At 59.2% G+C, this 57,671-nt stretch carries 55 protein-coding genes (2 of these 55 only partly in view); 28 read left to right on the plus strand and 27 right to left on the minus strand.

Annotated features, from left to right (window positions below; genetic code table 11):
• From Q1A63_RS01535 to Q1A63_RS01550, 4 genes are all read right to left on the minus strand, one after another.
• A protein-coding gene (locus Q1A63_RS01535; RefSeq protein ID WP_298968682.1) for an ABC transporter permease subunit crosses the window boundary here: on the minus strand, positions 1-6 show its 5' end (the start). The gene continues 813 nt to the left of window position 1, outside the view; the window shows 6 of its 819 coding nt (coding positions 1-6); it begins with the start codon at positions 4-6; its stop codon lies off the left edge, out of view.
• A complete protein-coding gene (locus Q1A63_RS01540; RefSeq protein WP_298968683.1) occupies positions 3-878 on the minus strand; it encodes an ABC transporter permease subunit in 876 nt (291 codons plus the stop codon). The genes Q1A63_RS01535 and Q1A63_RS01540 overlap by 4 nt, the downstream gene beginning before the upstream one ends.
• Before the next feature lie 28 nt (positions 879-906).
• Positions 907-2,034 carry an ABC transporter ATP-binding protein gene (locus Q1A63_RS01545; RefSeq protein ID WP_298968685.1) on the minus strand — a complete coding sequence of 376 codons (1,128 nt, stop codon included), beginning with the start codon at positions 2,032-2,034 and terminating at the stop codon, positions 907-909.
• An 81-nt stretch (positions 2,035-2,115) separates the two neighbouring features.
• The gene (locus Q1A63_RS01550; RefSeq protein ID WP_298968686.1) at positions 2,116-3,198 is read right to left on the minus strand and encodes a polyamine ABC transporter substrate-binding protein; all 1,083 of its coding nucleotides are present in this window, start codon (positions 3,196-3,198) and stop codon (positions 2,116-2,118) included.
• A gap of 153 nt (positions 3,199-3,351) precedes the next feature.
• Between Q1A63_RS01550 and Q1A63_RS01555 the strand changes: the two genes are divergently transcribed.
• The 7 genes from Q1A63_RS01555 (at position 3,352) to Q1A63_RS01585 (ending at position 11,265) form a co-directional block, all read left to right on the plus strand.
• A complete protein-coding gene (locus Q1A63_RS01555; protein ID WP_298968687.1) occupies positions 3,352-4,041 on the plus strand; it encodes a GntR family transcriptional regulator in 690 nt (229 codons plus the stop codon).
• A gap of 86 nt (positions 4,042-4,127) precedes the next feature.
• Entirely contained in the window at positions 4,128-5,525 is a 1,398-nt protein-coding gene (locus Q1A63_RS01560) for an aspartate aminotransferase family protein (RefSeq protein WP_298968689.1), read from the plus strand.
• A gap of 226 nt (positions 5,526-5,751) precedes the next feature.
• Entirely contained in the window at positions 5,752-6,852 is a 1,101-nt protein-coding gene (locus Q1A63_RS01565; RefSeq protein ID WP_298968690.1) for an ABC transporter ATP-binding protein, read from the plus strand.
• Positions 6,853-6,970: 118 nt separating this feature from the next.
• A complete protein-coding gene (locus Q1A63_RS01570) occupies positions 6,971-8,083 on the plus strand; it encodes an extracellular solute-binding protein (RefSeq protein ID WP_298968691.1) in 1,113 nt (370 codons plus the stop codon).
• 71 nt (positions 8,084-8,154) lie between these two features.
• Positions 8,155-8,442, plus strand: coding sequence for a DUF1330 domain-containing protein (locus Q1A63_RS01575; protein ID WP_298968692.1), 288 nt, complete (start codon positions 8,155-8,157; stop codon positions 8,440-8,442).
• The gene (locus tag Q1A63_RS01580; protein ID WP_298968693.1) at positions 8,443-10,083 is read left to right on the plus strand and encodes an ABC transporter permease; all 1,641 of its coding nucleotides are present in this window, start codon (positions 8,443-8,445) and stop codon (positions 10,081-10,083) included.
• A gap of 3 nt (positions 10,084-10,086) precedes the next feature.
• Positions 10,087-11,265, plus strand: coding sequence for an ABC transporter permease (locus tag Q1A63_RS01585; protein WP_298968694.1), 1,179 nt, complete (start codon positions 10,087-10,089; stop codon positions 11,263-11,265).
• 75 nt (positions 11,266-11,340) lie between these two features.
• On the opposite strand, the gene Q1A63_RS01590 is transcribed toward Q1A63_RS01585, so the two are convergent.
• Positions 11,341-12,684 (minus strand): lytic murein transglycosylase, encoded by a 1,344-nt coding sequence (locus Q1A63_RS01590; RefSeq protein ID WP_298968695.1) that lies wholly within the window; start codon positions 12,682-12,684, stop codon positions 11,341-11,343.
• Positions 12,685-12,753: 69 nt separating this feature from the next.
• Entirely contained in the window at positions 12,754-13,473 is a 720-nt protein-coding gene (locus tag Q1A63_RS01595) for a YafY family protein (RefSeq protein ID WP_298968696.1), read from the minus strand.
• A gap of 79 nt (positions 13,474-13,552) precedes the next feature.
• Here Q1A63_RS01595 and Q1A63_RS01600 point away from each other — a divergent pair, with 79 nt between their 5' ends.
• Positions 13,553-14,260 (plus strand): glutathione S-transferase family protein, encoded by a 708-nt coding sequence (locus tag Q1A63_RS01600; protein WP_298968697.1) that lies wholly within the window; start codon positions 13,553-13,555, stop codon positions 14,258-14,260.
• On the opposite strand, the gene rnr is transcribed toward Q1A63_RS01600, so the two are convergent.
• The 3 genes from rnr to dapE all read right to left on the minus strand — a co-directional run bounded on the left by rnr (position 14,241) and on the right by dapE (position 18,326).
• Positions 14,241-16,496: a ribonuclease R gene (rnr, locus tag Q1A63_RS01605; protein ID WP_299630435.1), complete on the minus strand. Its 2,256-nt coding sequence runs from the start codon at positions 16,494-16,496 to the stop codon at positions 14,241-14,243. The two genes, Q1A63_RS01600 and rnr, sit on opposite strands and share 20 nt — an antisense overlap.
• 5 nt (positions 16,497-16,501) lie before the next feature.
• Positions 16,502-17,101, minus strand: a complete 600-nt coding sequence (locus Q1A63_RS01610) for a TIGR04282 family arsenosugar biosynthesis glycosyltransferase (protein WP_299630437.1) — start codon at positions 17,099-17,101, stop codon at positions 16,502-16,504.
• A gap of 79 nt (positions 17,102-17,180) precedes the next feature.
• Entirely contained in the window at positions 17,181-18,326 is a 1,146-nt protein-coding gene (gene dapE / locus Q1A63_RS01615; protein ID WP_299630439.1) for a succinyl-diaminopimelate desuccinylase, read from the minus strand.
• Positions 18,327-18,595: 269 nt separating this feature from the next.
• Here dapE and Q1A63_RS01620 point away from each other — a divergent pair, with 269 nt between their 5' ends.
• Entirely contained in the window at positions 18,596-20,179 is a 1,584-nt protein-coding gene (locus tag Q1A63_RS01620; RefSeq protein ID WP_299630441.1) for a Hint domain-containing protein, read from the plus strand.
• Positions 20,180-21,274: a Hint domain-containing protein gene (locus Q1A63_RS01625; protein ID WP_298968702.1), complete on the plus strand. Its 1,095-nt coding sequence runs from the start codon at positions 20,180-20,182 to the stop codon at positions 21,272-21,274. It begins immediately after the preceding gene.
• On the opposite strand, the gene Q1A63_RS01630 is transcribed toward Q1A63_RS01625, so the two are convergent.
• From Q1A63_RS01630 to dapD, 3 genes are all read right to left on the minus strand, one after another.
• Positions 21,271-21,624 carry a hypothetical protein gene (locus Q1A63_RS01630; protein ID WP_298968703.1) on the minus strand — a complete coding sequence of 118 codons (354 nt, stop codon included), beginning with the start codon at positions 21,622-21,624 and terminating at the stop codon, positions 21,271-21,273. The two genes, Q1A63_RS01625 and Q1A63_RS01630, sit on opposite strands and share 4 nt — an antisense overlap.
• Positions 21,625-21,633: 9 nt before the next feature.
• Positions 21,634-22,545: a hypothetical protein gene (locus tag Q1A63_RS01635; protein ID WP_298968704.1), complete on the minus strand. Its 912-nt coding sequence runs from the start codon at positions 22,543-22,545 to the stop codon at positions 21,634-21,636.
• A 98-nt stretch (positions 22,546-22,643) separates the two neighbouring features.
• Entirely contained in the window at positions 22,644-23,471 is an 828-nt protein-coding gene (gene dapD, locus Q1A63_RS01640) for a 2,3,4,5-tetrahydropyridine-2,6-dicarboxylate N-succinyltransferase (protein ID WP_298968705.1), read from the minus strand.
• Between the two features lie 155 nt (positions 23,472-23,626).
• On the opposite strand from dapD, the gene Q1A63_RS01645 reads away from it, so the two are divergent.
• The 3 genes from Q1A63_RS01645 to Q1A63_RS01655 all read left to right on the plus strand — a co-directional run bounded on the left by Q1A63_RS01645 (position 23,627) and on the right by Q1A63_RS01655 (position 25,248).
• Entirely contained in the window at positions 23,627-24,469 is an 843-nt protein-coding gene (locus Q1A63_RS01645; RefSeq protein ID WP_298968706.1) for a TIGR00730 family Rossman fold protein, read from the plus strand.
• Between the two features lie 88 nt (positions 24,470-24,557).
• Complete coding sequence (locus tag Q1A63_RS01650) at positions 24,558-24,914, plus strand: DUF883 domain-containing protein (protein ID WP_298968707.1); 357 nt, start codon at positions 24,558-24,560, stop codon at positions 24,912-24,914.
• Position 24,915: 1 nt separating this feature from the next.
• The gene (locus tag Q1A63_RS01655; protein WP_298968708.1) at positions 24,916-25,248 is read left to right on the plus strand and encodes a phage holin family protein; all 333 of its coding nucleotides are present in this window, start codon (positions 24,916-24,918) and stop codon (positions 25,246-25,248) included.
• 39 nt (positions 25,249-25,287) lie between these two features.
• On the opposite strand, the gene Q1A63_RS01660 is transcribed toward Q1A63_RS01655, so the two are convergent.
• The 3 genes from Q1A63_RS01660 to Q1A63_RS01670 all read right to left on the minus strand — a co-directional run bounded on the left by Q1A63_RS01660 (position 25,288) and on the right by Q1A63_RS01670 (position 27,824).
• Positions 25,288-26,025: a DsbA family protein gene (locus Q1A63_RS01660; protein WP_298968709.1), complete on the minus strand. Its 738-nt coding sequence runs from the start codon at positions 26,023-26,025 to the stop codon at positions 25,288-25,290.
• Positions 26,025-27,209, minus strand: coding sequence for a 23S rRNA (adenine(2503)-C(2))-methyltransferase RlmN (gene rlmN / locus Q1A63_RS01665; RefSeq protein WP_299630446.1), 1,185 nt, complete (start codon positions 27,207-27,209; stop codon positions 26,025-26,027). The genes Q1A63_RS01660 and rlmN overlap by 1 nt, the downstream gene beginning before the upstream one ends.
• An 84-nt stretch (positions 27,210-27,293) precedes the next feature.
• A complete protein-coding gene (locus Q1A63_RS01670) occupies positions 27,294-27,824 on the minus strand; it encodes an invasion associated locus B family protein (RefSeq protein ID WP_298968711.1) in 531 nt (176 codons plus the stop codon).
• A gap of 178 nt (positions 27,825-28,002) precedes the next feature.
• Here Q1A63_RS01670 and Q1A63_RS01675 point away from each other — a divergent pair, with 178 nt between their 5' ends.
• Positions 28,003-28,983 (plus strand): asparaginase, encoded by a 981-nt coding sequence (locus tag Q1A63_RS01675; protein ID WP_298968712.1) that lies wholly within the window; start codon positions 28,003-28,005, stop codon positions 28,981-28,983.
• Here Q1A63_RS01675 and Q1A63_RS01680 read toward each other — a convergent pair whose 3' ends face one another.
• A complete protein-coding gene (locus Q1A63_RS01680; RefSeq protein WP_298968713.1) occupies positions 28,984-29,298 on the minus strand; it encodes a YciI family protein in 315 nt (104 codons plus the stop codon). It lies immediately after the preceding gene.
• A gap of 61 nt (positions 29,299-29,359) precedes the next feature.
• Positions 29,360-30,238, minus strand: coding sequence for a phosphoserine phosphatase SerB (gene serB / locus Q1A63_RS01685; RefSeq protein ID WP_298968714.1), 879 nt, complete (start codon positions 30,236-30,238; stop codon positions 29,360-29,362).
• 158 nt (positions 30,239-30,396) lie between these two features.
• On the opposite strand from serB, the gene Q1A63_RS01690 reads away from it, so the two are divergent.
• The 3 genes from Q1A63_RS01690 (at position 30,397) to Q1A63_RS01700 (ending at position 34,022) form a co-directional block, all read left to right on the plus strand.
• The gene (locus tag Q1A63_RS01690; RefSeq protein ID WP_298968715.1) at positions 30,397-31,578 is read left to right on the plus strand and encodes a phosphoserine transaminase; all 1,182 of its coding nucleotides are present in this window, start codon (positions 30,397-30,399) and stop codon (positions 31,576-31,578) included.
• 54 nt (positions 31,579-31,632) lie between these two features.
• Positions 31,633-33,228: a phosphoglycerate dehydrogenase gene (gene serA, locus Q1A63_RS01695; RefSeq protein WP_298968716.1), complete on the plus strand. Its 1,596-nt coding sequence runs from the start codon at positions 31,633-31,635 to the stop codon at positions 33,226-33,228.
• Positions 33,229-33,293: 65 nt separating this feature from the next.
• Positions 33,294-34,022 (plus strand): metallophosphoesterase family protein, encoded by a 729-nt coding sequence (locus Q1A63_RS01700; protein WP_298968718.1) that lies wholly within the window; start codon positions 33,294-33,296, stop codon positions 34,020-34,022.
• On the opposite strand, the gene Q1A63_RS01705 is transcribed toward Q1A63_RS01700, so the two are convergent.
• The 4 genes from Q1A63_RS01705 to Q1A63_RS01720 form a co-directional block, all read right to left on the minus strand.
• The gene (locus tag Q1A63_RS01705; RefSeq protein ID WP_298968719.1) at positions 33,990-34,235 is read right to left on the minus strand and encodes a hypothetical protein; all 246 of its coding nucleotides are present in this window, start codon (positions 34,233-34,235) and stop codon (positions 33,990-33,992) included. The two genes, Q1A63_RS01700 and Q1A63_RS01705, sit on opposite strands and share 33 nt — an antisense overlap.
• Positions 34,236-34,381: 146 nt before the next feature.
• Positions 34,382-35,422 carry an L-threonine 3-dehydrogenase gene (gene tdh, locus Q1A63_RS01710; protein WP_298968720.1) on the minus strand — a complete coding sequence of 347 codons (1,041 nt, stop codon included), beginning with the start codon at positions 35,420-35,422 and terminating at the stop codon, positions 34,382-34,384.
• On the minus strand, positions 35,419-36,606 hold the full coding sequence (locus Q1A63_RS01715; protein ID WP_299630452.1) for a glycine C-acetyltransferase: 1,188 nt from the start codon (positions 36,604-36,606) through the stop codon (positions 35,419-35,421). The genes tdh and Q1A63_RS01715 overlap by 4 nt, the downstream gene beginning before the upstream one ends.
• 98 nt (positions 36,607-36,704) lie before the next feature.
• A complete protein-coding gene (locus tag Q1A63_RS01720; RefSeq protein WP_298968723.1) occupies positions 36,705-37,271 on the minus strand; it encodes an XRE family transcriptional regulator in 567 nt (188 codons plus the stop codon).
• Positions 37,272-37,394: 123 nt separating this feature from the next.
• Here Q1A63_RS01720 and Q1A63_RS01725 point away from each other — a divergent pair, with 123 nt between their 5' ends.
• Complete coding sequence (locus tag Q1A63_RS01725) at positions 37,395-38,573, plus strand: acetyl-CoA C-acyltransferase family protein (protein ID WP_298968724.1); 1,179 nt, start codon at positions 37,395-37,397, stop codon at positions 38,571-38,573.
• Here the strand turns inward: Q1A63_RS01725 and ubiB are convergent, their stop codons facing one another.
• Positions 38,574-40,121 carry a 2-polyprenylphenol 6-hydroxylase gene (gene ubiB / locus Q1A63_RS01730; RefSeq protein WP_298968725.1) on the minus strand — a complete coding sequence of 516 codons (1,548 nt, stop codon included), beginning with the start codon at positions 40,119-40,121 and terminating at the stop codon, positions 38,574-38,576.
• Between the two features lie 134 nt (positions 40,122-40,255).
• Positions 40,256-41,008 (minus strand): bifunctional demethylmenaquinone methyltransferase/2-methoxy-6-polyprenyl-1,4-benzoquinol methylase UbiE, encoded by a 753-nt coding sequence (gene ubiE, locus Q1A63_RS01735; RefSeq protein ID WP_298968727.1) that lies wholly within the window; start codon positions 41,006-41,008, stop codon positions 40,256-40,258.
• Between the two features lie 87 nt (positions 41,009-41,095).
• On the opposite strand from ubiE, the gene mutM reads away from it, so the two are divergent.
• The 9 genes from mutM to gyrB all read left to right on the plus strand — a co-directional run bounded on the left by mutM (position 41,096) and on the right by gyrB (position 51,887).
• A complete protein-coding gene (mutM, locus tag Q1A63_RS01740; RefSeq protein ID WP_298969567.1) occupies positions 41,096-41,947 on the plus strand; it encodes a bifunctional DNA-formamidopyrimidine glycosylase/DNA-(apurinic or apyrimidinic site) lyase in 852 nt (283 codons plus the stop codon).
• Positions 41,948-42,011: 64 nt separating this feature from the next.
• Complete coding sequence (locus tag Q1A63_RS01745) at positions 42,012-42,788, plus strand: enoyl-CoA hydratase (RefSeq protein WP_298968731.1); 777 nt, start codon at positions 42,012-42,014, stop codon at positions 42,786-42,788.
• Positions 42,789-42,922: 134 nt separating this feature from the next.
• Positions 42,923-44,020, plus strand: coding sequence for a PAS domain-containing sensor histidine kinase (locus Q1A63_RS01750; protein ID WP_298968733.1), 1,098 nt, complete (start codon positions 42,923-42,925; stop codon positions 44,018-44,020).
• Between the two features lie 184 nt (positions 44,021-44,204).
• Positions 44,205-44,468, plus strand: coding sequence for a 30S ribosomal protein S20 (gene rpsT, locus Q1A63_RS01755; RefSeq protein WP_298968735.1), 264 nt, complete (start codon positions 44,205-44,207; stop codon positions 44,466-44,468).
• Positions 44,469-44,989: 521 nt separating this feature from the next.
• Positions 44,990-46,360, plus strand: a complete 1,371-nt coding sequence (dnaA, locus tag Q1A63_RS01760) for a chromosomal replication initiator protein DnaA (RefSeq protein ID WP_298968736.1) — start codon at positions 44,990-44,992, stop codon at positions 46,358-46,360.
• Positions 46,361-46,504: 144 nt separating this feature from the next.
• Positions 46,505-47,623: a DNA polymerase III subunit beta gene (gene dnaN / locus Q1A63_RS01765; protein ID WP_299630457.1), complete on the plus strand. Its 1,119-nt coding sequence runs from the start codon at positions 46,505-46,507 to the stop codon at positions 47,621-47,623.
• A 50-nt stretch (positions 47,624-47,673) separates the two neighbouring features.
• Positions 47,674-48,777, plus strand: a complete 1,104-nt coding sequence (gene recF, locus Q1A63_RS01770; protein ID WP_299630459.1) for a DNA replication/repair protein RecF — start codon at positions 47,674-47,676, stop codon at positions 48,775-48,777.
• Entirely contained in the window at positions 48,774-49,394 is a 621-nt protein-coding gene (locus Q1A63_RS01775) for a LysE family translocator (RefSeq protein WP_299630461.1), read from the plus strand. Before recF ends, Q1A63_RS01775 begins: the two co-directional genes overlap by 4 nt.
• 78 nt (positions 49,395-49,472) lie before the next feature.
• The gene (gyrB, locus tag Q1A63_RS01780; protein ID WP_299630463.1) at positions 49,473-51,887 is read left to right on the plus strand and encodes a DNA topoisomerase (ATP-hydrolyzing) subunit B; all 2,415 of its coding nucleotides are present in this window, start codon (positions 49,473-49,475) and stop codon (positions 51,885-51,887) included.
• 43 nt (positions 51,888-51,930) lie between these two features.
• Here gyrB and Q1A63_RS01785 read toward each other — a convergent pair whose 3' ends face one another.
• The 4 genes from Q1A63_RS01785 to Q1A63_RS01800 form a co-directional block, all read right to left on the minus strand.
• The gene (locus Q1A63_RS01785) at positions 51,931-53,193 is read right to left on the minus strand and encodes an HlyD family type I secretion periplasmic adaptor subunit (RefSeq protein ID WP_299501847.1); all 1,263 of its coding nucleotides are present in this window, start codon (positions 53,191-53,193) and stop codon (positions 51,931-51,933) included.
• A 47-nt stretch (positions 53,194-53,240) separates the two neighbouring features.
• Positions 53,241-54,974 (minus strand): type I secretion system permease/ATPase, encoded by a 1,734-nt coding sequence (locus tag Q1A63_RS01790; protein ID WP_298968744.1) that lies wholly within the window; start codon positions 54,972-54,974, stop codon positions 53,241-53,243.
• Between the two features lie 325 nt (positions 54,975-55,299).
• Positions 55,300-56,103, minus strand: coding sequence for an enoyl-CoA hydratase (locus tag Q1A63_RS01795; protein ID WP_298968745.1), 804 nt, complete (start codon positions 56,101-56,103; stop codon positions 55,300-55,302).
• 74 nt (positions 56,104-56,177) lie between these two features.
• Positions 56,178-57,143 (minus strand): fatty acid desaturase, encoded by a 966-nt coding sequence (locus Q1A63_RS01800; protein WP_298968746.1) that lies wholly within the window; start codon positions 57,141-57,143, stop codon positions 56,178-56,180.
• Between the two features lie 163 nt (positions 57,144-57,306).
• Between Q1A63_RS01800 and Q1A63_RS01805 the strand changes: the two genes are divergently transcribed.
• A protein-coding gene (locus Q1A63_RS01805; RefSeq protein WP_298968748.1) for a helix-turn-helix domain-containing protein crosses the window boundary here: on the plus strand, positions 57,307-57,671 show its beginning. 463 nt of this gene lie beyond the right edge of the window; 365 of the gene's 828 nt are visible here — the first part of the coding sequence; the start codon lies at positions 57,307-57,309; its stop codon lies off the right edge, out of view.

Raw genomic sequence — 57,671 nt, forward strand, 5'->3', positions numbered from 1 at the left:
GTTCATGCATCCGCCTCCGCCTGCCGCTGTTGGTTGCGTTGAAACAGGATGATCGGGATGATCAGGATCAACAGGAGGATGACGGCGACGGCGCTGGCGACCGGCCAGTCACGGTTGTTGAAGAACTCCTCCCACAACACCTTCCCGATCATCAGGGTTCCGGACCCACCCAGCAGAGACGGGATCACAAATTCACCCAAGGCCGGGATGAACACCAGAAAACTGCCCGCCACGATGCCGTTTTTCGACAGGGGAATGGTCACCAGCCAAAACGCCTGAAACCGGGAACACCCCAGATCTTCGGCAGCCTCGATCAATGATCCGTCAAGCCGATCAAGGGCCGAAAAAATCGGCAGGATCATGAACGGAACGTAGGTATAGATGATGCCGATATAGACCGCCGTGGTGGTGTTCAGGATGGTCAGTGGCGCGGAAATAAGACCAGTCCAAAGCAGGAATTGGTTCAGGAACCCTTCCTGGCTCAAGATTCCCATCCAAGCATAGACCCGGATCAGGAAAGACGTCCAGAAGGGCAGGATCACCAGCATCATCAGCGTCGGGCGCCACTCTTCCGGCGCGCGGGCCATAGCATAGGCGATGGGATAGCCGACCAGCAAGGTCAGGATGGTCGAGATGAGCGCGATCCGCAGGGAGCTGATATAGGCTTTCCAGTAGAGATCATCGGAAGCCAGAAAAGCGAAGTTCTCAAAATCGAGCGCTGCAAAAAAGGGGCCGAACCCTTCGTCCAGGGTTGGGGTATAGGGTGGTATCGCCAGTGCAATGTCGGAGAGCGAAATCTTGAAAACGATGACGAAGGGCACAAGAAACAAGGCCAAAAGCCAGGCATAGGGTACTGCGATGAGCGCAAACCGCTGCATCAGAACGTTCTCTTGTGGCGCGACTTCATCATTGTTCCAACAAAACCCCTGCCGTGGCGGTCCAGGACACCCAGACCGGATCCTCCCAAGTGAAACTACGACGCGAAATACGCTGCGTGTTTGCGGTCTGCGCTTTGATGATCTGACCGCCCGGCAACTCGACATGATAGGTCGACAGATTGCCCAGATAAGCGATGTCGAGCACCGTGCCCTGCACCGCATTTTCTGCATCAGACGGACGCTCGGCGCTGATCGCAATCTTCTCGGGCCGCACCGCCAGATGGCAGGCTTGGCCGTCGCTAAAGGCGCGATCAGAAGCGGCCATGAAAGGTGCCTGCCCTTCCGCCCAATGGACGTGGTATTGACCCGCGCCCGCGGGTTTTGTAGATCCACCAACGATATTCACATCACCAATGAAATCAGCGACATAGACACTGCTTGGGGCCTCATAGATACGTTCCGGCGTGGCAACCTGCATGACCCGTCCTTCGTCCATCACGGCTACGCGGCTGGCGACGGTCATCGCCTCTTCCTGATCATGGGTGACGATCACAAAGGTGGTGCCGGTCTTTTCCTGAATGTCCATGAGTTCGAACTGCGTGGCCTGACGCAGCTTGGCATCCAACGCGCCCAGCGGCTCATCCAGCAGCAGCAATTTCGGTGCCTTGGCGAGACTGCGGGCGAGGGCCACACGCTGGCGCTGCCCACCGGAAATCTGATGCGGCTTGCGACGCGCAAACTTTTCCAACCGCGTCAGCTTCAGCATCTCCCCCACACGATCATCGATATCGTTTTTGGGCATGTCGCCGCGCCGCAGCCCGAACGCAATATTTTCATAAACGCTCAAATGTGGAAACAACGCGTAGGACTGGAACATCATGTTTACCGCGCGTTTGTTGGGCGGCACCGGCGCTATATCCTGCCCGGCCAGTTCAATCCGCCCTTCGGTCGGCGTCTCAAACCCCGCCAGCATCCGCATCATCGTGGTCTTGCCGCAGCCGGACGGGCCCAACAGCGCAAAGAATTCCTTTTCAAAAATATCGAGCGTGAGGTCATCGATCGCGACGAATTCACCAAAGCGCTTGGTCACATTTTCAAAGCGGATCAATGGCTTTTCTGCCGGATCATCCCAGGGGGCAAAGACGGTCTGGTTCACGTCATGTCCTTTGTGCGCCCAACCGGTGGGCCAATGCAAAAAGGGCGGAGCACCTTGGCCCCGCCCGATTTCGTAACCCGTTCAGGTTCCGGATTTGATCTTGGTCCAGAGACGGGTGACCGTGCGCTGCACCTTCGCTGGATAAGGCGAGAAAGTGTAGAGATTTTTGACGGTTTCCGCATCCGGGTAGATCGCGGGATCGCCAATCACATCCTCGGCCAACAGTTCCTGAGATGCCTTGTTTCCATTGGCGAAATACACGTAGTTCGACGCATCCGCCATGTTCTGCGCATCCATGATGAAGTTCAGGAAGACATGCGCGGCCTCGGGGTTCGGTGCATCGACAGGGACGGCCATCATGTCAAACCACATCAACGACCCTTCGGCGAAAGCATTATAGGCGATTTCGACGCCATTGTCGGCCTCGTCCGCACGGTCACGCGCTTGCAGCACGTCGCCCGACCATCCCACGGCGACGCAGATGTCCCCATTGGCGAGCGCATTGATGTATTCGGAACTGTGGAATTTCTTGATGTAGGGTCGGACGGCCATCAACGGTGCTTCGACCTTCGCGATCACATCAGGGTCCTGGCTGTTTGGGTCCTCGCCCAGATACTGAAGCACCATCGGAACGATCTCGGTGGGCGCGTCGAGGAAATAGACACCGCATGCCGCCAGCTTTTCCATGTTTTCGGGGTTCAGCACCAGTTCCATGCTGTCCAGAGGCGCGTCGTCCCCCAGCGCTTCGCGAACCTTGCCCACATTCACGCCGAGACCAGTCGTGCCCCACATGTAATTGATCGCGTATTCGTTGCCGGGGTCGTATTGGTCAGTGCGTTCCTGAATGACATCCCACATGTTCTCGAGGTTGGGCAGCTTTGATTTATCAAGCTTCTGGAACGCCCCGGCCGAAATCTGGCGCTGCAGGAAATCCGCGGTGGGAACGACAACGTCATATCCTGAACCGCCCGCCAGCATCTTGGTTTCCAGCACTTCATTGCTGTCGAACACATCATAGATCAGGTCAATGCCGGTTTCCGCTTCGAACTTCTCCAGCAGCGCTTCGTCAATGTAATCTGACCAGTTGTAAACACGTACTTCATCAGCGATCGCCGCCGATGTAGATAGCGCCAGAACGGCGCTGCTCAGCATGAGCTTGTTCATATCATACTCCCGTTGATATCGACCGGGTTTGTCCCGGTTCAGGCGAATTTGATCAAGTTTTGCCTCCTTCGGCAAGATGCTTTATGCTTTCATGCGATCATACCCTGCGCAAGGGATGCGGTTTGTATTCAAGATGAAGGCGAAGGACGGATCATGCAAATGCTCAGAAATCCAGCACCTGCTGATCCGCAGGCAGAGGGTAAAATGCCCGCGCACCAGCACGTCTATGAACAGCTTCGAACGCGCATCCTGTTCGGCGATCTTGCACCGGGTCAGGCCGTCACCATTCAGGGTCTGGTCGAAGATCTCGGCGCCGGCATGACGCCTGTCCGCGAGGCCATTCGCCGGTTGATCTCGGATGGTGCGCTGAGCATGCGGGGCAATCGCCGTGTCATCGTGCCTCAACTCACGGCGGATTGTATCGAACAGCTTGATTTCATGCGTCAATCTTTGGAGCCACAACTGGCCCGCCTGGCGACAGTACATATGAATGACGCCATACTGGACGATCTGCGTACTGAAGATGACGCGCTGAACAAGGCGATTTCAAGCGGCGACATTCCCGCTTATCTGACCCAAAATTATCGCTTCCATGCAATACTCTACGAGGCGGCGCGCGCACCTATTCTAAGCGCTACCGTTGATAGTCTTTGGTTGCGGTTTGCACCCTCTCTCAGAGTCGTTTGTGGCAGATACGGAACCCTCAACCTGCCGGACAAACATGCCGACCTGCTCGTTGCGCTTGCCGCCAGAGATGCAGATGCAGCCGCCCAGGCCATGGCGGAAGATGTGCACCAGGGAATGCTGCAAATTCGCGCCTCGCTTGAGGCTGCCGACGGGTGACAGCGATTCGATTGACTTCGGATAATTTGATCATATTCTGAAACCACAGGCCGTGCGCGGTCATTTTCCATGTCACAGGTACCCTCATGCCCGCCATCACAAACCACATGCCGACCGCTGAGCTGCAGGCGCTGGACGCCGCGCATCACATGCACCCCTTCACGACGAACGACGAGTTAGCCGACAAAGGTGCGCGCATCATCACCCGGGCCAAAGGGGTCTACCTGACCGATAGTGAGGGCAATCAGATCCTCGACGGTATGGCGGGTCTGTGGTGTGTGAACATCGGGTACGGACGTCCGGAAATGGCCGAGGTGGCGGCGCGCCAGATGATGGAATTGCCCTACTACAACACCTTTTTCATGACGACGCATGTCCCCGCCATTGCGCTGGCGCAGGAGATTGCCAAGCTGACACCGGAAGGCATGAAACACGTGTTTTTTGCCGGTTCAGGGTCGGAGGCGAATGACACCAACATCCGGATGGTGCGCACCTATTGGGCCGAAAAGGGCCACCCCACCAAGTCCCACATCATCAGTCGCAAAAACGCCTATCACGGGTCATCCGTCGGGTCCGGGTCGCTGGGTGGCATGAGCTATATGCACGCGCAGGGTGGCATGCCGATCCCTGGTATTCATCACATCAACCAGCCCGACTGGTGGGCAGAGGGCGGTGACATGACGCCCGAAGCCTTTGGTCTGGCCCGGGCGCAGGAACTGGAAGCGAAAATCCTCGAACTGGGCGAGGAAAACGTCGCCGCTTTCATCGCAGAACCGGTGCAGGGCGCGGGCGGTGTGGTCGTGCCGCCAGACAGTTATTGGCCTGAAATCCAGCGCATCTGTGACACATATGAGATCCTGCTGATCGCGGATGAGGTGATCTGCGGTTTTGGCCGGACGGGCAACTGGTTCGGTAGCCAAACCATGGGCATTCGCCCGCATATCATGACCATCGCCAAGGGATTGAGTTCCGGCTACCAGCCCATCGGCGGGTCGATCGTCTGCGACGAGGTTGCTGCGGTCATCGGCGCAACAGAGTTCAATCACGGTTACACCTATTCCGGCCACCCGGTCGCTGCCGCCGTGGCACTGGAAAACATGCGTATCCTGCAGGAGGAAGACATCATCGAACGTGTCCGAACCGTTGGCGCACCGGCGCTGAAGGCAGGGCTGGAAAAACTGGCCGAGCATCCGTTGGTGGGCGGTCTGTCGATCAAGGGGATGATGGCGTCGCTGCCCCTGACACCGCATAAGGAGAGCCGTGCGAAATTCGCCGTCGACGCGGGCACCGTGGGGTACATGTGCCGCGAGCGGTGCTTTGCGAATAACCTTGTCATGCGCCATGTCGGGGATCGGATGATCATCTCTCCTCCTCTGATCATCGAACCCGAGGATATCGATGTCTTCATGACCCGCGCCCGGACCGCGCTGGACGAAACCTATGTGCAGTTAAAAGAGCAGGACATGCTCAAACCGGCCTGCTGAAGCCCGGCACTCGATTCGTTGCGCTGCGAGCTAGACGGAAATTCTGTCACTATGGCAGAAATTTGCAGCACGTCGGCTCAATATCAGCGCCGCATTCAGTCAAATCGCCTTGAATTCAAAATGATACCGCTCGCAGAGAGTTAAGCGCTTGCACCTGATCGGCTGCTTGGTGTTAGATTTGCGACAATCAGTGCGGAAAACCGCCGGACATAACGGGGAGCCACTCTTGGCCGACACTAGTAATGCAGACGCGTTCGTGGAATTCGAACGTGTGCAGAAAAGCTATGATGGCGAAAATCTCGTCGTCAAAGACCTCAACCTCTCGATGCCCAAAGGTGAATTCCTGACGATGCTTGGCCCTTCTGGGTCCGGGAAAACCACCTGCCTGATGATGCTGGCCGGATTTGAGACCGCCACCCACGGGGATATCCGTCTGGACGGGGTATCGATCAACAATATCCCCCCGCATAAACGCGGCATCGGCATGGTGTTTCAGAACTATGCCCTCTTCCCGCATATGACCGTGGCCGAAAACCTCTCCTTCCCGCTGGAAGTGCGCAAGATGGGTAAATCCGACCGCGAGGCCAAGATCATGCGCGCGCTCGATATGGTGCAGATGGGGGATTTCGCCGGACGGCGCCCCTCGCAGCTCTCAGGCGGCCAACAGCAGCGGATCGCCTTGTCGCGTGCCTTGGTGTTCGAGCCAGAGCTGGTTTTGATGGATGAACCACTGGGGGCGCTGGACAAACAACTGCGTGAAACGCTGCAATTCGAGATCACAAATCTAGCGCATGATCTGGGCATCACCGTGGTCTATGTGACCCACGACCAGACCGAAGCGCTGACCATGTCCGACCGCGTCGCGGTCTTTGACGATGGACGCATTCAGCAGTTGGCACCACCCGACAAGCTTTATGAGGAACCTGAAAACAGCTTCGTTGCGCAATTCATCGGCGAGAACAATACGCTCGAAGGCAAGGTCAAAGAGATCAAGGACGGCACAGCTCTGATACAGTTGGACGGCGGTGAATTAATTGATGCCCAGCCGGTCAATGTCACCGCGGCCGGGGATCGCACGCGCGTCTCGATCCGACCCGAACGGGTAGAATACAACAAGGACCGCCTGAGCGCGGACGCCCATACGCTGAAAGCTGAAGTGCTGGAATTCATCTACATGGGTGACATCTTTCGCACGCGCCTGCGCGTGGCGGGCACCGATGAATTCGTGATCAAGACCCGGAACGCCCCGGATGTGGAACGCCTGACCCCGGGACAGCAGATCGAGATTGGCTGGCTGCCGCAAGATTGCCGCGCATTGGACGCCTGACGTCTAGTGCGCGTGACCTGTCGTGCCCTTCGCGGGTGCGATCAAAAGAGAGGCGGCGACCAAGCCCGTTGTCACCTGCCTCCGGACGATGAACGGGCGCACAAATGGGAGACTATCAATGAAACTGACCAAGACGCTTTTGGCCTCCACCGCACTGACGGTTGCGGCTGGCATGGCCAACGCTGACGGCCATATGGCCAATGAGATGACCATCGTCAGCTGGGGTGGTGCTTATTCCAACTCGCAGCAAAAGGCCTACCACGACCCCTATATGGCGGCGACTGGCATCAGCATCATCAACGATGAATCCTCGCCTGAGGCTGTCGCGAAACTGCGCGCGATGAACGAAGCGGGCAACATCACCTGGGATCTGGTGGATGTGGAAGCCGCCGACGCCATTCGTCTCTGCGATGAGGGGTTGGCGATGGAAATCGACCACGATGAGGTGCTTGCGCCCGCGCCCGATGGCACGCCGGCGTCTGACGATTTCGGCGATACGATTGCATCGGATTGCTTCATCCCGCAGATCGTGTTCTCCACCACCTTCGGCTATCGCACGGACATGGTGCCTGAAGGTGCAGAACCGCCAACCTCCGCCTGCGATGTTTTCGAAATCGAAAAATACCCGGGCAAACGCGCATTGAACAAGCGCCCGATTGCCAACATGGAATGGGCACTGCTCTGCGACGGCGTGGCCTATGAAGACGTCTATGACGTGCTGGAAACCGAAGAGGGTCAAGCCCGCGCCTTTGCCAAGCTCGACACGATCAAGGATCAGACGATCTGGTGGTCCGCCGGTGCGGAAACACCGCAACTGCTGGCCGATGGTGAGATCTTCATGGGCTCGACCTTCAACGGGCGCCTGTTCTCTGTGATCGCGGAGCAGGGTCAGCCGGTTGGCATGGCCTGGGACTGGCAGATGTTCGATCTTGACGGGTGGATCGTACCAACGGGTCTGTCGGATGACCGTCTGGCCCGCGTGATGGATTACCTCAAAGTGTCCACCGACACGCAGCGCCTTGCAGATCAGGCCAAATACATCAGCTATGGCCCGGCACGCGCATCTTCGGCGCCACTGGTCGGTCAGCACGCAGAACTGGGCATCGACATGGCGCCACACATGCCAACCGATCCCAACAACGCGGAAAATACATTCGTGAACAATTACGAATGGTGGGCAGATTATCGCGACGATCTGGATGCGAAGTTCCAAGCGTGGCTGACACAATAAGTCTGTTTAGGCACTGATATCATCGACGGGGGCCGTGCATTGGCCCTCGTCAAACCAGCAAAGGAAAGACCATGCCCAAAGGCTACATCCTCGCCCATATCACCGTCACCGACCCGGAAGCGTATAAGGAGTACGTGATCAAGGATACGCCCATTCTGGAAGGGCTTGGGGGGCGCTTCATCATCCGTGGCGGACAATCGGAGGTGGTGGAGGGCGAAAGCTACGAGCGGCATGTCGCCATTGAATTTCCGTCCTATCAGGCCGCAAAAGCCGCCTACAACGACCCCGCCTATCAGGAAGTCATGAAGATCCGGCACCGCACTGCAAAAAGCACGATCATCGTTGTTGAAGGTGCCTGAATGACCGACGCGGCGCAAAACACCGGCCCGATGATGGCCGCAGATGGCACGACGCTCAAATCGAGCCTGAACCGCGCACTGCGGCGACAAAAGCTGCGGGCGCTGATGCTGATTGCGCCGCTGCTGATCTTTGTGCTGGTCACCTTCATCGCGCCGATCGCAGATATGCTGTTTCGTTCCGTCGAAAACCAGATCGTCTCGGACACGCTGCCGAGCACCACAGATGCATTGAAAGACTGGGACAGCTCGGCGGGCGACATCCCGGCACCCGAGGTGTTTGACGCGCTCTATACCGACGTTTTCATCGCGCAGGAGCGCAAACTGCACACGCGTCTGGGATCACGCCTGAACTATGAGCTGACAGGTGTTTCGTCGCTCTTCCGTAAATCGGGCCGCAAGGTCGAAGACATGGGAGAGGTCTACCAGGACCAGTTCGAGGATCTGAACCCTTTTTGGAAGGACGCTGAAAACTGGAATGCGCTGATGGGCTCAGACGCGTGGCTGGGCGCGCAGAATGCTTGGGATCCAAAATCAGAGACAGCCCAACCAGCATTTGAGCTCCGCGAGGAAATCGTCGGGCTTCTTCCACAAACAGCTGAGGTTTTCGAGATATTCGCGGATTTTGTGCAGAACGAGCGAGAAAGGAACCTCGCCAAAACGGACCCTTGGGCGCTGGTTTACTCTGCTTTCTATGATGATCTGCGCAGAGAACCGGATGTGTCATCTTATGGCGGCACCGGCGCTGCGGAGATGCTCGAAGCCATGGCCGCTGTCAGCTCCTTTGAAACCGTCGACACCACTGCCGCCTTTGCCGACATCGACAAGGATTGGCACGACGTCGAGGTCTGGCAGACTATTCAGACCTATAGCCCGCATTTTACCTCCGGCTACTTTCTGAACGCGGTCGACATGAAGAAATCCGCTGATGGGCCGGAAATGCGCCCCGACAACGAGCAGATTTACATCAAGCTTTTTGTCCGGACGTTGTTCATGTCTCTCGTCATCACCGGCAGCTGTATCTTGCTGGGCTACCCGGTCGCGTGGATTTTGGCCAATCTGCCCGCGCGCACCGCCAACCTGCTGATGATCCTCGTGCTGCTGCCCTTCTGGACCTCACTTCTGGTGCGCACCTCTGCCTGGAAGGTCATGCTGCAGCAACAGGGCGTGATCAACGACACGCTGGTCTGGCTCGGGCTGGTCGCAGACGACAGCCGCCTGGCGCTGATCAACAATCAAACCGGTACGATCATCGCAATGACACATATCCTGCTGCCCTTCATGATCCTGCCGCTTTATTCGGTGATGAAAACCATCCCTCCAAGCTATCTGCGCGCCGCGAAATCGCTGGGCGCGACCAACTGGACGGCCTTCTGGCGGGTCTATTTTCCGCAATCCGTACCCGGCATCGGGGCGGGCTCGATCCTCGTCTTCATCCTGTCCATTGGCTATTACATCACGCCAGAGCTGGTGGGCGGCACGACGGGCACCTTCATCTCCAACCGGATCGCCTATCACATCTCCAGCTCGCTGAACTGGGGTCTGGCCGCAGCACTTGGGGCCATCCTGCTGGCGGTCGTCCTGGGTCTCTACTGGGCCTACGACAAGATCGTCGGCATCGATAACGTGAAACTGGGAGGCTGACCCATGGCGGCACTGACACCGATTTCCCGCACCCCGGTTTCCTTTTACGTCCCCATGGTCGCGGCGGCGGGGGCCTTTGCCGGGCTGCTTGTCGGCACGGCTCAGGGCAGCTCATTTATCGGGATTGTCGTTGGCGCACTCCTGATGGGCGCGCTGGCCTTTGCAATGACCCAGTTGGTAACAGCAGAAAAACCGGTCCGCTGGGCGCTGACACTCCTGCTGGCAGTTGCCGGCTTTGCCATGGCTGGGCTGGCCGCTGGCATCATCGGTGCGCTTTTCGGCTGGTTTTTCGGGTGGTTCACTTTCTGGCTCTTCGAGGGTCGATACCGCGCCTATGTAGCCCCCTATCTGACCGCCGGGCAGGTCCTCTGGCACTATACCTTCCGCGTGATCTGCGGCGCGATCCTGGTGTTCTTGATCACGCCCATTCTCGTCGTGATGCCGCTCAGCTTCAACGCGCAGGATTTCTTCACCTTCACACCGGAAATGCTCCGCTTCGATCCCGCAGGCTATTCACTGAAACACTATGAGGACTTCTTCACCAATTCCGACTGGCAGGGCGCCCTGGCAAATTCGGTGAAAATCGCCCCCATGGCGACGCTGCTTTCTGTCAGTTTCGGCACACTCGCCGCCATCGGTCTCAGCCAACAGCATGTACCCTTCCGCCGCGCCATCATGGCGATCCTGATCTCGCCGATGATCGTGCCCCTGATCATTTCCGCCGCGGGCATGTATTTTTTCTACAGCCGCATTGGCCTGCAAGGCACCTATATGGGCGTGGTGCTGGCGCATGCCGCCTTGGGCATTCCCTTTGTCATCATCACGGTCACAGCCACGCTTGTCGGTTTCGACAACTCGCTGACGCGGGCGGCGGCGAATATGGGCGCCGGGCCGGTGACCACTTTCTTCCGCGTGCAAATGCCACTCATTCTGCCCGGCGTGATCTCCGGCGGCCTCTTCGCCTTCATCACCAGTTTCGATGAGGTTGTCGTGGTGCTCTTTGTCGGCTCTGCCGGTCAGAAAACCCTGCCCTGGCAGATGTTCACCGGCTTGCGCGAACAGATCAGCCCAACGATCCTCGCCGTGGCCACCATCCTCGTGATCATATCGATTGCCTTGCTGACCGTCGTCGAATTGCTCCGCCGTCGTTCTGAACGTCTTCGGGGGATGTCGCCCGCCTGACGGGCGCATCTTTCTCTTGGCCAAAATATCCCCGCCGGAGGCCGTCCAATCCCCTTCGGGATTGGACCAAAATATCTAGCGCAAGCGCTTCAGCAAGCTCAACGACGCATACCCATCGGGCGCCAACCCCTGACTGCGTTGGTAATTGCGCACCGCATCGATTGTCTTTGGCCCAATCTTGCCATCCACACCCTGGGTGCTGAAACCCGCGCGCGTCAGACGTTGCTGCATCTCCTTGCGCTCCGAGAAAGTCAGCGCCCGGTCACCACGCGGCCAGCTTGCCTTGATCGCGGGCCCGCCCTTGATCCGGTCGCTCAAATGCCCGACGCCGATCACATAGGCATCTGCAGTATTGTAGCGCTCGATCACACTGAAGTTCTTGAAAATCATGAAGGCCGCCCCCTGCCCGCCCGCAGGTAACAGGACTGAGGCCTTGCCATGGTTCGGCACGGCGCGCCCATTGGTGCCCACCACGCCCAAACGCGCCCATTGCGCAGGTGATTTCGTGATCTTGCGGTTGGCCAGCGCATAGTCAAAGCCACCCGGCAATTGCACCTCGACACCCCAGGGCTGTCCTTTGACCCACCCGAAGTTCTTCAGGTAAGCCGCCGTGGACGCCAGCGCATCCGTGGGATCATCCGCCCAGATATCGCGCCGACCGTCACCGGTGAAATCTACCGCGTAATCAAGGTAGGAGGTTGGGATGAACTGCGTGTGGCCCATCGCACCGGCCCAGCTGCCGGTCATGTTGCGCGGGCTGGTATCGCCATTCTGCAGGATCTTAAGGGCCGCCACCAATTGCTCTTCGAAAAACGCGCCACGTCTGCCGTCATAGGCCAGCGTCGCCAGCGATTGGACGATATCATTCTTGCCGCGATAGGTCCCATAGGCGCTTTCCAGCCCCCAAACCGCAACAACAACCTCTTTCTCCACGCCGTAGCGCTTCTCGATCGCCGCCAGCGTCGTTTGGTGTCGCTTCAAAGCTGCCTTGCCATTCGCGATGCGGGTGTTGGAAGCCGCGCTGTCGAGATAGTCCCAAATCGTCTTGGTAAACTCCGATTGATTGCGGTCGCGCCGGATGACATCGCGATCGTATTCTACCCCGTTAAAGGCGGCTCGCAATGTCTCGTTCCGAATGCCCTGCGCCCGTGCGCGGCGCTCAAACCCTTTGATCCAGCGTTCAAATCCTGGGTTGGAGGCGGCTTGCGTCACCGCCGGGATCGGCGCCCCAGCCAAATCGGAGGGTCGCAGCTTGGGCCGCACAATGACCTCGCTCGCGGCCACATTTTCCACCTGTGGCAGGACCTCCGATCCTGGTCGGATCACAGGTCTCAAGGATTGCGTCGTGCCAAACGCGCTCACGTCATTGCCAATTAGTCCGGTTGCCAAAGCAACCACGCCCAAGGTTTTCCACCGCATGATTTGCCCTACTGCTGCTCTTTTGTTCTTTCCGGCAGTGTAGCGCGACTCGAGCGTTTTCAAAAGAATTCAATCAGAGGTTTTGCGATCAATCGCCGATTCTTCGATTTGGCAGCGGATGATTTCCAGATGTTCACGCAGCATCGGCACCCGACGCGGGCGAAAACTGTGATCGGTGCGCTCAAGCTTGCGCATGCGGTCCAGCCGGAAGGTGCGGAAATCCTTGCGCAGATGACACCACGCCATCAGCACATTGGTCTTATCAAGATAGACCAGCCCAAGCGGATCAACCTGTCGCACCGTTTCCGCACCCTGCCGGTCACAATAGTCAAAGGTGACGCTCACCTCGTCCCAGGTGGCGGCGCGCAAGAGGCTGACATCGATCTCGATCTTGGGCATTTTCACGAATCGATGCGCATCCAGAACTGCGTGCTGCAGCCGGTGCGCCTGGCGCGGCGGCACCCGCGCCTTGATCTTGGCCAGAGCAGATCGCGCGGCCTTGGCCAGGGCCGGATCGCCAATCACCGCCACATCCCGAAGGCCCAGAACCAGCGCTTCCAGCTCGTCATCTTCGAACCCCAGCGGCGGTAAGGCCGCGTCCTCAATCAGGGTATAGCCAAAGCCCGCTTCGCCATCGATCACCGCGCCCATGCTGCGCAGGGCATCAATGTCGCGATAGATCGTGCGCTCCGACATGTGCATCTCACCCGATAGCTGCGTTGCCGTGACGGGTGGCGGCAGGCGGCGCAGGGTCTGCATCATCTGAAACAGGCGGTGTGTTCGGCTCATGACCTCACCTTATCACAAGTGCTGACAGAAATTGACAGGAGCTACGTGTAGTTTTCTACGAACAACAAAGGAGCACACCATGATCACACTGCTTACCTACCCGCCCGCCTTTGGTCAGTTTTCCGGCAGCCCCTTTTGTATCAAAGCAGCACATCTGCTGAAACTCTCTGGCCAGCACTGGAAACGTGAAAACACGCTCGATCCGCGCATGATGCCCTACAAGAAACTGCCCGTCATCCGCGCCGAGGATCAGCTGATTGCCGACAGCGATATGATCCGCGCTTACCTCGAAGCACAGGGAGCCACCTTTGATGAAGGTCTCTCAGAACTGGATAAATCGACGTCGCGCGCCTTCATTCGCATGGCCGAAGAACATATTTATTTCCATATCGTGCTGGACCGATGGGGCAATGACGATATCTGGCCCGAAGTCCGCGATACCTATTTCGCATCCGTGCCGAAACTGATCCGGGGCATGGTGGCAAACAAGATCCGGAGAAATCTGCTCGTCGCGATGCAAGTGCAGGGCCTTGGCCGGTTCACACCGGAGCAACGATTGGCCCGGTTAGAGCCTGATTTGGAGGCGCTGGTCACGCGGTTATGGCAAAATCACTTCCTCTTCGGCGACAGGCCCACCGCGGCAGACGCCTCTGTGGGGCCGATGCTGAGCGCCATCATCGCGAGCCCGGGAGAGACCGTACTCGCCTCCCGGATCAAGGAAAACGCAATCCTCATGGGCTACATCAGCCGCGTCGAAGAAATGCTGCCTACCGGCGGCTGCGCTTGACCTTGCGCTTGGTCTTGTCGGCTTTGCGTTTCGCCTTGACGCCCCGGCGTCTGGGCGTGCGTCCGGCTGGCGATCTGCGGCCCTGCGGGATCGCGTCGCCGTCCAGCGCCAGAAGTTCCAGCGCAATGCCGCCGGTAACCGGTGCTGCCTCCGCCAGGCGTACCGTGACCCGCTGGCCCAGGCTGATCATCATGCCGGTGTCAGATCCCATCAGGGTGCCGGCCTCAGCGTCATAGTGGAAGTATTCGCGCCCGATGGAGCGCATCGGAATCAATCCATCGGCGCCGGTTTCGTCCAGTTTCACGAAAACACCGAAACGTGCGATGCCACTGATGCGCCCGGTGAATTCATTGCCCACCCGTTCGCTCAGATAGGACGCCATATAGCGGTCTGTGGTATCCCGCTCAGCGACCATCGAGCGCCGTTCCGTGTCAGAGATATGCTCGCCAATGCTGTCGAGCTCATCATAGTCTTCGGGGCGCAACCCATCCTTGCCCCAGCCATGCGCGGCGATCAGAGCCCGGTGCACGATGAGATCGGAATAGCGTCGGATCGGGGAGGTGAAATGCGCATAGCGCGCCAGTGCCAGGCCGAAATGACCCAGATTCTGCGCGCCATAATAGGCCTGTGTCATCGAGCGTAGCGTCGACATATTGATCAGTTCTGCCTCATCCGATCCTGCCGCCTCGTTCAGCAGGCGGTTCAGATGTGCGGTCTTGAGCACCTGGCCCTTGGCAAGGTTGAAGCCACTGGCTTGCGCGGTTTCACGCAGCGCGTCCAGCTTTTCAGGGCTTGGTTCTTCATGCACCCTGAAAAGCAGCGGGATTTTCTTGGCGATCAGCGTCTCTGCCGCCGCCACATTGGCCAGCACCATGAATTCCTCGATCAGCCGGTGCGCATCCAGCCGCTCCTTGAAATTCACCGATGTCACCGTACCGTTATCTGCCAGCTCAATACGGCGCTCAGGCAGGTCCAGATCAAGCGGCTGGCGTCGCTCCCGGGCCGACACAAGCGCCTCGTAAGCGGCATAGAGCGGTTTCAAAACAGGCTCTAACAAGGGGTTGCAACGGTCATTTGGGTGACCATCAATGGCTTGCTGCACTTCTTCGTAGTGCAGAGAGGCCGGCGACCGCATCAGCCCGCGATGAAACCTATGTGAGAGCTTATTGCCAGACGCGTCCAGTTGCATGCGCACCGCGATACAGGCCCTTGGCACCCCTTCGTGCAGCGAACACAGATCGCCCGACAGCCGGTCCGGCAGCATCGGTACCACGCGGTCCGGGAAGTAGGTGGAATTGCCACGCTTGCGCGCTTCGCGGTCCAGCGCAGAACCGGGCGTCACATAAGCCGCCACATCCGCAATCGCGACCCAGACGACATGCCCATCCGGGTTTTCGGGGTCTTCATCCGCATGCGCATAGCAAGCGTCGTCATGGTCCCGCGCATCGGATGGGTCAATTGTGATCAGGGGCAGGTCCCGCAGGTCCTCGCGACCTTTCAGGGCCACGGGTTTGGCGCGATCCGCCTCTGCGATCACCTCATCAGGGAAAGCGTCGGGGATCCCGTGCTGATGGATCGCAATCAGCGACACCGCCTTGGCCGCTGACGGATCGCCAAGCCGCGCGACAATCCGCGCGCGCGGCAGGCCTATGCGCCCTTTCGGCCCGGCCTGCTCGGCCTCGACCAACTCGCCGTCCTTGGCGCCATGGGTCGCATCGCTGGCCACATGCCATTCCTTGTCGGACCCTTTGTCGATCGGCAGAATGCGTCCGCCCTCAGCCGTTTTGCGAAACACACCCAGCAGGCGGCGCGGATTGGTGCCAATGCGTCGGATCAGCCGCGCTTCGTAGTGATGATCCTCACCCTTGATCAGCGTCAGCCGCGCCAGAATTCTGTCGCCCGCCCCCAAGGCCGGGTCAGAGGCGCGCGGGACCACCAGCACAACCGGCTCCACCCCCTCGCCCTGCCATTCCATCGGCTTGGCATAAAGATCCCCGTCCTTATCTGGACCGGTCACCTGCAAAACGCTTACCGGCGGCAGCCTGTCAGGGTCCTGATAGCTGCGGTTGCGCTTTTCCAGATGACCATCCGCTTCAAGCTCCTTGAGAACCCGCTTGAGATCAATCCGCGCGGCCCCCTTGATGCCAAATGCCTTGGCAATATCGCGTTTGGCGGTCAGCGACGGGTTTTCGCTGATCCAATCGAGAATTTCTGATTTTGTGGGGATGCGGGTCATGGTCCTCAGGTAACACGCGCTCCGGGCGCCGTCATGCGCAAATCGTCCAGCGTGTCCACATCCCGCAGGCGATCCACATATGCGATGCGATGTGTCGGCAAGCTGGCGGCGGTATCGGCCAATGCATGTTCGCTTGACCAGCGCACGCCCTCAAAAAGCCGGGGCGATATCCCCTGCATTCGCTTCAATCCGATGAGCCAGTATCCGCCATCCGGCGCGGGACCAAAAACCGCGTCAGACGGCCCCAAAGCCCGGAAGGCGCGGGCGATCTGTTTCCGGTCAATGTCAGGAATATCCGCCCCGATGATGCAGACCGGGCCAGCGGTCGGCAGCGACAAGGCGCGTTTCATGCGGTCCCCCAGATCACCCCGCCCCTGCGGCATCCGCCCAAGATGCGCGGGCCAGACCCGGCTCCTTAATCCTTCGGCATCCGGGCTGACGGCCAGAATGACCTGCCAGCGTGGGTCCTGTACCCTGCTGATCAGACGTCGCGTTTGATGGCGAAACCACCAGGCAGCTGCGACCATGCCGATGTCCTTGCCCAGACGCGTCTTGACCCGACCGGGATGCGGCTCTTTCAACATCACCACGAGGGTGCGTTTCACAGATCCTGCTCCTCGACCAAAACCATGCGCCGCAGGGCCAGGCAACGCGCCACATCCTCCGTCCGCGCACAGTCAAAACTCATGCAAAGTAATCTTTCAGAATGCGCGCATAGACAGCTTTCAGCTGGTGAATGTGATCCACCCGCACATGCTCATCCACCTGATGCATCGACTGCCCGACAAGGCCGAACTCTACAACCGGACAGTGGTTTTTGACAAAGCGCGCGTCTGACGTGCCGCCGGTCGTCGACATAACCGGTTTGACCCCTGTTTCCGCCTCAACGGCCTTTGCCACCAGGTCGGATAAATCGCCGGGGGGCGTGACGAAGCTTTCGCCGGAAATCTTGATTTTCAACTCTGTCGTAACGCCAAAATCAGTCTCTATGCGGGCAATTTCGCTCTCAATCCATGCCGTCAGAGACGCGCCGCTGTGCGTGTCGTTGAACCGGATATTGACTGCGGCGCTGCACTCGGCAGGGATCACATTCGTGGCGGTGTTCCCGGTATCGACGGTCACAATGGCAAGGGTCGATGGATCGAAATGATCAGTTCCCTGATCCAATTCGTGGCACGCAAACCGGTCCATCAGGCGCATCATCGCGGGCATCGGATTCAGCGCCCGGTGCGGATAGGCCGAATGCCCCTGCTTGCCGATCACTTTGATCCAGGCGGTCATCGATCCGCGGCGCCCGATCTTCATCATCTCGCCCATTTGGTCGGGACAGGTCGGCTCGCCCACCAGACAGACATCCATGCGCTCATCGGTATCGGCCATATGCACCAGCAAGGCCGTGGTGCCATCCACGGCATCGCCTTCTTCATCCCCGGTGATCGCCAGAATAATCGCGCCCTCGGGCGGTGTGTTCTGCACAAAATCGACGGCGGCGGCAGCGAAGGCGGCAACGCCGGATTTCATGTCCGTGGCACCACGCCCGTAGAGAACCCCGTCTTCAATCTCTGCACCAAAGGGCGGTTTGGTCCAGGCGGCGGCATCACCAATGGGCACGACATCTGTATGGCCATTGAAGCCAAAGGTTCTGGAATGACCCTTGGCCCCCCACCGGGCAAAGAGGTTTCGGATGCCCCCGCGATCCGCCCATGCGCAGTCAAAACCCGCCTCCTGCAACACCTTGTGCAAAACATCCAACGCGCCGTCATCAGCAGGTGTCACCGATGCGCAGCGCACCAGATCGGCGGTCAGGGAAACGGGGTCGAGGCCAGCCATAGGGCACTTCCTTCATCTGGGTCGCATGGGTGTCGGGGTAAGGAATGTGGCCAAATCGCATCAATGCCAAGGGGTCGCGTAACAAAAGCTTAACAAATAGGCAGTCTGGGTGTTAACGAATCACTCATAAAATAACCCGAGGCAGGGCATCAGCAGTGTGGTCACCATAAAAATGGGGCCGATTGCACCGAAGAACAAGAAAGAGCGTAGCCGGAAACCGGGCGCTTGAAGGGTGTTTTGTCTCGTCGAAGGGGTGCGAGGCAAATAGTATGGTTGCAGCGTCAGAACTGCCCATTCAAACCGTGCGCGAAGGCACGAATGCGACGGATATGGCCAACGCCATTTTTGGCGCAGGCGTCCAGGTTGAAAGCGCGTCCTATACGGGCGACATCGACAGCGCGGGGATCTATTCAAACGGCGATTCAGTTTCCGGCAGCGTGACACCCGGCGATTCAGGTGTGATCCTGTCGACCGGCAATGCGGAGCGATTCACAAACTCCAGTGGCACGTCCAACCAAAGCAATAGCACAAGCACCAACACCAGCGGCGTCAACAATAACGCGCAGTTCAATGCGGCGGCGGGCGCACGCACCTATGATGCCGCCTATCTTGACGTGGATTTCATCCCTGACCACGCGCAGATGACGATCCAATTCGTGTTTTCTTCGGAAGAATACCCGGAATTCCAGAACTCGATTTATCAGGATTTCGTCGGTGTTTGGGTCAATGGCGCGCAGGTCGACATGGATGTGGGAAACGGGGATGTGGACCCCGGAAATGTCAACACAGCCAATAATATCAACATGTTCGTCGACAACCAGAACGACGACCACAATACCGAGATGGACGGCTTTACCATCACGCTGACCTTAACGATGAACGTCATTCCCGATCAGGTGAACTCGATCCGCATCGGCATCGCGGACGTCTCTGACAGCAGTTATGATTCCAACCTTCTGATCGCAGCGGATTCCGTTCAGTCCGAGCTGATCGCCATCTCGGACGACGTCGAGGTCCTCACAAACGGCATCAAGACATTCAGCGTCCTGGACAACGATATCAACGAAGGGCCGGGAACTCTCACGATCACCCATATCAACGGGCAGAGCGTTTCCGCCGGGGACACCATTCTGCTGCCAACCGGGCAGGAAGTCACGCTGAACGGGGATGGGACATTCAGCGTCAAGGGGGATGGGGATGAAGAGAATTTCAACTTCACCTATTCCATATCGAACGGGACCAACACGGATGTGGGCTATGTCAACGCCACGTCGGTGCCCTGTTTTGTCACCGGAACGATGATTGAAACGGCGCGGGGCAACGTCATGGTCGAGCGGCTCAAACCCGGCGATCTGGTGATCACCCAGGACGATGGCCCACAGCCGCTGCGCTGGATCGGAAGGCGCAGGGTCGAGGCCACCGGGCAATTTGCACCGATCCATATTCAGCCAAACACCTTTGGCACCCACGGTCATTTGCTGGTGTCGCCGCTGCACCGCATCCTGATCCGGGACACCGTTGCCGAACTGCTTTTCGGGGAATCTGAGGTGCTGGTCTGTGCGCGCGACCTTGTGAATGACCGTTCGGTGCGGGTCCGTGAAGGCGGGTCCGTGACCTATGTGCACCTCATGTTCGACAGGCATCAGGTCATTTTTTCCGAAGGGCTGGCAACCGAGAGCTTTCTGCCTGGTCCGCAAACCACCGAAATTTTCGAGCAGGAAATTGTCGCTGAGATCTGTGCAATCTTCCCGGAAATCGACCCTAACACAGGGCAAGGCTACAGTCCGGCAGCGCGGCGCACCTTGCGCAAATACGAGGCAGACCTGTTGCGCGCGTCCAATGAGGCAGCCTAGGTGAGCTGGCTGGCCATCTCAGATCATAGGGAACGACGCTTTTCGCTGCGCGGTGTCGGTCATGACCGACGCGACCACCGTCTGCACAGCGACGGCGCCGATACATTGTTGGCGACGGGCAGCATCATGTTCGAAACACGCCTGTCTCCGGACGGACGGCCACAGGTGTTGCTGGGATTTAACCGAGGCTGGCCAAACCAAAGCAGCCTGACTTTTCGCGCGATACCGGGGGGAGGTATTTCGCTGGTACAGGTGCAGGGCGAAAATATTGCCCATGCCGCCCTCCAACATAGCCTGCCCGCGCGGACGGATGTTTTACGGATTACCTTCTCCTGGGACGCCCCAAAGCGCTGGGGTCTGCTGACGGTCGAACGACCCGAAGAGCATCAGATCACATCGGTGTCCGTCCGGGACGTGCGGCCCATAATCCTCCAGGATTTGCGCGACATGATGATGGGACGCGGGGATCAGACATTTGCGAAAGATCTGGTTTTCGCGGCCCTCTCGGATCAGGTCGAGCCGGTAGGCCCCATGCCGACCCTGTGCCCTGATGCGATGGTCGCAACACCCCACGGATATCGGGCGGCAGGGTCCCTCAAGCGCGGCGATACGGTATTCACGCGAGAAGGCACCGTCGTTCCGGTATTGCATCGGATTGATCGGACCGTGCCAGCGCGGGGCAGCTTTGCGCCGGTGCGGCTGCGCGCGCCCTATTTCGGTCTGATGCAGGATGTGGTCGTAGCGCTGGACCAGCGCCTGGTCATCGACGGGTCGGAAGTCGAATACCTCTTTGCGGAAGAAGCCGTTTTGACCCCAGCGCGCCATTTGATGAATGGCTTTGCCGCCTTGCCGGAAAGCGTTGGGCCCACGCAGCGGTATACGCAGGTGATCTTGCCAGAGCATCACGCATTGAACGTCGCTGGTACCTCCCTGGAAAGTCTCTACATTGGCCGATTACGCCGAAACGACGATCACTTGCAGGCCACCGCCATGCGCGGCATCGCGCGGGACAACCTGCCCGAACATGGGCGCGCCGCTTTCAAGGTGCTGAAGTGGTTCGAGGCGATCCATCTGGCGCGTCAACGCGCAGCCTAATCCGCGTCGGCCTCTGGATGTGTGCCGTAAAACGGCTCCATCTGTGCAATAATCACCGCGTTTTCATCCAGCGCCCGCTGCATCAGATCCCGCTCATCGGCGCCAATCTCGTGACCCTCCGCCAGTCTTTCTTCGAGCGTGCCATACCCGGTCACATCCAGCGGCGCGGTATCTGCCTGTTTTAGCACGGCGACCGTTTCACGGACGGCTTCAGCCTCGTCAATGCCACTGGCGAACACCACCAGACCGGCGCCTGTGGCCTTTTCCGGCAGGCCATCCCCCTCCTTACGTCCAATTTGAACGACGAGGGTATAGACCTGCTGACGAGAGGGTTTCTTTTGCTGTGCCATGCCTGCTTGTTAGGCTTTGGGGAACGGCACCACAACGGCTTTTTCGACCAGCGTATCCGGTGCCCAGCCCGAATAAGGTTTCCATTCCATTGCCATTTCATGCAGATGCCGCACGCCTGCCAGAATGGCTGTCCCCAGGTCGGACTTCATTTGCAGGTAGCGGGTGGATTGTTCTTCCCAGCGGAAAGCCATCCGGCCCCCGGCATCCCGCGTTGCAATTGAATCCAGCAAGACAAGCGCCGTGCAGGCGGAATGGGCCGCGTGATCCGGGTCTAGCGACACGATCTCCACCACCTCACCCGGGAACCAGCCGCCGTATTCCGACAGAATACAGCTCCCCTCCAGACAGTTTTCCAGCGCTTTGCGGTGCACATGTCGGGTTTCCTCCGGCGCGGCTTCGCAAACTAGGTCACGCATCTCGGATGGCATCGACCGGGCAATGACCTTGAAAATCCGGGTCAAATCATCGCCATCGTAGGTTTGCAGATCACGCCCTTCCGGCACCTTTTCAAGGTTCACCCGCCGCGTTGTATGCGCCCAGCGGAACCCGTTCATCAGCGCCGCCCGGATGGGTGAGGACCCTTTGCGGTAATGCTCCTGAAACGCATCCCAGTTCCAATAGAGATCATCTTCACCCGCGCCGCCCTGCAACCGGTCGGCAAGCAAAAGCGCCGTGGCCGTCAGGAAACTGTCCAGCCCTTTGTCTGGCAAGGCCGCAACCAGCAAGAGATCCGCATGCAGCGTTTCCGCATCGCTTACAGACAGGACACATTTCTGGTCAAAGATGATCTTGCGCAAAAGCGGCTTATGCGCCGCGTTCAGACGTTCCGACAATCCCCCAAATCCGGTTGCCGCGACAGATCGCAGATCGGAAACAACCTGCAGCGTTTGAAAGGATATCGGGACCGAAGCATGACGCATGTCCCTCGGATAAATTCACATCCGGGCCGGAATACATCGGGCTGTGGGCGATACCCGGGAAATCCTGAGGCACAATTGCCTCAGGTCCTAAATATCGGTTAATCGCGCAGCAATTCGTTAATCGACGTTTTCGAGCGTGTTTGCGCATCGACCTTTTTGACGATGACCGCGCAATAGAGGTTCACACCGTTTTTGGAGGGCATGGAACCCGCCACAACCACGGACCCTGCAGGTACTTCGCCATAGGTAAATTCACCGGTCTCGCGGTCCACGATTTTGGTCGATTTGCCGATGAAAACACCCATGCCCAGCACAGATCCTTCGCGCACGATGCAGCCCTCGACCACCTCGGACCGCGCCCCGATAAAGCAGTTGTCTTCGATGATGGTCGGCCCGGCCTGCATCGGTTCCAGCACACCGCCGATGCCGACGCCACCGGAGAGGTGCACGTTCTTGCCAATCTGCGCGCAGGAGCCGACCGTGGCCCAGGTATCGACCATGGTCCCCTCGTCGACATAGGCGCCCAGGTTCACAAAGGACGGCATCAGCACCACGCCCGGCGCGATGAAGGCCGATTTGCGCACGACACAGTTGGGCACGGCGCGAAAGCCCGCGGCTTTCCACTGATTATCACCCCAACCCGCGAATTTACTGTCGACCTTGTCCCACCAGCCGCCGTCTTGCGGCCCGCCGGTCTGCATTTCCATGTCTTTGATCCGGAACCCGAGCAACACGGCTTTTTTGGCCCATTGGTTCACGTGCCAATCGCCACTTGCCTGTTTTTCCGCAACCCGCAGCGTGCCACCATCGAGCGCGGCCAGCGTATCTTCGATGGCTTCACGCGTTTCGCCTGTTGTTGCTGGCGTGATTGCGTCACGCGCCTCCCATGCGGCTTCGATGGCAGTTTCAAGCTGTGCGTTGGACATGCGGCCTCCCCCGAGAAAAAAATGTTAATGAAGCGCCTATACAAGCCCGGTGCCACACGTGCAATCATTCAGCATCCGCCGGGGCCGAGCAAAGAGATTGCATCTTGGCGCACGACATGCACCCCTGCCCGAAACGAGTTTCCGGAGTGACCAAGATGAACAAACCCCGCCATCCCTTGCGCGATGCTCATGCCGACCGCGACGCCACCAGAGTGGTGCCCGATACGCCGCAGACGCGCGCACCGGCCTACCGCCTTGCGTTTGCCGATGAGGATTTCATGTGCCGCGAGGAGCTGCGGCCCGTCAGGTTACAGCTGGAGTTGCTCAAACCGGAAATGATGCTGGACGCGCATAACATCACCAGCACGATTGTGCTTTTCGGGGGCGCGCGCATTCCCAGCCCCGCCAACAAAGACCGGGCGCGCACCAAAACGCTGGCACAGCTGTCGTATTTCTATGATGAGGCGCGCGAGTTTGCCCGCCTGATGACGCTCAAGAGCCTTGAGAGCGATGGGCGTGAAAACGTCGTGGTCACCGGCGGCGGCCCAGGCGTCATGGAGGCGGGCAACCGCGGCGCGCTGGACGCGGGCGGGCATTCCATCGGGCTCAACATCGTACTGCCGCATGAACAGGCGCCCAATGAATATGTGACGCCTGAGCTCTGCTTTAACTTCCACTACTTCGCGATCCGCAAGATGCATTTTCTGATGCGCGCCCGTGCGATCTGCGCCTTTCCGGGTGGCTTTGGCACAATGGATGAACTCTTCGAAACGCTCACTCTGATCCAGACCGGACGCATGCAGCCGGTGCCGGTGCTGCTTTTTGGTCGCGAATTCTGGGAACGGATTCTGGATTGGGAGGCGCTGGCGGATGCGGGCACAATTTCAGAAGAGGATCTGTCGCTCTTCCGATTTGTCGACAGCGCGGCGGAGGCGATGCATCTGATCGAAAACTGGGAAGATCTGCCCGCCCGCGACAAATTGCCCGGGCGTGGCTGACGGAACTTTTGCCAGCCCGCAGCGGTTGATCCCCCGAATAGCCAATCACGCGCCGCACCGAGGCCGTGAGTAACTTACGGAGGATCAAATGGCACAAGCACGCACGAATGGAAAAGCTGATACCGCTGACGTCACAGCCCAGATTGAGACGATCAAGGAAGACATCGCAGCGCTGACCGCCCTGATGTCGGAGGTCGCCCATGACAAGAAAGACGAAGCCAAGGCGCGCGCCGCCGATGCCGCGTCTACGTTGAAAAGAGCCGCTGCAGATCGGGCCGACGCGGCGCAGACAAAAGCCGTGGAAACCGGCGAGAAGCTGCGCGCAGATGCGGAAGCTGCATACTACAAGGCCGAAGACACGGTGCGCCAGCAGCCCGCGATGGCCGTGGGCATTGCCGCGGGCCTCGGCTTTCTTGTCGGCATGATGACAGCGCGGCGCTCGTAACATGTTTGCGCGCCTGCGACATCAAATCAAAAAGACCGCCCAGCGTTTTGCACTTGGTGGCATCGGCGCGGTACTGGCACTGTCCGGGATCGGGTTTTTGAGTGCGTCAGCGCTGTTGCTGCTGCTCACCCTGACCGACCCGATTACCGCCTGCGCCATCATGGGGGGTGCGTTTTTGGGGACCGGTCTGCTGTTCATGCTGGCCGCACGCCCTTCGCATAAACATGACACACCAAAGCACACGCAGGAATCGCAAGAGGCAATGCCGCCGGTGGCCGCTGCCTTCATGCAAGGCATGGCGCAAGGGATGGCCGCAGGCCGCGTTAGACACTGATTTTCAGAGGGCCGCCCGCGTACGGGCGGCCCTTTTCGGTCATCCGCAACCGGCAAATGGGGTTTGCTGCTCCAGCGAAATGATCTGTTCAAGCGTTGCCTCGGGCAGCGCGCCAATCACCAACGTACGGCCGATCATGACACCCGGCGTGCCAGGAATACCCAGCGCGCGGCCCAGCGCCAGTGCGTCCTCGATGGTGCGCGTCATTCGGTCGCTGCGCGCATCCGCCAACAACCGATCTGCGTCAAGACCGTGCCGTTCAGCCACGTCGCGCGCGCCCGCAATGCCCGGACGTAATGTGCGTTGCATCATATCAAGATGAATGTCCCGATGATCACCCTGCCGCCCGGCGGCCAATGCCACGCGCGCGGCCCATAGGGACCGGTCCCCCAAGAGCGGCAGTTCATGAAACCGCAGATCAATCGCCGCACCGCGCTCCTGCAAATCGGCCAGACGTTTGTCTAGGATGGCGCAATATGGGCAATAATAGTCACTAAAAACGGCAATTGGCATCTGACCCGACAGCGGCGGGTCCGGGAAAACGGCGCCGCATAGGTTTTTGGGCAGACGCGCATCGGCCTCCGCTTCTTCAGGCGTCCGTAACCCGGTGAACATATCCGGCGCGGCGCTGATGTTCCCCCGTTCCAACCGGCGAAACCCCGGCAATCCGGGCAAATCCGTGAACTCCAAGGTGTCTGCGCGGCGCCTCAATATGGGTGGGATGGCGATGGCGACAGCAAAGGCCCCGCCGATGATCAAGGCATCGCGCCTACGCATTATTCGCCAGCCAGCCCTGCCTCAGCTTCGATCTGTCGGCGTGATTTGCGCGCGCGTTCGGTTGCGGATTTCAACTGGCCACAGGCCGCCATAATGTCTTCGCCCCGCGGTGTCCGGATCGGGGAGGCATAGCCCGCCTTGTAGATGATGTCAGCGAAGGCGCGGATACGATTGTTGGAGGATCGCTTGTAGGGTGCGCCCGGCCATTCGTTGAATGGGATCAGGTTGATCTTGGCGGGAATGCCATCAATCAGCTTGATCAACCGGCGCGCATCTTCGTCGCTGTCATTCACCCCGTTCAGCATCACGTATTCAAATGTGATCCGCTCGGAATTCGACACTTTCGGATAGCTGTGCAGCGCGTCCAGCAGCACCTCGATGTTCCAGCGCTTGTTGATCGGCACCAACCTGTCGCGCACCTCATCCGTGGTAGCGTGAAAACTCACCGCAAGCTGGCAGCCGATTTCCTGCGCGGTGCGGGCAATCTCCGGCACCACACCGGAGGTGCTCAGCGTGATCCGGCGGCGGCTGAGCTGGATGCCTTCCGGGTCCATCGCAATCTTCATCGCATCGCGGACGTTTTCAAAATTGTAAAGCGGCTCGCCCATGCCCATCAGCACGATGTTCGACAAAAGGCGCGTCTCATCCTTGGGTGCGCCAATCTCCGGCCATTCGCCCAGATCGTCGCGCGCCATCATAACCTGACCGATGATCTCACCCGCTGTGAGGTTGCGCACCAGTTTCTGTGTGCCGGTGTGACAGAACGAACAGGTCAGCGTGCAACCGACCTGGCTCGACACACACAGCGTCCCGCGCCCCTCTTCGGGGATATAGACCACTTCGACCTCATGACCGCCCGCAATCCGCACGAGATATTTACGCGTGCCATCTTCGCTCACCTGTTTGGAAACGACCTCGGGCACCTCAATCACGAAGCGCTCTTTCAGGTCGGCGCGGAAGGCCTTGGAGAGGTTGGTCATCGCGTCAAAATCGCGGACACCCCATTGGTAAATCCACTGCCAGATCTGACCGACCCGCATTTTGGTCTGCTTTTCCGGCGTTCCGGCATCGATTAACACGGACCGCATGGCGTCACGCGTCAACCCGACAAGGTTGACCGGCCCATCCGGCAACTTGCGCGGGATGGTGTGGACGTCTTGCGTGATCGGCGCTGCAGCGGACATGGGATTTCCTATCGTGGCGAAGATGGGCCTCTATATAGAGGTTTGCGCCAAGATCAAAAGGAAAAGCCCGGTGATTTCTTCTGCTCAGCTTGCGCAGCGTGTTTGGGCTTCTTCAAGCGCCGCGGTGAACCCACGCAGCGAAAAAGTATCCTTTGTCGTCGTGCCCCGGCTGGAGAGCCCGGTCACCACAGCATCCGCGCCGCGCTTCATGGCCGCCACGATTTTCTCGTCTTCGGCGGAATCTTCCGGCCAGGCCCATTCCCCGTCGGTAAAGAGCACGTAGCTGGTCCCGCCAATCTCGACGTTTACCTTGGAGCCGCTGGCGAAAGGATACCCGCCAGTGAAGGTCACCTGCGCATTCGCACCTGACCCGGGACGGAAAAACACCATCAACAAGATTTGACCACGCGTCGCCGCAACAACCCGTCCTTCACGGGTGTTTACCGTCTCCGTGGGCACGGAAACGCTCCAGCATTCCTTGGGGTCGTTGTCTTCGTAGACACCCCAATCGGTTTTCTCTGCTACCAGATTACTGCTTTGGCCCTGTGCCTGTGCGGCCATACCTGTCAGCGCAAATGCTGAGACCAAACCAATGAAACCCTTATAAATTCGCATCTTTTACAGCCTCCAGCCGTCCTTAACCTCAACAACTTTATGGTCCGCCTGGCGTGCCTTTTTCGACCCGCTCTCTTGCATGACCTGTTTTTCTTCTCGACAAGTGTCACAGTAACGCAAAAGCCGCGACCCCGGAAAGGCCGATTAGCAGGTTTTTGCCAAAATCTTGAGGGTTAAAATGACGCAAGCCGCTCCCATGGTCGAAATCTGGCGTGGCGATTTTCTGGAAAGCGCACATTCCGGACATGCGGTGATTTGCGATGCCTCCGGCCAGATTGTCGACGCCTGGGGTGACCCGGAGGCGACCGTGCTGCCGCGCAGTTCTGCCAAGATGATCCAGGCACTGCCGCTCATTACCTCGGGGGCTGCCGATCAGGCCAATCTGACCCCCGAACATCTGGCGCTGGCCTGTGCGTCACATAATGGCGCGGCAATTCACACGGAACGGGTGGACACATGGCTGCAGACACTCGGTCTTGACGATGATGCGCTGCGCTGTGGCCCGCAACTGCCCGATGATCGCACAGCCCGCGAGGGGTTGATCTGCGCGCATGACGCGCCCGGTCAGATACACAACAACTGTTCCGGCAAACACGCCGGGTTCCTGACGCTGGCAAAACACATAGGGGCCGGTCCGGAATACGTGGAGGTCGATCACCCGGTGCAACAGGCATGCCTTGAGGTGTTCGAGGCCACAACACAGGAAACCTCGCCTGGGTTTGGCATTGATGGCTGTTCGGCGCCCAACTTTGCATGCAGCCTGCACGGCATGGCCCGCGCAATGGCGCATTTTGCTGCAGCACCGTCGGGCAGCCCGGAAGCGCGCTTGCATGAAGCGATGCGCCTGCACCCGGATCTGGTCGCGGGTGAGGGGCGCGCCTGCACCGAGTTGATGCGCGCCATGAACGGTCAGATTGCGATTAAAACCGGCGCGGAGGCGTTTTTCATCGGCATCCTGCCGGAGCAGAAACTCGGCATCGCCCTCAAGATCGTCGACGGTACAACCCGTGCGTCGGAATGCGCCATCGCCGCGATTTTGGTCAAATTGGGCGTTTTAGAGCCTGATCATCCGGCCACGCGCAAACGGTTGAACGCGCCCATCACCAACAGGCGGGGCATCAAGACCGGCTGGATCAAGCCCGCGGCAGGGCTTACCTGATCACATCTGGTGCACTTCGGCGACTTCGATGGATCCTGTGCCATCCGTGACCATCGGGCAGCCTTTGGCCATGTCGATGGCTTCATCGATGTCCGCTGCCGCCACGACGCTGAACCCCGAAAGCGGGTTCGCGCCGCCGTGATCTTCGACGCCCTCTGCCGTCACCGTTTTGGACATGCCGACAGGGTTGCCCGGGTTCACGACCGCCTTGCCCATACCCTCAAACCAGGCTTGCCATGCGGCCATGACCTTGGCGCCCTCTTCTTCCGTGTCTGGTGTTTTGCCGCCGTGATAGGCGAATACGAATTCTGGCATGGTGCGTCCTCCCGTCTGAACCGAGCGAAGATTAGCACAGAACGGGGTGAGTCGTCTCTGATCAGGGCGTGACGAATTCCGATGCCGCATAGCCTTGCAGATAGAGCAACGCGGTCAGATCGCCGTGGTTGATCCGCACATCGCATTCCGCAGCCACCGCCGGTTTGGCGTGCAGCGCCACACCGGTGCCCGCGCGCGCCAGCATACCAAGGTCATTCGCCCCATCGCCCACGGCCAGCACATCCTGCTCGGAAATTCCCAGGCGCGCGGTGATGTCGACCAGCGCGTCAACCTTGGCCTGCTTCCCCAGAATGGGGACACCGACATCCCCGGTAAGCGCCCCCCCCTCGGACAGCAGTGTATTCGCACGGTTCTCATCAAACCCCAGCGTCGCGGCAACAGCGCTGGTAAAATCCGTGAACCCGCCAGACACAAGGGCGGCATAGGCTCCATGCGCCTTCATCGTTGCCAGCAGCACCCGACCGCCGGGCATGTAGTCGATCCGCTCCGCCAGGACCTGTGCGATGGTCGATACCGGCAAGCCTTTCAACAACCCGACCCGCGCGCGCAGAGCCTCTTCAAAATCCAACTCGCCATTCATCGCCCGCGCGGTGATATCCTTGACCCTGTCACCAATGCCCGCCGCATCCGCCAGTTCGTCAATGCATTCCTGCTGGATCATGGTGCTGTCCATATCCGCCAGCAGCATCTTTTTGCGGCGGCCTGCTGTTGGCTGCACCACCAGATCAACGCCCTGTTTTTGTACGTCCGCCCAAACGTCCCAACGATTGTCCGGGACGTGATCCATCGAAAACGCAGCCGCCTCGTCTGGCGAGAGCCAGAGCGCATCGCCGCCCCCCCAGGCATTGCGCAGGGCCTCGACCAGCGCAGGTTCAAGATTTCGCGCGGCGGGCGCTGCCAGCAGGGTGACGGTGTACATGAATGAAGTTTCCGATCGGCGCAGGGGATGTCGCAAAAAAGCGAATTTGCGGCGTTCTAGCGCCGTTTTTCGCGTTGCACCAGACCGCAGACCACCATAGACCCGTGCGTGGGACACCCTTCCCCAACGAAGGGCGCATATCTGGAAGGATAGCATCAATGGCTAACCAAAAACCGGTCACGCGGCCGGATTACGTTCGACCGTCGACCAAACCGTCGAACCCGCGTTTTTCATCTGGCCCCTGCGCCAAACCCCCCACCCATGATCTGGCAAAACTGGCCTCCGCGCCTCTGGGACGCTCGCACCGTGCAGCCCCCGGTAAGGCGAAGCTGCTGGAAGCGATTGAGACGACGCGCGACATCCTCGGCGTGCCCGATGACTACCGCATCGGGATCGTGCCGGCCTCCGACACCGGCGCGTTCGAGATGGCGATGTGGTCGCTGCTCGGGGAACGCCCGGCAGAGATGGTCGCCTGGGAAAGCTTCGGGGCGGGATGGGTCACGGACGTGGCCAAGCAGCTGAAAATCGACCACACCGTGCACACCGCCGACTACGGCGAGATCGTCGATATGGCCGCGCTGAACTACGACAACGACGTGTGCTTTACCTGGAACGGCACAACCTCCGGCGTGCGCCTGCCGTCGGGCGATGTCATCCCATCGGACCGCAAGGGGCTGACCCTTTGCGATGCGACGTCCGCGGCATTTGCTGTCGATCTGCCCTGGGACAAGCTCGATGTGACGACCTTCTCTTGGCAGAAAGTGCTGGGCGGCGAGGCGGCGCATGGCATGCTGATTCTGTCACCCCGTGCAGTGGAGCGGCTGGAAAACTACACACCACCCTGGCCCTTGCCGAAGATTTTCCGCCTGACCAAAGGCGGCAAGCTGATCGAGGGCATCTTTAAAGGCGAAACGATCAACACGCCCTCGATGCTCTGTGTCGAGGATTATCTGCAATCGCTCGAATGGGCCAAATCCGTGGGCGGATTGCCCGGGTTGATCGCACGCGCGGATGCCAATACGGCGGCCATAACGGCCTTTGTAGAGCAACATAACTGGATCAACTTCCTCGCAACCGATCCGGCAACCCGGTCAAACACCTCGGTCTGCCTGAAGTTTGCCAGTGACGACGTGACCGATGGCGCGAGTTTTGCCAAAGCAGTGGCCAAGCGGCTGGCGGACGAAGGCGTCGCACTCGACATCGGCGCCTACCGCGATGCCCCTGCGGGCCTGCGCATCTGGTGCGGCGGCACGGTGGAGACCGCGGACATCGAGGCGATGCTGCCCTGGCTCGCATGGGCCTTCGAGACCGAAATCGAAGCACAAATGGCGTCGGCATAACCTGCCGACCCATCCCATCCTGACATTCTAAAGTTTCAAGAAATGGAGCGCCAAATGGCCCCCAAAGTACTCATCTCCGACAAACTCTCGGAAGCCGCCGTTCAGATTTTCCGCGACCGCGGCATCGACGTGGATTTCCAACCCGATGTGGGCAAAGACAAGGAAAAACTGACCGCTATCATTGGTGACTATGACGGTCTGGCGATCCGCTCCGCCACCAAGGTGACGGAGAAGATCATTGAGGCTGCGACCAACCTCAAAGTTATCGGGCGCGCGGGGATCGGCACCGACAATATCGACAAGGATTCAGCCTCTAAACAGGGCATTATCGTGATGAACACGCCCTTCGGCAACATGATCACCACGGCGGAACATGCCATCGCGATGATGTTTGCGGTGGCGCGTCAGATCCCCGAGGCCTCCGCCTCGACGCATGACGGCAAGTGGGAGAAGTCCAAGTTCATGGGCGTTGAGCTCACAGGCAAGACGCTCGGTGTGATCGGTGCAGGCAACATCGGTGGTATCGTCTGTGACCGCGCCCGGGCGTTGAAAATGAAGGTGCTGGCCTACGATCCTTTCCTGGGCGAAGAAAAAGCCAAGAAAATGGGGGTCGAAAAGGTTGAGCTGGATGACCTTCTGGCGCGCGCCGATTTCATCACCCTGCACGTGCCCTTCACCGATCAGACCGCGAACATCCTGTCGCGTGAAAACATCGCGAAAACCAAGCCGGGGGTGCGCATCATCAACTGTGCCCGCGGCGGACTGGTGGACGAAGCGGCCCTCGCTGATGCGCTGAAATCTGGCCATGTGGCTGGTGCCGCCTTTGACGTGTTCGCCAAGGAACCGGCCAATGAAAACCCGCTCTTTCATTTGCCAAATGTCGTCTGCACGCCGCATCTGGGCGCGGCGACGACCGAAGCGCAAGAGAACGTGGCCCTGCAGGTGGCGGATCAGATGTCCGACTACCTGCTGACGGGGGCGGTGACCAATGCGCTCAACATGCCATCGGTCACGGCGGAAGAAGCAAAAGTCATGGGCCCCTGGGTCAAACTCTCCGCGCACCTGGGCAGCTTCATCGGGCAGATGACCGATGAACCCATCCGCGCCATCAACATCCTTTACGATGGTGCGGTTGCGGAAATGAACCTTGAGGCCCTCAATTGCAGCGTCATTGCCGGCATCATGAAGAAGGTGAACCCGGACGTGAACATGGTCTCCGCCCCCTTTATCGCGAAGGAACGCGGCATCCAGATTTCCACCACCAATCAGGACAAATCGGGCGCTTTCGATGGCTATATCAAGGTGACAGTGGTCACCGCCAAGCGCGAACGCTCCGTCGCCGGTACGGTCTTTTCCGATGGCAAACCGCGGTTTATCCAGATCAAGGGCATCAATATCGATGCGGAAATCGGCAGCCATATGCTCTACACCACCAATGAGGACGTGCCGGGCATCATCGGGACATTGGGCCAGACCATGGGCGATAACGGCGTCAACATCGCCAACTTTACCCTTGGTCGTGCCGAAGCGGGCGGCGAGGCGATTGCCCTGCTCTACGTCGACGAACCGGTCCCTGCCGAGGCACGTGCCAAACTGGCCGAGACCGGTATGTTCACCCAGATCAAGCCGCTGCAATTTGACGTGACCTGACGGTCTGTTACTTCCTGACCTGCGCCGCTCTGTCGTGATCGGCGCAGGTATCCCAGAGGTTCACTATGACCCATCCGATCTATGCCATCGGCGACATCCACGGTCAGCTCGAAGAGTTGCACCGGGTTCTGAGCCTCATTGAGGCGGACGGCGGCCCGGATGCAGAAGTGGTATTTGTGGGCGATTACGTCGACCGGGGCCCGGACAGCAAAGGCGTCCTGCAGTTCCTGATCGATGCACAGACCGCCGGGCGCAATTGGACGATGATCAAGGGCAATCATGATCGGTATCTGAGCCGCTTTCTGGACTATATGATCGTGCACGACCCGGCGACGCGCCCCGATCTTTTGTGGTTCAATCCCCGTCTGGGCGGGGACAAGACCATGGCCTCTTACGGCGTTGCCGCCGAAGATGGGGCACCGGTGGATGTGATCCAGGCGGCGGCTCTCGAAGCTGTGCCGCAAGCGCATCGTGATTTTCTGCAAAACCTGCCGCTGATGCATCAGGTGGGGGAGCTTTTGTTCGTGCATGCGGGCATCCGACCCAAGGTGCCATTGGACAAGCAGATCGAAGATGATCTTGTCTGGATCCGTCAAACCTTTCTGGAATACCGCAAATCGCACGGCCCACTGGTCGTGCACGGACACACGGCGCTGGAGCATCCCGAACATGCGGGCAATCGCGTGAACCTTGATGGCGGGGCGGGATATTTCCGCCCGCTCCACGCGGCTGTTTTCGAAGGGCGCGACTGCTGGTTGCTTTCAGATGCCGGTCGGGTGCCGTTGCGGCCATAGCGCCGTCAGAGCCATGGCCCATCCCAATACACCCTGACCGTGGTGGCTCAGGTCATGACGGTCGGAAAATCCGATCAGCCGGATCAGATCGAAGGGCGTTGGGGGTGTGCCAATCACCGATTGCACGGGCAAGCCATCGAAAATCAACCGATAATACCAGTAGTAGATCTGTGGCGAGAGCCAGACAAAAAGCCAGAATAGAACCAGGGCCATAAGACACCGCCATATCACAGCGCGCTGCCGACCGATCCGCCAATTCAGCGCCACCAGCACAAGGGCGAGGGTCGCCGACAAAACGCCGAGCCCGACCTGCCCGGCCAGTGTCAGGGTGAAGAAACTGTCTTGCGCGTAGATGTCCGTTATCCTGTCCAGTCCAGTACGACCTTGCCCGATCCACCCGATTTCATCGCGGCAAACCCGGCCTCAAAGTCATCGACCGCAAAGCGGTGGGTGATGACGCGGCTTACGTCCAGCCCGTTCTGCAACATCGCGATCATCTTGTACCAGGTCTCGAAGATTTCGCGCCCGTAGACCCCTTTGATGGTGATCGCCTTGAAGACGATGCGACTCCAATCCACCGGGCTCTTGCCGGGTGGGATGCCGAGCATGGCGATGCGGCCCCCCATGGTCATGACCTCGACCATCTGATCCAAAGCGTGCTGATTTCCGGACATTTCCAGACCGACATCGAACCCCTGTTTCATCTTCAGATCAGCGATTGTTTCGACCAAGTCCGCCTCTGCCACGTTCACCGGCACCACATCCGTCACACGCGCGGCCAGGTCCAGACGCGCGGGATTGATATCGGTGATCACCACATGCCGCGCGCCCACATGGCGTGCCACGGCGGCGGCCATGATGCCAATGGGCCCGGCACCGGTGATCAACACATCCTCGCCCACCAGATCAAAGCTGAGCGCAGTATGCACCGCATTGCCGAGCGGATCGAGGATCGCGCCGATGTCATCCGATATCTCATCTGGCAGGGGCACCACATTGAAGGCCGGCAGCTTGAGATATTGTGCAAACGCCCCCTGCTCGTTCACGCCAATCCCACGCGTGGCGGGATCGAGGTGGAACTTACCCGCGCGGCTTTGACGCGAGGTTTTGCCGATCAGATGACCCTCGCCGGAGCAGCGCTGACCAATTGTCAAATCCTCAACGTTAGAGCCGATTTCAACGATCTCACCGGCAAATTCATGGCCGGTGATCATCGGCACCGGCACGGTTTGCGAGGCCCAATCGTCCCAATTCCAGATGTGAATGTCGGTGCCACAGATGCCGGTCTTGTTGATCCGGATCAACACGTCATCCGGGCCAATCTCCGGCACCGGCGCATGGGTCATCCACAACCCCTCGCGGGCATGCAATTTCGACAGGGCTTTCATCTGGTTGGTCATGTGATTACCCCGCAGACCTTGCCTGCGACCTCAAAGGCGCGCAGCGCACGATCCAGTTCGTCGCGGGTGAGGGCCGCGTTCATCTGTGTGCGGATGCGGGCCTGGCCGCGCGGCACCACGGGGAAGAAAAAGCCCGAAACAAAGACACCTTCGTCAAATAGCTTTGCGGCCATATCCTGCGCCAATTGCGCCTCACCCAGCATGACCGGGATGATCGGATGCTCGCCGGGCAAAAGCTTGAACCCCAGTTTTTCCAACCCCGTGCGCCAGTATCTTGCATTCTCAAACAGACGATCGCGGAGCGCATCTCCCTGTTCCACCAGCTCCAGCGCTTTGATTCCGGCGGCCACAATCGAGGGCGGCAGCGAGTTGGAAAAAAGATAGGGCCGCGCGCGCTGGCGCAAAAGGTCGATGATCGGCTGCGGCCCGGCGATGTAGCCGCCGATGGCGCCGCCCAGAGCCTTGCCCAATGTCCCGGTCAGAATGTCCACATCCACCCCAGCATGTGCAGGTGTGCCGGCGCCCTTCGGCCCCATGAATCCGGTGGCATGGCAATCATCAACCATGACCATCGCGTCATATTTTTCCGCAAGCGCTTTGATCTCCGGCAGTTTCGCCAGATAGCCGTCCATGCTGAACACACCATCGGTCGCGATCAGGATGAACCGCGCACCTTCCTCGCGCGCCAGCTTCAATTGTCCTTCCAGATCGGTCATGTCGGAATTGGCGTAACGGTATCTTTTGGCCTTACAGAGCCTGATACCGTCAATGATCGACGCGTGGTTCAAGGCGTCGGACACAACCGCGTCTTCCGGCCCCAGCAGCGGCTCGAACAACCCGCCATTGGCATCAAAGCAGGCGGCAAAGAGGATCGAATCGTCTTTGCTCAGAAATGCCGCCAGCTTTTGCTCTAGTTCCCGGTGAATATCCTGCGTGCCGCAGATGAACCGGACAGAGGCCATGCCGAACCCGCGCGGGTCCATGGCGGCTTTTGCAGCTTCGATCAGGTCAGGATGATCCGCCAGGCCGAGGTAGTTATTGGCACAGAGGTTGATCACCTCCCGCTTGCCCACCGAAATCTGGCCACCCTGTGGCGAGGTGATCATGCGCTCGCGTTTCATCATCCCATCCGCCTCGATCTGCGCGAGGGTTTCGGTGATGTGATCGAGATAGGCCTGCGTCATGATGCGACTCCCTTTTGCAGCTCGCATCTAACATGACGGATGGAAATCCGAAATAGGGGATTTATCACAATAGCGGAAATTGTCCGATATCGTGGAAGTCAGGCGTCCTGTACGACCAGAAAGGCACGTGTTTCCCCCCCGGCAGCGGTGATCCGGTGCGGAACATCGGCCGCGTAGCGCGCGGTGTCGCCCGCGTTCAGGCTGCTCGACACCTCGCCACTGGTCACGGTGAGGCTGCCGGAAATGACCGTGAGATGCTCTCGCGCGCCCCGGGTATGCGGCTGGCTATCCAGCACGCCACCCGGCGCGATGGTCAGTTCGTAGACCTCATGTTTTCCAGCGTCTTCGGGCGGTGAAAGGATCCGGATACGGCATCCAGAGCCCAGATTGTCGATGGTCGGCACCTGTGCCGCGCGCAGGGTTTCGATCTGCGGCGCGACAGGCGCGCTGTCCAACAAACCCGCGAAATCGACCTGCAAAGCGCGGGTCAGATTCCACAGGGTTGCAATGGTCGGGCTGCTTTCACCGCGTTCGATCTGGCTGACCATGGAACGGGAAACGCCGGACAGTTTGGCCACGGCATCGAGCGACAGGCCTTGCGTGCGGCGCGCCTCTTTCAGACGGGCGGGCAGCTGGGTCAGAATGGCGTTATCTCTATCCGTCATGTCGGAGGTTTCGCCGATATGCAGGATTCTGTCAACGGCGCACAAGCGCTGACGGGACGTCGTTGCTGACAGTCCCACATTGGGTCAACATAGTCCCATTGAAACACATCAAGGGAGATCGCCATGACACAAGAGATCGTCATTCTGGACGGTGCGCGCACCGCAATTGGAACCTTTGGCGGATCCCTCGCCGCGACGTCGCCGATTGAGTTGGGGACCACTGCCGCCAAGGCCGCGTTGGAGCGGTCGGGCGTCGAAGGTGGTCAGATCGGGCATGTGGCCTTTGGCCATGTGATCAACACCGAGCCGCGTGACATGTACCTCAGCCGCGTCGCCGCGATGCAAGCGGGCGTGCCCGACAGCGTGCCAGCGATGAACGTCAACCGGCTTTGCGGGTCCGGCGTGCAGGCGATTGTATCGGTGGTGCAATCGCTGATGTTGGGTGACGCCGAGTTCGGTCTGGCGGGGGGTGCCGAGAACATGTCGCGCTCCCCCTTCATCGTGCCGGATCAACGCTGGGGTGCAAAGATGGGCGATATCCGCACGTTGGACATGATGCTGGGCGCGTTGAACTGCCCCTTTGGCACCGGACACATGGGCGTGACGGCGGAAAATGTGGCGCGTGAGCACGACATAACGCGTGCGGATCAGGATGCCTTTGCACTGCAAAGCCAGCAGCGCGCGGCAGCGGCGATTGAGGCGGGCCACTTTGCCAGCCAGATCGTGCCCGTCGACGTGCGGGTGAAGCGCGATACGGTCGCCTTTGCCACCGATGAACACCCCAAAGCCACGACGCAGGAAGCGCTGTCGGGATTGCGGCCCGTGTTCCAGAAAGACGGGAGCGTCACGGCGGGCAACGCCAGCGGTATCAACGACGGTGCGGGTGCGGTCGTGTTAGCGACGGCAGAAGCCGCCGAAAAGGCGGGGCTGAAACCGAAAGCGCGCATTCTGGGGTACGCCCATGCGGGCGTGCGGCCGGAGGTCATGGGCATCGGGCCGGTGCCCGCGGTCGAAAACCTCTTGGCGCGCACGGGGCTCAGCGCCAGTGATTTTGACGTGATCGAGAGCAATGAAGCCTTTGCCGCGCAGGCACTGGCCGTCAGCAAATCGCTTGGGTTCGACCCCGCGAAGGTCAATCCGAACGGTGGCGCGATTGCTCTGGGACACCCGGTGGGCGCGACCGGGGCGATCATCACGGTCAAGGCTCTCTACGAGCTTGAACGGATCCAGGGGTCCAAAGCGCTGATCACCATGTGCATCGGTGGCGGGCAGGGTATCGCGCTGGCCATCGAGCGGCTGTGATCAGTCAAACATCAGAGTGACCAGCACCAGAAAGGCGCCGCCACCTACCCCGATGGAGATGCCGAGGATCACGGCAAGAAACACCCGTTCCAGCAATCCACGCGGGGCGGGTGTCGCCGCTTCGGTGCTCTGCTTGACCAGGGCCGCTTCAACCATGCCCGGCAGACGCGGGCCAAAGCGGGCAAAGACTTGAGCGGTCTTGGCCAGATCGGTCAAAACGGCCTTGGGCCCGATGGATTTGGAGATGTAGTCGGTGACAATCGGGCTGGCGACCTGCCAGATGTTGATCTGCGGGTTCAGTGACCGCGCGACGCCTTCGACGACCACCATGGTACGTTGCAGCAGGATCAGTTCGGTGCGGGTCTCCATGCCAAACCGCTCTGTGACTTCAAAGAGATAGTTCAGCAAGCGCCCCATCGAGATGTGATTGGCATCCATGCCGAAAATCGGTTCCCCCACGGCGCGCAGGGCACGGGCAAATTCATCCACATCCTTGTCGGCGGGCACGTAACCAGCCTCGAAATGCACCTCGGCGACACGTTTGTAATCCTTGCGGATGAAGCCAAAGAGGATCTCCGCATAAACCCGGCGGGTGTATTCATCAATGTGCCCCATGATCCCGAAATCATAGGCGATGATGTCGCCGTTGGGCGCGACTTTCAGGTTGCCCTGGTGCATATCAGCGTGAAAATACCCGTCGCGCAGGGCATGGCTGAGGAACAGCTGCAAGACCCGCTCGCTGAGCGCCACACGGTTATGGCCCGCGGCATCCAGGGCTGCGTTGTCGCCCATCGGCGCGCCATCAGCCCATTCCAGCGTCATCACCCGGCGGGCGGAATATTCCCATTTGATCAGCGGCAGATCAAAGCCATCGTCGTTCTTGGTGTTGGCGGCGAATTCCGATGCGGCCGAGGATTCCAGCCGCAGGTCCAATTCACCGCGCACCACCCCGTCGAAATGTTCGATCACCTCCATCGGGCGCAATCGGCGGGAGCCGGGCGAAAAAATCTCCACCATGCGGGCGGCAAGATAGAAGGCATCGATGTCCTTGCGGAAGGCCTTTTCAATCTTCGGGCGCAGGACTTTGACCGCAACGGCTTCGTTGTTGGACGCGAGCGTGGCCTTGTGCACCTGAGCAATCGACGCGGCAGCCACCGGTTCGCTGAAATCGGAGAATATCTGATCGACCGGTTGGCCAAGTTCACGCTGCACTTCGGCTTTGGCCTCTTCCACAGAGAAGGGCGGCAGTTTGTCCTGCAGTACCCGGAGTTGGATCGCCAGTTCATCGCCCACCACGTCGGGCCGGGTCGAGAGAATCTGGCCAAACTTGATATAGGCCGGCCCCAGAGCGGTCAGCGCGCGGGTGGCGGGGGGCATGTTCGGATCCCCCGAGTAGCCCAGCCATTTGAACGGCAGACCCAGCGCGCGGGCCACAAACCGCAAGGCTGGCGGGGCTTCAAAGGCGTCGAGGACAACCTGCATCGCGCCGGTACGCTCCAGCGTGGCGCCGGTTCTGATCAACCGCCAGATATTGTGGGGTCCGCGCATGGATTATTCCTTCGCTTCGAATTGCTGGCGCAATCCGACCGGATGGGGGCGCTGCCCCCCGCTGGGCCTTTGGCCCGCGTCCCCCGGGATATTTTGGGCCAGAAGAAGATCGGGCGGCCTGCGGTTTTGTGCGATCATAGTTTCCATCCGGAATGCAGCGCCGCGACACCCATCGTCAGGTTGCGATATTTTGCGTTCTCAAACCCGGCGTCCCGCACCATCTGCAGAAATGTCTCCTGGTCCGGGAAGTTCCGGATCGATTCCACGAGATACTGATAGCTGTCACGATCCCCGGCGATCATCTGACCCATGTGCGGGATGACATTGAAGCTGTAGAGATCATAGGCTTTCTGCATCATCGGGTTTGGCAGTTGGCTGAATTCCAGCACCATCAACCGCCCACCGGGGCGCAGCACACGGTAGGCTTCGTTCAAGGCCTCCTGCGGGCGGGTTACATTCCGAATGCCGAAGCTGATGGTGTAGACATCAAAGGTATTGTCGTCGAAGGGCAACGCCATGGCGTCGCCCACCACCCAGTCGAGGCTGTCATCCATCTGTTCGGCTTCTGCGCGCTTGCGGCCTTCGATCAGCATCGGTTCGGTCAGGTCCAGCACGGTTGCGTGACCGGCGCCTGCGCGTTTGAGAAAGCGAAAAGAAATGTCGCCCGTGCCCCCCGCCACATCGAGCAGTTTCTGTCCCGGACGCGGCGCCAGCCAATCCATCATCGCGTCTTTCCACAAGCGGTGAATGCCACCCGACATCACATCATTCATGATGTCGTATTTGCTGGCCACGGAGCTGAAAACCCCTTGCACGCGCCCAGCCTTTTCGCCTTCCGGCACGGTTTCAAACCCGAAATGGGTGGTTTTGTCGCTGTGATCGGTCATCGGCACTTGTGGTCCTTGCAGTTCGGACTTTGTTATAGGGCTCTGGGCCCCATGCACAATGCGGCCCTTTGGTCACAGGGGGCGCATATGCCGGAACTGCCAGAAGTCGAGACGGTCAGGCGCGGATTGACGCCCGCGATGGAAGGTGTCGTGATTGCACAGGCCGACGTCAACCGCCCCGATCTGCGCTGGCCGTTTCCGCCGGGTATGGCCACACGGCTGACCGGGCAACGGGTGGAACGGCTCAGACGACGTTCCAAGTACATCCTTGCCGATCTGAGTTCGGGGGAAACGCTGCTGATCCATCTGGGCATGTCAGGGCGGATGCTGGTCTCTGGCGATCCGCTTGGAACATTCCTGCATGACCACCCCGCGCCCGAAAAACATGACCACGTGGTGCTGCATATGGCGAACGGTGCGCGGATCACCTTCAACGATCCGCGGCGTTTTGGCGCGATGGATATGATGGAAACAGCAACCGCCGACACCCACAAGCTGCTGAGCGTTCTTGGCCCGGAACCCCTGGGCAATGATTTTCACGCCGCACACCTCGTGTCGGCCCTCAAAGGCAGGATGACACCCATCAAATCGGCCCTGCTTGACCAGCGCATTGTTGCGGGTTTGGGCAATATCTACGTCTGCGAAACGTTATTCCGCGCAAAAATCAGACCAACGCAAAAAGCTGGCAAACTTTCCAAACCCAAGGTTGAACGCCTGGTTCCGATCATCCGCGACGTGCTGTCGGAGGCGATTGAGGCAGGCGGTTCATCGCTGCGGGATTTCCGGCAAGCCGATGGAGAGCTTGGATATTTCCAGCATACCTTTGACGTCTACGGGCGGGAGGGCGCCCCCTGCCGGACCCCCGATTGCCCCGGCGTCATCAGGCGAATCGTTCAATCCGGACGCTCATCCTTCTACTGCGCGCAATGCCAAAGATAGCTTGAACCCCGCAAACTGCGTGTTACAGACTCGGAGTTCCAGACAACAACCGAGAGCTTCTTTAATGGCCTATGAAACGATCATCGTTGATGTAGAGAACCATGTGGCGCAGATCACGCTGAACCGGCCCGACGCCCTGAACGCCCTGAATGATCAGTTGATGAGCGAGCTTGCGGATGCACTCGGCAGCGCGCAGGCGAACGACAAGGTGCGCTGCATCATCATCACCGGATCGGAGAAGGCCTTTGCCGCCGGTGCGGACATCGCGATGATGAAGGACAAGACATTTGTCGAAGCATTCTCCGGCGATCTCTTCACGCCGGAAACCGATCAGATCATGCGGGTGCGCAAGCCGATCATCGCCGCGGTTTCTGGCTATGCGCTGGGGGGCGGCTGCGAATTGGCCATGATGTGCGATTTCATCATCTGCTCTGACACCGCGAAATTCGGCCAGCCGGAAATCAATCTGGGTGTGGTTGCGGGCATCGGCGGCACGCAGCGCCTGACCAGGATTGTCGGCAAATCCAAGGCCATGGATATGAACCTGACGGGCCGTTTCATGGACGCAGAAGAAGCCGAGCGCTCCGGTTTGGCGTCCAGAGTTGTGCCGTGCAAAAAGCTGCTGGACGAGGCGCAGGGTGCCGCCCAGAAGATCGCCGAGAAATCCATGATTTCTGTGATGGTGGTCAAGGAGGCGGTGAACCGCGCCTACGAGGTGCCGCTGCGGGAAGGGCTGCTGTTTGAACGGCGCATGTTCCACTCGCTTTTTGCCACCGAAGACCAGTCCGAAGGCATGTCCGCCTTTCTGGAAAAGCGCGAGGCACAGTTCCGCGACAGGTAATCAACTGCCCTAATACTGACCAATCGGGTGGCGGATCTGCGCGCTGATGGCACGGATTTCACGACATTTGCGTTGCTTATTTTCAGCTTCAGGTATAAGTACTCTACCCTAAGTTGCGGTTGCGAGAGAAGCCGATGGTTGGACAGATTGACAAGGAAAGTCTGACATGGCGGCTGACCCCGGATCTGCTTGGTATTCTGGACGAAACGGGTGTGTTCACGGACACCAACCCCGCCTGGTTCAAGACATTGGGCCGCCTGCCTGAAGACATCGAAAGCCGGCAGTTTTTCGACTTTCTCCATCCGGATGACATGGCAGATGCCGAACAGGCCTTTGCCGACATCCAAAAAGGCAAGGCGATCCTGCAATTCGAAAACAGGTACCGGCATAAGGACGGCAGCTATCGGTGGCTTTCCTGGAACGCGGTGCCCGAAGAGGGTCTGTTTTTTTGCAGCGCCCGGGACATTACCGCCGCCAAAAACAACGAGGCAATGCTCAAGACCCGGGAGGACGAAGCCCGCTTGCGTGAACAGTTCATCGCGGTGCTGAGCCATGACCTGCGGTCTCCTGTTGCCGCCGTCAGCTCCGCGATCTGGACGGCGCTGCGACAGGAGCAAACGGAAAAATCCCGCAGGCTTTTGCTGACGGCAGAGGTTTCGCTGGTGCGTATGACCGGGTTGATCTCCGACGTCATGGATTTTGCCCGCGCCCGACTGGGCGGCGATATTGGCATTGATGCCGCCGAACCCGTCGCATTAAAGCCGGTGCTGGAACAGGTGGTTCAGGAAATACGTCTTGCCAATTCGGGCGTGGTCATCGTCGAAGACTTTTTCTTTTACGATCAAATCCAGTGTGACGCGGCTCGGATTGGTCAGCTGTTGTCCAATCTGGTGTCAAACGCCGTCTTTCACGGCGATCAATATCAGCCCATTCGTGTCCGCGCCTTCGATGATGGCATTGATTTAATCCTGACGGTCACGAATTTCGGAAAACCGATACCGCCCGCCGCACAGGCCAAACTGTTTGAACCCTTCACACGCGCGGAGGTCATGAAATCGCAAAACGGATTGGGACTGGGGCTCTTCATCGCGCAACAGATCGCCCTGGGCCATGGCGGCACGCTGACCGTGCGCTCGGATGAGGCCGAAACGGAATTTCGCCTGACGCTGCCCCGGATGGACGAAAGCGAGCCGTCTTCCGAGGATCAAGAGGAACCGTCCTACGCCAGATGAAACCGGGCCCGGCGCTTATGGGCGAATTTTGCGGTTTGCAAATACCTGCAGCTTGTTTATAGACCCGCGGAGACATGCGCGTGCAGCCCGCTTTGGCTAGAATCACCTTTGGTTGAGCCTCAACCAGAACGGGGGGCATCGTGCGATCGAAACACATTGAACCCTTAGAAAAGGTGACGCACACATGGCCAATTCGCCACAGTCCAAGAAACGCGCCCGCCAGAACGAAGCCCGTTTCCAGATCAACAAAGCGCGCCGTTCGCGCATCCGTACCTATTTGCGCAAAGTCGAAGAGGCGATTGCCTCCGGTGACAAAGATGCCGCTGCGGCAGCTCTGAAAGAAGCGCAACCTGAATTGATGCGCGGCGTGACAAAAGGTGTATTCCACAAGAATACTGCAGCGCGGAAAGTCTCGCGCCTGTCTGCCCGGGTCAAAGCAATAGGTTAACAAAACCAGCTAAATTGGTTAACAAAAGCGCGCCAACCGGCGCGCTTTTTGCGTTTTTTGAGACTCTTTCCGCCCTGCCAGAGATTCTTTTTTTGAAAATTCAGAGTCAAGAATGAAGTTCAGTTGCCGTGCCGCTCACGAACTTGCTACCAGTGTAGTGCGATTCATTTCGCCATGGGGGGACAGGTTCTGAACGTTCATTTCGCACTGCAGCGAAAATACTGACGTCGGAAACTGGGTGCTGCATAACCTGTAGCACATTCAGTCTGCAAACGTTGCCAAAACAGCGTTTCGCCCTGTCAAAAAAGACTACGGACGGTGTCGTCTGATTTGATACTTGGCTCCATTTGCGTGGGGCCTCATCGGTCGGGCTTTGCCAAATCTGTACATGCCGGTGTGTGGCATTCCGATCCTGGGTGGGAGCGGTAATGCGAGGCATCTGCAAACGGAGAAGCAGGCGTGGGACTCCAAAAATGGAGACCGCGTTCATTGGGAAACGCTAAAGGGAAAACAGGTCAAACATGACTAAAGAAAAATGGGGGCAGTTGAGGCAGCGGCTGCTCAAGACTGTAGGGCAAAACAATTACACCAATTGGATCGAACCGATCGAATTCCGGGCCAGCAATGACGGGATTGCGACCTTGGATGTGCCAACGAATTTTTTGGGGAACTATGTGAACCAGAACTTTTCGGATCTGATCCTGCATGAATTGAAATCCGAGGATCCCAGTGTGTGCCGTCTGCGGTTTGCGGTCCCTGTTGCAGCGGAGGCGGATTGTGCCGCAGTCCCCGGCGCCGGTGCTGAGGCGCCGAAAGTCGTAAAACCCGTGGCGCCAAAATCCGGCGGTGCCATGGTCACAGCCCCGCTCGACAAGCGTTTCACCTTCGACACCTTTGTGGTCGGCAAGCCCAACGAGCTCGCCCATGCCGCCGCGCGCCGTGTTGCCGAAGGTGGTCCGGTGACCTTCAACCCGCTCTTTCTCTACGGCGGCGTTGGCCTTGGTAAGACACACCTGATGCATGCCATTGCACATGAGCTGCGTGTGCGGCGTCCGGAAATGAACGTGCTCTACCTGTCGGCGGAACAGTTCATGTATCGATTTGTGCAGGCCCTGCGCGACCGCAAGATGATGGACTTCAAGGAAATCTTCCGCTCGGTCGATGTACTGATGGTCGATGATGTACAGTTCATCGCTGGAAAGGACAGCACCCAGGAGGAGTTCTTTCACACCTTCAACGCGCTGGTCGATCAGAACAAGCAGATCATCATTTCTGCGGACCGTGCACCGGGCGAGATCAAGGACCTTGAAGACCGCGTGAAGTCACGTCTGCAATGTGGCCTTGTTGTCGACCTGCACCCAACGGACTATGAGTTGCGCCTTGGCATCCTGCAAAGCAAGGTGGAACAGCAGCGCAGCAACTATCCCGGTCTGGAGGTTGAGGCGGGTGTGCTGGAATTCCTGGCGCATCGGATTTCGACCAATGTGCGCGTGCTCGAAGGCGCGCTGACGCGGCTATTCGCCTTTGCCTCGCTGGTCGGGCGTGAGATCAACATGGAGCTGACCCAGGATTGCCTCTCGGACGTGCTGCGCGCCTCCGAGCGCAAGATCACCGTCGAGGAAATCCAGCGCAAAGTGTCGGATCACTACAACATTCGTCTTAGCGACATGATCGGGCCCAAACGTTTGCGCTCCTACGCGCGGCCCCGGCAGGTCGCGATGTATCTTTGCAAGAAAATGACCAGCCGCTCCCTGCCAGAGATTGGACGGCGTTTTGGAGGGCGCGACCACACCACGGTCATGCACGGCGTCAAACGCATCGAAGAGTTGAAAACCCAGGACGGCCAGATCGCCGAGGATCTGGAGCTTCTGCGCCGCGCGCTGGAAGAATAGTCACATGATTGACCCGCAGCGCTGCAAAGTGCCTGCGGGTCTTGACGCCCTGCCCTTTCCAACAGACAAACCAATAAAAGTCTTGTGAAGTCGGTGGAACCGGGTAATTTGCCTTTCCCGACTGGTGGGAAGGATAAAAACATCATGAAGATCAGCATCGAACGCGCAGCCCTGCTCAAGGCAGTGTCCCAGGCTCAATCCGTTGTTGAACGGCGCAACACAATTCCCATTCTCGCCAATGTGTTGATTGAAGCCGAAGGCAGTGATGTGACCTTCCGCGCGACCGACCTCGACATCGAGGTTGTGGATAAGGCACCCGCGCAGGTGGAGCGTGCCGGAGCCACCACCGTCTCTGCCACCACCCTGCATGAAATTGTCCGCAAGCTGCCCGATGGGGCGCTTGTCACGCTGACCGCTGATGGCGCGACGGGCCGATTGACTGTTGACGCGGGCCGGTCGAATTTCTCGCTCGCCACCTTGCCGAAAGAAGACTTCCCGGTGATGGCCTCGTCGGAATATGCCTCCAACTTCTCCGCGGCGGCCCCCGTGCTGCGGCGGCTTTTCGACAAGTCGAAGTTCGCGATCTCCACCGAGGAGACCCGTTATTATCTGAACGGCGTCTACATGCATGTCTCTGACACCGAAGGCGGTCAGGTGCTGCGTTGCGTGGCCACGGATGGCCATCGTCTTGCCCGCATTGACGCCGATCTGCCGGATGGGGCCGCGGACATGCCTGGCGTGATCGTGCCGCGCAAAACCGTTGGCGAATTGCGCAAGCTGCTGGACGATGACGAGATGAAAATCGCGGTGTCGGTTTCCGAAACAAAGGTCCGGTTTGCGACGCCTGACATCACGCTGACGTCCAAGGTGATTGATGGCACCTTCCCCGACTACACACGGGTCATCCCGCAGGGCAACACGCGCAAGCTGGAGGTCGACGCCAGCGATTTCGCCCAGGCCGTGGACCGGGTGGCCACGGTGAGTTCCGAACGCTCTCGCGCGGTGAAACTGCAGCTCGACGAGGACCGGCTTGTATTGTCGGTGAATGCGCCTGACTCAGGGGCTGCCGAGGAGGAACTGGCCGTTGCCTATGGGGACGAGCGGCTGGAAATTGGTTTTAATGCCAAATACTTGCTGGAAATCGCCAGCCAGGTAGATCGTGAAAACGCGGTCTTCATGTTCAACTCCTCGGGCGATCCGACGCTGATGCGCGAAGGCAATGATCAATCGGCGGTCTACGTTGTCATGCCGATGCGCGTCTAAGAGATTCTGGCCTTCGGCGAGGATATTTTTTGCCAAGAGAAGGAGCACGGATGGCGCTGTTCCTTTCGCACCTGACCCTGTCTCATTTCAGATCGCACAAGATCGCGCGGATGGCTTTGGATGCGCGGCCTGTGGCGCTTTTTGGGTCCAATGGTGCCGGCAAGACAAATGTGCTTGAGGCCGTATCGCTGTTTTCGCCCGGTCGCGGATTACGCCGCGCCAGTGCGGAGGACATGACCCGTCGCCCGGAAGCCGTGGGCTGGAAAATCACCGGTGTTTTGCAATCTCTGCACCAGATGCACGAGGTTGAGATCTGGTCGGAAGAAGGCGCTGCACGGCAGGTCAAAATCGACAGCAAGGCCAATCCGCAAACCGCGTTGGGGCGTATTGCAAGGGTATTGTGGCTGATCCCGGCGATGGACAGGCTTTGGATCGAAGGGGCCGAGGGACGGCGGCGGTTTCTGGATCGGATCACCCTGAGTTTCGAACCCATGCACGCCGAAGCGTCGCTTGCCTATGAACGGGCCATGCGGGAACGCAACCGGCTGCTGAAAGACATGGTGCGGGATCCCGCGTGGTATGGGGCGCTGGAAAGCCAGATGGCGCAGGCGGGGATTGCCATCGACACCAATCGCCGCGCAGCCCTGGCTCAATTGGCCGACGCCCAACGCGGGGCGGCAACGGCCTTTCCTGCGGCGGATCTGACGCTGACACATGCCGAAGGGGATTTGCCGGAGACGGAAGAAGATCTGCGGGCGGCCCTCGCCGATAATCGCAGTCGTGACATGGCCGCAGGACGTAGCCTCATCGGTCCGCATCGCGCTGACTTATATGGTGTTTACCGTGCCAAGGACGTACCGGCCAAGGATTGCTCCACCGGGGAGCAAAAAGCGCTTTTGGTCTCTTTGATCCTCGCCAATGCACGGGCGCTGGCGCGGGATTTCGGCGCGCCGCCCCTTTTGTTATTGGATGAGGTCGCTGCCCATCTGGATGCTGATCGACGCGCGGCCCTATATGATGAAATTGTGGGGTTGGGCGCGCAGGCCTGGATGACTGGCACCGGGCCGGAACTCTTCGAGACGCTCGGCTCCCGCGCCCAGTACATCGAGGTTTCCGAAACCGATGGCGTTTCCCGGATCGAGCCCCGGCAATGACCATCGGCTTGCCTGATCTGTTGCTCTACTCCGGCGCGCTGGTGATCCTCTTTCTCACCCCGGGACCTGTGTGGCTGGCGCTCATGGCGCGCGCCCTCTCTGGTGGGTTTCAGGCGGCCTGGCCACTTGCCCTGGGTGTCGCGGTTGGTGATATCGTCTGGCCGCTGGTGGCGATCCTTGGGATCTCGTGGATCCTGTCGATGTTCGATGTGTTCATGGCGGTGCTGCGCTGGGTGGCCTGTGGCGTTTTCATTGGTATGGGCGTGCTGTTGATCAAACACGCGCGGCAGAAAATCAGCACCGACAGCAGGCTGACGCGTCCCGGCCTCTGGCCCGGGTTCATGGCGGGGCTGGTGGCCATTCTAGGCAATCCAAAGGCGGTCTTGTTCTACATGGGCGTACTGCCCGGCTTCTTTGATCTGCGCAGCGTCTCGGTTTGGGACATCGCGGCCATCCTCGCGGTTTCTGTCGCGATCCCGATGATTGGCAACTTGATGCTGGCCGCTTTTGTCGGACAGGTCCGCTCAATTGTCACGGCGCCCCGGACACTGACCCGCATCAATATCACATCGGGCCTTTTGCTCATTCTGGTCGGTATGCTTATCCCCCTCATCTGACACAAAATATTGTGCCAATTGCGTGACATCCCGGCCTAAAAACCGTATAAAATAGCAAAAATACGAAGGTTTAGCGGCATGTCCGACAACGAGCAGACGCCAGAAGAATATGGCGCCGATTCTATCAAAGTTCTCAAAGGCTTAGAGGCTGTCAGAAAACGTCCCGGGATGTATATCGGGGACACCGATGACGGGTCGGGTCTGCACCATATGGTGTATGAGGTTGTCGACAACGGCATTGACGAGGCTTTGGCCGGGCATGCGGACGCGGTGACGGTCACAATCCACGAGGATTCCTCGGTTTCGGTGAGCGACAATGGCCGCGGCATTCCGGTGGGCATTCACGAGGAAGAGGGCGTTTCTGCGGCCGAAGTGATCATGACGCAGCTACATGCGGGCGGGAAGTTTGACAGCAACTCCTACAAGGTCTCCGGCGGTTTGCACGGCGTTGGCGTCTCCGTGGTCAACGCGCTCTCCGACTGGCTGGAGCTGCGCATCTGGCGCGAAGGCAAGGAGCACGTCGCACGGTTTGAGGGCGGGTTCACGACCAAACATCTGGAGGTCGTCGGCCCGACAGAAAAGACCGGGACCGAAGTGCGCTTCATGGCCTCGACCGAGACGTTTTCGAACCTCGAATACTCCTTCGACACGCTGGAAAAGCGGTTGCGTGAATTGGCGTTCCTGAATTCCGGCGTGCGGATCATTCTGGTGGATGAACGTCCGGCGGAGGCGCTGCGCTCCGAGTTGTTTTACGAAGGGGGCGTGAAAGAATTCGTCAAATACCTCGACCGCCACAAGGCCTCTGTCATGCCGGAGCCGATTTTCATCACCGGCGAACGCGATGACATCGGCGTCGAAATCGCCATGTGGTGGAACGACAGCTATCATGAAAGCGTGCTGCCCTTTACCAACAACATCCCGCAGCGCGACGGCGGCACCCATATGGCGGGCTTTCGCGGCGCGCTGACCCGCACGATCAACAACTATGCGCAATCCAGCGGCATTGCGCGGAAGGAAAAGGTCAGTTTCACCGGGGACGATGCGCGCGAAGGTCTGACCTGCGTTTTGTCGGTGAAAGTGCCGGACCCGAAATTCTCCTCCCAGACCAAGGACAAGCTGGTGTCCTCCGAAGTGCGGCCCGCCGTTGAAGGGTTGGTGAACGAGAAACTGTCTGAATGGTTCGAGGAGAACCCCAATGAGGCCAAGATCGTTGTGGGCAAAATCATCGAAGCCGCCCATGCCCGCGAGGCTGCGCGCAAGGCGCGGGACCTGACCCGGCGCAAGACGGCGATGGATGTGAACTTTCTGGCCGGCAAGCTCAAGGATTGCTCCGAAAAGGACCCGTCCAAGACGGAAGTTTTCCTGGTGGAGGGCGACAGCGCCGGGGGCTCCGCGCAGACCGGACGTGACCGGCAGACGCAGGCGATCCTGCCGCTCAAGGGTAAAATCCTGAACGTGGAGCGCGCCCGGTTTGACCGGATGCTGGGAAGCCAGGAGATCGGCAACCTTGTCATGGCCTTGGGCACCGGCATTGGCCGCGATGAGTTCAACATTGAAAAGCTGCGCTACCACAAGATCGTAATCATGACGGATGCGGATGTGGATGGCGCGCACATCCGGACGCTGCTGCTAACGTTCTTCTACCGGCAGATGCCGGAGCTGATCGAGAACGGGCATCTCTATATTGCGCAACCGCCGCTCTACAAAGTGTCGCGCGGAAAATCCGAGGTCTACCTGAAAGATCAGGCCGCGATGGAAGACTACCTGATCCAGCAGGGCATCGAGGGTGCGATGCTGAAACAGGGCAACGGCGAGGAAATCACCGGCGCGGACCTGTCCCGCGTGGTCGATCTGGCGCGGCAAATGCGCCGGGTGCTGGAGGCCTTCCCCACCCATTATCCGCGCCATATTCTGGAACAGGCCGCGATCGCAGGGGCTTTTGCACCCGGCGTCGTGGATGCCGATTTGCAGGGCACGGCGGATAAGGTGGCCGCACGTCTGAACCTGATCGCAGCGGAATATGAGCGCGGCTGGCAAGGGCGGATCACGCAGGATCATGGCATCCGGCTGGCGCGTATTTTGCGTGGTGTCGAGGAGGTCCGCACGCTGGATGGTCGCATCTTGCGTGGTGGCGAGGCCAAGCGCACCGGCAGCTTTACCCAGAGCCTGCAGGAGGTCTACAACCTGCCCGCAACACTGGTGCGCAAGGACCGGATGCAGTCGATCCTGGGGCCGATGGACCTGCTGGACGCGATCCTACAAGAGGGTGAAAAAGGTCTGTCACTGCAACGCTACAAGGGCCTTGGCGAAATGAACCCCGATCAGCTGTGGGAAACCACGCTGGACCCGGACGCACGCACGCTGTTGCAGGTGAAGGTGGACGATATGGCAGAGGCGGATGATCTCTTCACCAAGCTCATGGGCGATGTGGTGGAGCCGCGGCGCGAGTTCATTCAGAAAAACGCATTGAGCGTGGAAAATCTCGACTTCTGATCCGCAAGCCGACGGGTCCCCGGTCTAACAGCTGTAACGCGCCCTAGCTGTCCCGGAAGGCGCGGGTGAAGTAGTCCGTGAGCGGTTTCGCCAGATAGTTCAACGGTGACCGTTCCGCCGTCCTGATAAAGGCCTCGACCGGCATGCCGGGCAGCAGCACCTGCCCGCCCAGTTTTTCCATTTCCGTGTCGTCGGGTATGAGTTCCACCTGATAATAGGATACTCCCGTCGTCTCATCCGTAAACACGTCTGCCGAAAGCTTTGTGACCTGGCCATAAAGCTCCGGCGTCATCCGCTGATCGAAAGCAGCGAAGCGCAGGGTCGCGGTCTGCCCAAGGTGCACCTGATCGACGTGGATCGGATCAATCCGGGCCGAAACCACCATCGGCTGGTCTTGCGGGATGATATACATGATCGGTTCCGCCGGAGAGACCACCGCCTGCAGGGCAAAAACGCGGCTGCCGTAGATCACACCGCTGACCGGCGCGCGTAGATCCATGCGGGACAGCGTATCCCGCGTGCTGAGGCGTCGCTGTACCAGCTCAACCTCCTGGAATTGCAGATCGCGCAGGGTGGTGATCGCCTCTTCGCGCAGCCGGGTGGTCAAGGCGATGCGTTCGATGTTCAGCGCCGCGATCTGCCCGCGCAGCTGCGCCACACTCGCGGTCACGCTGCCAATCTCGCCCAAAAGACGCGCCTGTTCCCGTTGCAGGGCGGAAACGCGCGCGGCGGGTGACAGACCTTTTTCAAAAAGCGTCTGACTGTCGGTCAGCTCGGTTTCGATCAATTCCCTTTGTGTTTCAAAAGCCGAAAGCTGGGCCGTGGCCCCTTCGATCTGGTTTTCGGCCTGTGCGATCTGTTCGGAGATCTGTCCAGCGCTTTGCTTTAATGACGCAGCCCGCGCCGCAAACAACCGCGCCTGACCATCCACAAGCGACTGCACGGAGGGGTCCTGCGCGGCCATTTCCTGCAACTCTTCGGAGATCGGCAGCGCGCTCAACCCGTCACGTTCGGCCTGTAACCGCGCCTTGCGGGCAAGGACTTCAAAAAGCTGCCCTTCGATGATGGCCAGTTCAGAGCGCAGTTGCGTGTCGTCAAAGCGCAAGACCACATCGCCGGCTGCTACCTGATCGCCATCTTTCACCAAGAGGGCCCCCACAACACCGCCTTGCGGATGCTGCAAAACCTGACGGTTTGATTCCACCTGGATCATCCCGGGCGCGATGACCGCGCCGGAGATCCGTGCCTGCACGCTCCAGACCCCCAAAACACCGACAAGAACCACCAGCGCCAAAGCGCCAATCATCAGCGGACCGGTTGCCTTCCATTGGCGGATTTCACCTGGCGCATCGCTCACGATCTCTTCCCCTTCGCCAAAGAACTTTGAATGTCTTTCACATTGCTCACCAAGGATTTCAGCACCTCGTCGCGCGGTCCATCCGCCTTGATCCGCCCGCCATCGATGACCAGAAGCCGGTCACACTCCGAAATGGCCGAGGGTCGGTGCGTCATGATGATCACCGCGCGGTTGGTCGCCTTGAACTCGCGCACCGCGAGGTTCAGCGCCACGGAGCCATCATTGTCGAGCGCGGAGTTGGGTTCGTCCAGCAGCAGCAAGACGGGATCGCCGTAAAATGCGCGTGCCAGGGCGATACGCTGGCGCTGACCCCCGGACAGCTGGCTGTCGTCGCCCTGCACAACGGTCTTGTACCCATCGGGCAGCGACAGGATCATCTCATGCGCATTGGCACGTTTGGCGGCCTCGACCACCTTTGCCTCGTCCGGTGCGACGGACATGCGCGCGATGTTCTCCGCAATCGTCCCGGAAAAGAGCACAACATTCTGCGGCAAGTATCCGATATGCGTGCCCAGGACATCCGGGTCATATTGCTCCAGCGTGGCACCGCCAAAGCGCACCTCTCCGGCGGCCACCTGCGTGAGCCCCAATAGCGTCTTGGCCAGCGTCGTCTTGCCCGAGCCGCTTTTGCCGATCACACCCAGTGCCTCGCCCTCCCCAATGTAGAAGGACACGCCGCTGAGGGTCGGGAATTTCGCACCGGGGGCCACAACCGAAACACCCGCAAAAGACACATTAGCGTGTGGCACCGGCAAGGCATGGGTTTCTGGCTCCACCGGGGTTTGCTTGAGCAACTCGCCCAGCGACGTCCAGGCCGCGCGTGTCCGCTGAACCATGCCCCACTGCCCCAAGGCTTGTTGAACTGGTGCCAGCGCACGGCCCAGCAGGATCGAGCTTGCAATCATGGCGCCTGCAGTCACCTCGGCCTGAAGCACCAGATAGGCACCCAACGCCAGCATCGCCGACTGCAGAAAGAGCCGGAAGGACTTGCCCATCGAGGTGAACACACCGGTCCAGTCGCTGGATTTTATCGAGGATTCAAGCGCGGTGTCCCGCATGTCGTGCCAACGTGCGGCAACGGCGGCACTCATCCCTTGTGCCCGCACCACTTCTGCTGACCGTCGCGCCTGTTCTGCGAGACCATGCGCACGTTGGGACTTGCTTTGAGCTTCCAGTGTCTTGGAATTGGTGAGCCAGTTGTTGAGCAGCGTGATCACGATGAGAACCGCGCTGCCAAATACCGCCAACCAGCCAAGCCACGGATGGAAAATAAAGATGGCCCCGATGAAAAGCGGGGTCCATGGGATATCGAACAAGGCCATCATCACCGGCGATGCAAAAAGGGTCCGTACCGATTCCAGATCGCGCAGACCGCTTGCCGGTGCCGCTCTTTCCTTGGGTGAGAGTGCGCGTCTGAGCACCGCGTCAAAGACGCGATCGTCCAACTGTGACTGAAACCGTGCCCCGAAACGGGCCAGAACGCGCCCGCGCGCATAATCCAGAAACATCATCAGCCCATAGAGCGCACCAACGAGCAAAAACAGCGCCACCAGCGTTTCTTCGGAGCGTGATCCAAGCACGCGATCATAGACCTGCAGCATGAACAAGGGGCCGGTCAGCATCAGAAGATTCACAAAGACACTGAAGATGAACACCGCCCACAAAAGCCAGATGCCCGAACTGCGGGCGCGTCGAAGCTCGGCAAAGCCTGCAATACTGTTATTTTTCATTCATCCAAACCCAACGGCTCATGCTCACCGAGACTGACACTGCAAAAGGTCAAACGCGATATCGGCGATCTGTATGTTGTCATTCAATCCGTTCATGCTGCAGGAAAAGCGTTTTCTACAACCTCTGGTGCGTATTGTCGATTTATCGCGCCGTTGGCAATCTTTCAATTTTCGTGAGGCGGGCCTGAGAGGACGTTTACACCTGTTGTCGGCACAATATGGCCGCTGCATCCGAAATTGAATGCCATACAAAAGGCGCTTGCCGAAACTCGAAAGCCCACCGCCCCGCAATGTTCAAAGCCGATATGCTCTGAAACCTCAGGGGTTAATCATCAGCCCATTCGGGCATCGGCTTTTTGGCAATGAAAGCATCTATGCCGCGCTCGGTATCGCGGGCCATCATGTTGTCCGCCATGGTGGCGCCCGTATAGGCATAGGCTGACGCAAGATCCATATCGGCCTGATTGTAGAAGGCCTCTTTACCGATCTTGATCGCAATGGGCGCTTTGGAAACGATCTTGTCAGCCATTGCGCGCGTCGCAGCGGCCAATTCTTCCTGCGGCACCACGTGATTGATCAACCCGATTTCAGCGGCCCGCGCTGCAGGCTGAAACTCCCCCAACAGCAGCATTTCCATCGCCTGTTTCCGCGCGACATTGCGAGACAGCGCAACCATGGGCGTCGAGCAGAACAAGCCGATGTTCACGCCGGACGTCGCAAAGGTCGCCGTGTCCGACGCCACAGCCAGATCGCAGGTCGCAACCAGCTGGCAGCCGGCCGCCGTCGCTATGCCCTTCACTTCCGCGATCACCGGCTGCGGCAGATGGACGATGGACATCATCATTTTCGAGCACGTGGCAAAAAGCGCATTGAAGTAGGATTTACCGCCATCGGCATCTTGTCGTCGTGCCGTCATTTCTTTCAGATTGTGGCCCGCGCAGAAATGCGCCCCTGCCCCGCGCAGAATGACCACTTTGACAGATTGATCATGCGCGATTTGATCCAAAGCCGCCTGCAAGGCGGACAGCATCTCTTCTGACAGCGCGTTCAGCGATTTGGGCCGGTTCAGGGTGACCGTGGCAATACCGTCTGAACGGTCCAGCACGACAGGCGCATCAACAGTTTCCACTTTGGACCCCCCGGGTTTGATCTCGCGTTGATCGCATCAAAGCTGGAAACGGGTCGGGCCTGCAAGCGAAATTGCTATTGCCCGGGGACGGTACCCTGCTTTGGTGTTTCCTGATCAATCGTGCGCGCGCCAGATCCGTCCCACAGGCTGTGGGGCACGGGGTCTTTTGCTTTCAGCAGGAACAGATAGGCAATCTGCCTATAGGACCGATAGGCATATCCACCGTTTCGTTCGAGAAATGCAGCGCGGCGTGCGGCGTAATAGGGCTGCAATTGATACCAGGGCATCCGTGGAAAGGCATGGTGCACCGCGTGCAGGTTGTTTTTCAGAAACAGAAAGGACAGCAGCCCGCGATCCTCAATAATCACGCTCCTGCAGCGCGCTTTTTCGTGGGCGCGATGCTCCAGAAAGGTGCGGATTTTCAGGACGGACAGGCTGACATAGGCACAGAGCAGGTAAAGCCAAACCGGCATATCTGCGGCCAGAATCCACCAGATGCCAACACAGGCGAGGCCACCGGCATGAAAGATATATGCTTCTCTAATAGAGCGGTTTCCCTCCAGAATCGCCATGACGTCCTGCTTATAGAAAAGCGCCGTCGAAATTGCCGGGCCGACAATCACGCGCCCGAGCAGAGTGTTATTCCATTTGTAGAGCGCGCGCCGGGGCAGGTTCCACCGGGCCCAAACCGCGGGATCAATAAAATTGCTCTCCGGATCGTCATAAGGGTCGGTCAGAGCCGGGTCATGATGATGGGCAAGATGGGTGTCGCGAAACCTCAGGTAGGGAATGGCAAGGCCAAGCGCCGGGAACACCAATGCCGTATTCAAGGTCGTGTTTTGGAAAGGATGACCGTGCAGAACCTCGTGGTTGAGCGAGGAGTAGAGGGTCAGCGAGAGCGCCAGAAGGATACCGCTGCCCCAGGGGCCGATCACATCATATGTTGTCGTGGAAAGTGCAAAGCCGGTGTAGCAAAGTACTGCGATGAAAACCGTGGGCCATTCAATCTGCCGGAGGCCAGGTGCTGCAGGGGTCGCCAATTTATCCCGTCCTGTCAATGGGTTTGCTGTTTATCAATGTCCGAGGAGAAGTTTGACAAACCACGACGCTGCCGCAAGAGCGTGAATTTGTGAAAGATACATTACATTCGTCACGATTTAACGATTTCGTTGTGAATATGCACTTTTGGTGTATTAACATGACATGGATAAGCGTGATCTCTCCGCCATGTTCAAAGAACGTCTCGCACAGGTGCTGAGCTCTCACCCCGCTGGCAAGGGTCATTTTCTGCGAGAGGTGGGCATGGATCGCTCCGCGCTAAGCCAATTTCTGAACCCGGAGCTCGACCGCCTCCCCCGCGCAGAAACGCTGCGCCGCATTGCCCGGGTGAGCGGTGTTTCGGTGGATTGGCTGCTTTGTCTTGAAAACGCGCCGGAAGGGCGGCAGGAGGTCGCAGAAAGCGTCCAGATTGAAAAGGCTGTGCAGGCCGATGGCTCCACGCCGCTGGATCAATGGCGTAGTGCGGCAGCGGGGTTCAAACTGCGCTACGTGCCCTCCACCCTGCCCGA

Origin of the sequence: uncultured Roseobacter sp. (assembly GCF_947499265.1) — a bacterium.
GTDB lineage: Bacteria > Pseudomonadota > Alphaproteobacteria > Rhodobacterales > Rhodobacteraceae > Roseobacter.

Coding starts and splice junctions, on each gene's coding strand:
- Q1A63_RS01670 (WP_298968711.1), bottom strand. CDS start 27,824: ATGCGAATTTATAAGGGTTTCATTGGTTTGGTCTCAGCATTTGCGCTG.
- dapE (WP_299630439.1), bottom strand. CDS start 18,326: ATGGCTGGCCTCGACCCCGTTTCCCTGACCGCCGATCTGGTGCGCTGC.
- Q1A63_RS01595 (WP_298968696.1), bottom strand. CDS start 13,473: ATGAGCCGAACACACCGCCTGTTTCAGATGATGCAGACCCTGCGCCGC.
- Q1A63_RS01635 (WP_298968704.1), bottom strand. CDS start 22,545: ATGCGTCATGCTTCGGTCCCGATATCCTTTCAAACGCTGCAGGTTGTT.
- tdh (WP_298968720.1), bottom strand. CDS start 35,422: ATGACCAACCAGATGAAAGCCCTGTCGAAATTGCATGCCCGCGAGGGG.
- ubiE (WP_298968727.1), bottom strand. CDS start 41,008: ATGACCGATCACAGCGACAAAACCACCCATTTCGGGTTTGAAACCGTG.
- Q1A63_RS01680 (WP_298968713.1), bottom strand. CDS start 29,298: ATGCCAGAATTCGTATTCGCCTATCACGGCGGCAAAACACCAGACACG.
- Q1A63_RS01715 (WP_299630452.1), bottom strand. CDS start 36,606: ATGACGCAGGCCTATCTCGATCACATCACCGAAACCCTCGCGCAGATC.
- Q1A63_RS01700 (WP_298968718.1), top strand. CDS start 33,294: ATGACCCATCCGATCTATGCCATCGGCGACATCCACGGTCAGCTCGAA.
- Q1A63_RS01620 (WP_299630441.1), top strand. CDS start 18,596: ATGGTTGCAGCGTCAGAACTGCCCATTCAAACCGTGCGCGAAGGCACG.
- Q1A63_RS01550 (WP_298968686.1), bottom strand. CDS start 3,198: ATGAACAAGCTCATGCTGAGCAGCGCCGTTCTGGCGCTATCTACATCG.
- serB (WP_298968714.1), bottom strand. CDS start 30,238: ATGTACACCGTCACCCTGCTGGCAGCGCCCGCCGCGCGAAATCTTGAA.
- Q1A63_RS01785 (WP_299501847.1), bottom strand. CDS start 53,193: ATGATTGGCGCTTTGGCGCTGGTGGTTCTTGTCGGTGTTTTGGGGGTC.
- Q1A63_RS01745 (WP_298968731.1), top strand. CDS start 42,012: ATGGCCTATGAAACGATCATCGTTGATGTAGAGAACCATGTGGCGCAG.
- mutM (WP_298969567.1), top strand. CDS start 41,096: ATGCCGGAACTGCCAGAAGTCGAGACGGTCAGGCGCGGATTGACGCCC.
- Q1A63_RS01570 (WP_298968691.1), top strand. CDS start 6,971: ATGAAACTGACCAAGACGCTTTTGGCCTCCACCGCACTGACGGTTGCG.
- gyrB (WP_299630463.1), top strand. CDS start 49,473: ATGTCCGACAACGAGCAGACGCCAGAAGAATATGGCGCCGATTCTATC.
- Q1A63_RS01690 (WP_298968715.1), top strand. CDS start 30,397: ATGGCTAACCAAAAACCGGTCACGCGGCCGGATTACGTTCGACCGTCG.
- Q1A63_RS01705 (WP_298968719.1), bottom strand. CDS start 34,235: ATGGCCCTGGTTCTATTCTGGCTTTTTGTCTGGCTCTCGCCACAGATC.
- Q1A63_RS01645 (WP_298968706.1), top strand. CDS start 23,627: ATGAACAAACCCCGCCATCCCTTGCGCGATGCTCATGCCGACCGCGAC.
- Q1A63_RS01590 (WP_298968695.1), bottom strand. CDS start 12,684: ATGCGGTGGAAAACCTTGGGCGTGGTTGCTTTGGCAACCGGACTAATT.
- rnr (WP_299630435.1), bottom strand. CDS start 16,496: ATGACCCGCATCCCCACAAAATCAGAAATTCTCGATTGGATCAGCGAA.
- Q1A63_RS01560 (WP_298968689.1), top strand. CDS start 4,128: ATGCCCGCCATCACAAACCACATGCCGACCGCTGAGCTGCAGGCGCTG.
- recF (WP_299630459.1), top strand. CDS start 47,674: ATGGCGCTGTTCCTTTCGCACCTGACCCTGTCTCATTTCAGATCGCAC.
- Q1A63_RS01750 (WP_298968733.1), top strand. CDS start 42,923: ATGGTTGGACAGATTGACAAGGAAAGTCTGACATGGCGGCTGACCCCG.
- Q1A63_RS01555 (WP_298968687.1), top strand. CDS start 3,352: ATGCAAATGCTCAGAAATCCAGCACCTGCTGATCCGCAGGCAGAGGGT.
- ubiB (WP_298968725.1), bottom strand. CDS start 40,121: ATGCGCGGACCCCACAATATCTGGCGGTTGATCAGAACCGGCGCCACG.
- Q1A63_RS01725 (WP_298968724.1), top strand. CDS start 37,395: ATGACACAAGAGATCGTCATTCTGGACGGTGCGCGCACCGCAATTGGA.
- Q1A63_RS01775 (WP_299630461.1), top strand. CDS start 48,774: ATGACCATCGGCTTGCCTGATCTGTTGCTCTACTCCGGCGCGCTGGTG.
- Q1A63_RS01660 (WP_298968709.1), bottom strand. CDS start 26,025: ATGCGTAGGCGCGATGCCTTGATCATCGGCGGGGCCTTTGCTGTCGCC.
- Q1A63_RS01600 (WP_298968697.1), top strand. CDS start 13,553: ATGATCACACTGCTTACCTACCCGCCCGCCTTTGGTCAGTTTTCCGGC.
- Q1A63_RS01540 (WP_298968683.1), bottom strand. CDS start 878: ATGCAGCGGTTTGCGCTCATCGCAGTACCCTATGCCTGGCTTTTGGCC.
- Q1A63_RS01790 (WP_298968744.1), bottom strand. CDS start 54,974: ATGAAAAATAACAGTATTGCAGGCTTTGCCGAGCTTCGACGCGCCCGC.
- rpsT (WP_298968735.1), top strand. CDS start 44,205: ATGGCCAATTCGCCACAGTCCAAGAAACGCGCCCGCCAGAACGAAGCC.
- rlmN (WP_299630446.1), bottom strand. CDS start 27,209: ATGTCCGCTGCAGCGCCGATCACGCAAGACGTCCACACCATCCCGCGC.
- Q1A63_RS01655 (WP_298968708.1), top strand. CDS start 24,916: ATGTTTGCGCGCCTGCGACATCAAATCAAAAAGACCGCCCAGCGTTTT.
- serA (WP_298968716.1), top strand. CDS start 31,633: ATGGCCCCCAAAGTACTCATCTCCGACAAACTCTCGGAAGCCGCCGTT.
- Q1A63_RS01630 (WP_298968703.1), bottom strand. CDS start 21,624: ATGGCACAGCAAAAGAAACCCTCTCGTCAGCAGGTCTATACCCTCGTC.
- dnaN (WP_299630457.1), top strand. CDS start 46,505: ATGAAGATCAGCATCGAACGCGCAGCCCTGCTCAAGGCAGTGTCCCAG.
- dnaA (WP_298968736.1), top strand. CDS start 44,990: ATGACTAAAGAAAAATGGGGGCAGTTGAGGCAGCGGCTGCTCAAGACT.
- Q1A63_RS01650 (WP_298968707.1), top strand. CDS start 24,558: ATGGCACAAGCACGCACGAATGGAAAAGCTGATACCGCTGACGTCACA.
- Q1A63_RS01675 (WP_298968712.1), top strand. CDS start 28,003: ATGACGCAAGCCGCTCCCATGGTCGAAATCTGGCGTGGCGATTTTCTG.
- Q1A63_RS01580 (WP_298968693.1), top strand. CDS start 8,443: ATGACCGACGCGGCGCAAAACACCGGCCCGATGATGGCCGCAGATGGC.
- Q1A63_RS01585 (WP_298968694.1), top strand. CDS start 10,087: ATGGCGGCACTGACACCGATTTCCCGCACCCCGGTTTCCTTTTACGTC.
- Q1A63_RS01575 (WP_298968692.1), top strand. CDS start 8,155: ATGCCCAAAGGCTACATCCTCGCCCATATCACCGTCACCGACCCGGAA.
- Q1A63_RS01720 (WP_298968723.1), bottom strand. CDS start 37,271: ATGACGGATAGAGATAACGCCATTCTGACCCAGCTGCCCGCCCGTCTG.
- dapD (WP_298968705.1), bottom strand. CDS start 23,471: ATGTCCAACGCACAGCTTGAAACTGCCATCGAAGCCGCATGGGAGGCG.